Origin of the sequence: Burkholderia sp. BCC0419 (assembly GCF_902830285.1) — a bacterium.
GTDB lineage: Bacteria > Pseudomonadota > Gammaproteobacteria > Burkholderiales > Burkholderiaceae > Burkholderia.
On record NZ_CADESR010000003.1, the window covers coordinates 1 to 57671 of the forward strand.

At 68.9% G+C, this 57671-nt stretch carries 50 protein-coding genes (1 of these 50 running past the window's edge); 23 read left to right on the forward strand and 27 right to left on the reverse strand.

Going from position 1 to position 57671, the window contains the following annotated elements:
- The 5 genes from HWW87_RS18310 to HWW87_RS18330 all read right to left on the reverse strand — a co-directional run.
- Positions 1–577, reverse strand: a 577-nt coding sequence (locus HWW87_RS18310) for a transposase (RefSeq protein WP_175821524.1), incomplete at its 3' end; no start/stop codon positions are given.
- Between the two features lie 175 nt (positions 578–752).
- A complete protein-coding gene (locus HWW87_RS18315; protein ID WP_175821525.1) occupies positions 753–2033 on the reverse strand; it encodes a virulence factor family protein in 1281 nt (426 codons plus the stop codon).
- On the reverse strand, positions 2030–4624 hold the full coding sequence (gene mprF, locus HWW87_RS18320; RefSeq protein ID WP_175821526.1) for a bifunctional lysylphosphatidylglycerol flippase/synthetase MprF: 2595 nt from the start codon (positions 4622–4624) through the stop codon (positions 2030–2032). Before mprF ends, HWW87_RS18315 begins: the two co-directional genes overlap by 4 nt.
- Positions 4625–5046: 422 nt before the next feature.
- The gene (locus HWW87_RS18325; protein WP_175821527.1) at positions 5047–5481 is read right to left on the reverse strand and encodes a hypothetical protein; all 435 of its coding nucleotides are present in this window, start codon (positions 5479–5481) and stop codon (positions 5047–5049) included.
- An 81-nt stretch (positions 5482–5562) separates the two neighbouring features.
- Complete coding sequence (locus HWW87_RS18330; RefSeq protein ID WP_175821528.1) at positions 5563–6477, reverse strand: LysR family transcriptional regulator; 915 nt, start codon at positions 6475–6477, stop codon at positions 5563–5565.
- A 106-nt stretch (positions 6478–6583) separates the two neighbouring features.
- On the opposite strand from HWW87_RS18330, the gene HWW87_RS18335 reads away from it, so the two are divergent.
- Positions 6584–7021 (forward strand): heme-binding protein, encoded by a 438-nt coding sequence (locus HWW87_RS18335; protein ID WP_175821529.1) that lies wholly within the window; start codon positions 6584–6586, stop codon positions 7019–7021.
- A 4-nt stretch (positions 7022–7025) separates the two neighbouring features.
- Entirely contained in the window at positions 7026–7802 is a 777-nt protein-coding gene (locus HWW87_RS18340; RefSeq protein WP_175821530.1) for an SDR family oxidoreductase, read from the forward strand.
- 123 nt (positions 7803–7925) lie between these two features.
- On the opposite strand, the gene HWW87_RS18345 is transcribed toward HWW87_RS18340, so the two are convergent.
- The 5 genes from HWW87_RS18345 to HWW87_RS18365 form a co-directional block, all read right to left on the reverse strand.
- Complete coding sequence (locus HWW87_RS18345; RefSeq protein WP_175821531.1) at positions 7926–12113, reverse strand: bifunctional nitrate reductase/sulfite reductase flavoprotein subunit alpha; 4188 nt, start codon at positions 12111–12113, stop codon at positions 7926–7928.
- A gap of 16 nt (positions 12114–12129) precedes the next feature.
- Positions 12130–12474 carry a nitrite reductase small subunit NirD gene (gene nirD, locus HWW87_RS18350; protein ID WP_175821532.1) on the reverse strand — a complete coding sequence of 115 codons (345 nt, stop codon included), beginning with the start codon at positions 12472–12474 and terminating at the stop codon, positions 12130–12132.
- A gap of 38 nt (positions 12475–12512) precedes the next feature.
- A complete protein-coding gene (gene nirB, locus HWW87_RS18355) occupies positions 12513–15086 on the reverse strand; it encodes a nitrite reductase large subunit NirB (protein WP_175821533.1) in 2574 nt (857 codons plus the stop codon).
- 21 nt (positions 15087–15107) lie between these two features.
- Complete coding sequence (locus HWW87_RS18360) at positions 15108–16433, reverse strand: MFS transporter (RefSeq protein WP_175821534.1); 1326 nt, start codon at positions 16431–16433, stop codon at positions 15108–15110.
- 97 nt (positions 16434–16530) lie between these two features.
- Entirely contained in the window at positions 16531–16827 is a 297-nt protein-coding gene (locus HWW87_RS18365; RefSeq protein ID WP_175821535.1) for a hypothetical protein, read from the reverse strand.
- A gap of 265 nt (positions 16828–17092) precedes the next feature.
- On the opposite strand from HWW87_RS18365, the gene cobA reads away from it, so the two are divergent.
- The 7 genes from cobA to HWW87_RS18400 all read left to right on the forward strand — a co-directional run bounded on the left by cobA (position 17093) and on the right by HWW87_RS18400 (position 23535).
- Complete coding sequence (gene cobA / locus HWW87_RS18370; RefSeq protein WP_175821536.1) at positions 17093–17854, forward strand: uroporphyrinogen-III C-methyltransferase; 762 nt, start codon at positions 17093–17095, stop codon at positions 17852–17854.
- Positions 17855–18017: 163 nt separating this feature from the next.
- The gene (locus tag HWW87_RS18375; RefSeq protein WP_174433505.1) at positions 18018–18614 is read left to right on the forward strand and encodes an ANTAR domain-containing protein; all 597 of its coding nucleotides are present in this window, start codon (positions 18018–18020) and stop codon (positions 18612–18614) included.
- Positions 18615–18619: 5 nt separating this feature from the next.
- On the forward strand, positions 18620–19663 hold the full coding sequence (locus tag HWW87_RS18380) for a CmpA/NrtA family ABC transporter substrate-binding protein (protein ID WP_175821537.1): 1044 nt from the start codon (positions 18620–18622) through the stop codon (positions 19661–19663).
- Positions 19664–19815: 152 nt separating this feature from the next.
- Positions 19816–20415 carry a uracil-DNA glycosylase family protein gene (locus HWW87_RS18385; RefSeq protein WP_175821538.1) on the forward strand — a complete coding sequence of 200 codons (600 nt, stop codon included), beginning with the start codon at positions 19816–19818 and terminating at the stop codon, positions 20413–20415.
- A gap of 415 nt (positions 20416–20830) precedes the next feature.
- Positions 20831–21574 (forward strand): glucose 1-dehydrogenase, encoded by a 744-nt coding sequence (locus HWW87_RS18390; RefSeq protein WP_175821539.1) that lies wholly within the window; start codon positions 20831–20833, stop codon positions 21572–21574.
- Between the two features lie 203 nt (positions 21575–21777).
- The gene (locus tag HWW87_RS18395) at positions 21778–22719 is read left to right on the forward strand and encodes a helix-turn-helix transcriptional regulator (RefSeq protein WP_174387644.1); all 942 of its coding nucleotides are present in this window, start codon (positions 21778–21780) and stop codon (positions 22717–22719) included.
- 117 nt (positions 22720–22836) lie between these two features.
- The gene (locus tag HWW87_RS18400) at positions 22837–23535 is read left to right on the forward strand and encodes a fumarylacetoacetate hydrolase family protein (protein WP_089436609.1); all 699 of its coding nucleotides are present in this window, start codon (positions 22837–22839) and stop codon (positions 23533–23535) included.
- Positions 23536–23588: 53 nt separating this feature from the next.
- Here the strand turns inward: HWW87_RS18400 and HWW87_RS18405 are convergent, their stop codons facing one another.
- The 4 genes from HWW87_RS18405 to HWW87_RS18420 form a co-directional block, all read right to left on the reverse strand.
- On the reverse strand, positions 23589–24128 hold the full coding sequence (locus HWW87_RS18405) for a DUF4303 domain-containing protein (protein WP_175821540.1): 540 nt from the start codon (positions 24126–24128) through the stop codon (positions 23589–23591).
- A gap of 126 nt (positions 24129–24254) precedes the next feature.
- Positions 24255–25466, reverse strand: coding sequence for an MFS transporter (locus HWW87_RS18410; protein WP_175821541.1), 1212 nt, complete (start codon positions 25464–25466; stop codon positions 24255–24257).
- Positions 25467–25694: 228 nt separating this feature from the next.
- On the reverse strand, positions 25695–27284 hold the full coding sequence (locus HWW87_RS18415; protein ID WP_175821542.1) for a trypsin-like peptidase domain-containing protein: 1590 nt from the start codon (positions 27282–27284) through the stop codon (positions 25695–25697).
- A gap of 593 nt (positions 27285–27877) precedes the next feature.
- Positions 27878–29356 carry a PLP-dependent aminotransferase family protein gene (locus tag HWW87_RS18420; RefSeq protein WP_175821543.1) on the reverse strand — a complete coding sequence of 493 codons (1479 nt, stop codon included), beginning with the start codon at positions 29354–29356 and terminating at the stop codon, positions 27878–27880.
- Positions 29357–29571: 215 nt separating this feature from the next.
- Between HWW87_RS18420 and HWW87_RS18425 the strand changes: the two genes are divergently transcribed.
- Positions 29572–30774, forward strand: a complete 1203-nt coding sequence (locus HWW87_RS18425) for a GNAT family N-acetyltransferase (protein ID WP_175821544.1) — start codon at positions 29572–29574, stop codon at positions 30772–30774.
- A 23-nt stretch (positions 30775–30797) separates the two neighbouring features.
- On the opposite strand, the gene HWW87_RS18430 is transcribed toward HWW87_RS18425, so the two are convergent.
- The gene (locus tag HWW87_RS18430; protein WP_175821545.1) at positions 30798–31286 is read right to left on the reverse strand and encodes a DUF3331 domain-containing protein; all 489 of its coding nucleotides are present in this window, start codon (positions 31284–31286) and stop codon (positions 30798–30800) included.
- 44 nt (positions 31287–31330) lie between these two features.
- Complete coding sequence (locus HWW87_RS18435; protein WP_175821546.1) at positions 31331–32542, reverse strand: MFS transporter; 1212 nt, start codon at positions 32540–32542, stop codon at positions 31331–31333.
- A 636-nt stretch (positions 32543–33178) separates the two neighbouring features.
- Here HWW87_RS18435 and HWW87_RS18440 point away from each other — a divergent pair.
- The 3 genes from HWW87_RS18440 to HWW87_RS18450 all read left to right on the forward strand — a co-directional run bounded on the left by HWW87_RS18440 (position 33179) and on the right by HWW87_RS18450 (position 36152).
- Positions 33179–34243 carry a 2,3-butanediol dehydrogenase gene (locus HWW87_RS18440; RefSeq protein ID WP_175822099.1) on the forward strand — a complete coding sequence of 355 codons (1065 nt, stop codon included), beginning with the start codon at positions 33179–33181 and terminating at the stop codon, positions 34241–34243.
- Between the two features lie 300 nt (positions 34244–34543).
- Complete coding sequence (locus HWW87_RS18445) at positions 34544–35200, forward strand: VC0807 family protein (RefSeq protein ID WP_175821547.1); 657 nt, start codon at positions 34544–34546, stop codon at positions 35198–35200.
- A gap of 85 nt (positions 35201–35285) precedes the next feature.
- Positions 35286–36152, forward strand: coding sequence for a CPBP family intramembrane glutamic endopeptidase (locus HWW87_RS18450; protein WP_175821548.1), 867 nt, complete (start codon positions 35286–35288; stop codon positions 36150–36152).
- A 30-nt stretch (positions 36153–36182) separates the two neighbouring features.
- On the opposite strand, the gene HWW87_RS18455 is transcribed toward HWW87_RS18450, so the two are convergent.
- From HWW87_RS18455 to HWW87_RS18475, 5 genes are all read right to left on the reverse strand, one after another.
- On the reverse strand, positions 36183–37163 hold the full coding sequence (locus tag HWW87_RS18455) for an aldo/keto reductase (protein ID WP_175821549.1): 981 nt from the start codon (positions 37161–37163) through the stop codon (positions 36183–36185).
- A gap of 159 nt (positions 37164–37322) precedes the next feature.
- On the reverse strand, positions 37323–37994 hold the full coding sequence (locus tag HWW87_RS18460) for a MarC family protein (RefSeq protein ID WP_174433490.1): 672 nt from the start codon (positions 37992–37994) through the stop codon (positions 37323–37325).
- Positions 37995–38131: 137 nt separating this feature from the next.
- A complete protein-coding gene (locus tag HWW87_RS18465; protein WP_175821550.1) occupies positions 38132–38932 on the reverse strand; it encodes an enoyl-CoA hydratase-related protein in 801 nt (266 codons plus the stop codon).
- A 38-nt stretch (positions 38933–38970) separates the two neighbouring features.
- Positions 38971–40293, reverse strand: coding sequence for a phenylacetate--CoA ligase PaaK (gene paaK, locus HWW87_RS18470; RefSeq protein WP_175821551.1), 1323 nt, complete (start codon positions 40291–40293; stop codon positions 38971–38973).
- Positions 40294–40348: 55 nt separating this feature from the next.
- On the reverse strand, positions 40349–41905 hold the full coding sequence (locus HWW87_RS18475; protein ID WP_175821552.1) for a 3-hydroxyacyl-CoA dehydrogenase: 1557 nt from the start codon (positions 41903–41905) through the stop codon (positions 40349–40351).
- A 543-nt stretch (positions 41906–42448) separates the two neighbouring features.
- Between HWW87_RS18475 and HWW87_RS18480 the strand changes: the two genes are divergently transcribed.
- A complete protein-coding gene (locus HWW87_RS18480) occupies positions 42449–43537 on the forward strand; it encodes an ionic transporter y4hA (RefSeq protein WP_174433486.1) in 1089 nt (362 codons plus the stop codon).
- 133 nt (positions 43538–43670) lie between these two features.
- Here the strand turns inward: HWW87_RS18480 and HWW87_RS18485 are convergent, their stop codons facing one another.
- Genes HWW87_RS18485 through HWW87_RS37430 form a run of 3 tightly spaced genes read right to left on the reverse strand, consistent with a single transcriptional unit; the run spans position 43671 to position 44914 of the window.
- Entirely contained in the window at positions 43671–43877 is a 207-nt protein-coding gene (locus HWW87_RS18485) for an amidohydrolase family protein (RefSeq protein ID WP_244107302.1), read from the reverse strand.
- Between the two features lie 13 nt (positions 43878–43890).
- On the reverse strand, positions 43891–44799 hold the full coding sequence (locus HWW87_RS18490; RefSeq protein WP_175821553.1) for a LysR substrate-binding domain-containing protein: 909 nt from the start codon (positions 44797–44799) through the stop codon (positions 43891–43893).
- Entirely contained in the window at positions 44792–44914 is a 123-nt protein-coding gene (locus HWW87_RS37430; RefSeq protein ID WP_279608027.1) for a hypothetical protein, read from the reverse strand. Before HWW87_RS37430 ends, HWW87_RS18490 begins: the two co-directional genes overlap by 8 nt.
- Here HWW87_RS37430 and HWW87_RS18495 point away from each other — a divergent pair.
- Both HWW87_RS18495 and HWW87_RS18500 read left to right on the forward strand, forming a co-directional pair.
- Positions 44913–45851 carry a 2-hydroxyacid dehydrogenase gene (locus HWW87_RS18495; RefSeq protein WP_175821554.1) on the forward strand — a complete coding sequence of 313 codons (939 nt, stop codon included), beginning with the start codon at positions 44913–44915 and terminating at the stop codon, positions 45849–45851. The genes HWW87_RS37430 and HWW87_RS18495 overlap by 2 nt on opposite strands.
- A gap of 65 nt (positions 45852–45916) precedes the next feature.
- Entirely contained in the window at positions 45917–47281 is a 1365-nt protein-coding gene (locus HWW87_RS18500; RefSeq protein WP_175821555.1) for an MFS transporter, read from the forward strand.
- Positions 47282–47305: 24 nt separating this feature from the next.
- Here HWW87_RS18500 and HWW87_RS18505 read toward each other — a convergent pair whose 3' ends face one another.
- Positions 47306–48274 carry a LysR family transcriptional regulator gene (locus tag HWW87_RS18505; RefSeq protein ID WP_174432838.1) on the reverse strand — a complete coding sequence of 323 codons (969 nt, stop codon included), beginning with the start codon at positions 48272–48274 and terminating at the stop codon, positions 47306–47308.
- 362 nt (positions 48275–48636) lie between these two features.
- Here HWW87_RS18505 and HWW87_RS18510 point away from each other — a divergent pair, with 362 nt between their 5' ends.
- From HWW87_RS18510 to HWW87_RS18525, 4 genes are all read left to right on the forward strand, one after another.
- Positions 48637–49812: an HPP family protein gene (locus HWW87_RS18510; RefSeq protein ID WP_175821556.1), complete on the forward strand. Its 1176-nt coding sequence runs from the start codon at positions 48637–48639 to the stop codon at positions 49810–49812.
- 123 nt (positions 49813–49935) lie between these two features.
- On the forward strand, positions 49936–50349 hold the full coding sequence (locus HWW87_RS18515) for a helix-turn-helix domain-containing protein (RefSeq protein WP_174432836.1): 414 nt from the start codon (positions 49936–49938) through the stop codon (positions 50347–50349).
- Positions 50350–50363: 14 nt separating this feature from the next.
- On the forward strand, positions 50364–52151 hold the full coding sequence (locus tag HWW87_RS18520) for a chloride channel protein (protein WP_175821557.1): 1788 nt from the start codon (positions 50364–50366) through the stop codon (positions 52149–52151).
- 485 nt (positions 52152–52636) lie between these two features.
- Complete coding sequence (locus tag HWW87_RS18525; protein WP_174387649.1) at positions 52637–52969, forward strand: hypothetical protein; 333 nt, start codon at positions 52637–52639, stop codon at positions 52967–52969.
- A gap of 98 nt (positions 52970–53067) precedes the next feature.
- Here the strand turns inward: HWW87_RS18525 and HWW87_RS18530 are convergent, their stop codons facing one another.
- Together HWW87_RS18530 and HWW87_RS18535 are read right to left on the reverse strand one after the other, a co-directional pair.
- Positions 53068–53388 carry a pyrimidine/purine nucleoside phosphorylase gene (locus HWW87_RS18530; protein WP_006478890.1) on the reverse strand — a complete coding sequence of 107 codons (321 nt, stop codon included), beginning with the start codon at positions 53386–53388 and terminating at the stop codon, positions 53068–53070.
- A 173-nt stretch (positions 53389–53561) separates the two neighbouring features.
- On the reverse strand, positions 53562–54464 hold the full coding sequence (locus HWW87_RS18535) for a LysR substrate-binding domain-containing protein (RefSeq protein ID WP_175821558.1): 903 nt from the start codon (positions 54462–54464) through the stop codon (positions 53562–53564).
- 181 nt (positions 54465–54645) lie between these two features.
- Here HWW87_RS18535 and HWW87_RS18540 point away from each other — a divergent pair, with 181 nt between their 5' ends.
- The 3 genes from HWW87_RS18540 to HWW87_RS18550 all read left to right on the forward strand — a co-directional run.
- Entirely contained in the window at positions 54646–55830 is a 1185-nt protein-coding gene (locus HWW87_RS18540) for a M20 aminoacylase family protein (protein WP_175821559.1), read from the forward strand.
- 44 nt (positions 55831–55874) lie between these two features.
- Complete coding sequence (locus HWW87_RS18545; protein WP_175821560.1) at positions 55875–57200, forward strand: MFS transporter; 1326 nt, start codon at positions 55875–55877, stop codon at positions 57198–57200.
- Between the two features lie 240 nt (positions 57201–57440).
- Positions 57441–57671 carry the 5' end (the start) of a cysteine hydrolase family protein gene (locus tag HWW87_RS18550; protein WP_175821561.1) on the forward strand. The gene runs 312 nt beyond the window's last position, so 231 of the gene's 543 nt are visible here — the first part of the coding sequence; the start codon lies at positions 57441–57443; the stop codon falls past the right edge of the window.

Consider the following 57671-nt stretch of genomic DNA (forward strand, 5'->3'; position numbering starts at 1 on the left):
GTGCTCGCTGCGCTTTCGCCAACTTTCCCGCCGCTCGCCGACCGAACCGGTCATTGGGCAGCTTCTCGCCGGTCGAAAGTGTGGCGAAGTCTTTCAGGCCGAGATCGATGCCGACACAGGAACGGATCGGTCGGGCCTGAACATCGGGTATCTCGATCACGATGTTGAGAAACCAGTTGCCGCGTGCATCCTGCGCAAAGTTGGTTCCGTCCTTGATCTTGCCTTCGGGAAGCGGTCGGCTGTTGAACACGCGAAACGTGTTGCCGGCACGCCCCTTCAGCGGCACCCAGCCCAGCGATTTCCTGCCGCGATAGCGCAGGTAGGGCCGACGGTGCTGACTGCGCGACTTCGCATATTGCTCGCACGTCGCGTTGACCGTGCCGGAGTGAATACCGAGTTCCTTGCTGCTGCCGGTCGTCAGCACGTTCAGGTCGAATCCTGTAGGCCACTTCTTGCCCCACTTGAGCGCGTGCTTCTGCGTGTCGTTGCAGAAGTTCCAGACGTAGTTCACCGCACGGCTCTGCTTGTTGAGCAGTCCGTTGAGCGACTTCACCCGGTAGCGGTAGACAAGGATCATGCAGGTGATCCTAACCCGTGGAAGAAGCTGCCTGTCAACAGCACGCCTTTCCTTCCCGCCATCAATGGCGGGGTTTCTCGGAGCAACTAATGAAACGGGCGGCTCGCTGGCCGCCCGTCCGATGAACCGAAAGCAAACCGGCCGGCGCCCGCCGTCACGCAGGCGCCGCCGGCGTTCAGCGCGCCGCCACCGGCTTGCCGAACGCGCCGAGGATCTTCTTCTCGAGCGGGATGTAATCGCGGCCGAAGTGGTGATCGCCCTGCGTCTTGACCACGTCGGCGCCCGTGTTCGCGAGCGCCGGGCACATCGTGTCCGTCTCTTCCGCGCCATAGAAGCACTGCACGAGCGACGGCGGCACCTTCGCGATTTCCGGCGCGACCTTCAGCGCGTTGTCGCTCGCGGGCATGCCGAGCCAGCCCGTCACGCGGATCTGGAAATCGGCCGACGGCGCGAAGCCGAGCAGCGACATCACCGCGACCTTGTCGCGCAGGTCGGCCGGCAGCCGGTTGTACGCGAACGGCATCACGTCGGCGCCGAACGAGTAGCCGACCAGCGCCACGCGGCTCGCATGCCAGCGCGCCATATAGGTGCGCATCACGCGGGCAAGATCGCGGCTCACCTGTGCGGGCGGCTTCTCGCTCCAGAAATAACGCAGGCTGTCGATGCCGACCACCGACACGCCGTCGCGCTGCAGCGCCTCGGCGATCGTCTTGTCGAGATCGCGCCAGCCGCCGTCGCCCGAGATCACGATCGCGAGCCGGCCGCTGCCGCCCTTGGCCGGCAGCTCGACGAGCGGCAGGTCCGACACGTCGAGTTCGTCGCTGCTGCTGGTGTCGCGCAGGTGCGACGAGACGAGCGACACGAGCTTCGCGGTGTCGCCCGCGGCAGCCGTTTCGACGAAACCCGGCATCGCGCGGCGCACGATCGTCGGATCGGGCGGGCACGGCTTGAAGCGCGGATCGAGCTTCGCGACCGGACCGACCGCGACGACGCCGGCGATCGTGTTCTCCGGCGCCATCGACAGGATCTGCTTCGCGATCGCGCCGCCCTGGCCCACGCCCGCGACGATCGGCGTGAAATAGCGCGACGACTGCGCAAGACGTTCGAGCTGATGGCTGACCGCCTCGGCATCGCCGTCGAGGTGATGGCAGGTCTCCTGCTTCGCGGCGAGATTCGCCGCGTAACGCCCCGAATCGACGCCGACCGTCATCGCACCGGCTGTCGCGAGCGCGTCGGCCGCCTGCTGATCGGCGGCATGCCAGCCGGCCTCACGCGAGAACAGCACGACGAAACCGCGCAGCGGCCCGGCCGGCTTGGTCACGGTAACGGGCCCATAGCGGCCGCCGGACACGGTTTCGGTTTTCACTGCGGCCGGCTGCGCGGCGCATACGGCGCCGGCCAGCATCATTCCCGCGCAGGCGGCTGCCGCCCGCGCGCTTACCTTCTTCAACATCATGAACGCCGACCTCCAGCCAGCAATGACAGATCCGCAAGCGTGACGAACACGCCGACCGAGCCCGAGGCCGCGAGATAACGCGGCTCCCAGTGCGGTTCGAACTTGCTCTTGAAAGCGCGCAAGCCGCGGAAGTTGTAGAAGCGGCCGCCGAAGCGCCAGACCATCAGGCCGAGCCGGTGGAACGGCGACGGCATCTTCGCCGCGCCCATCCCCGAGAACGGCGCGATGCCCAGGCTCAGCTTGCGGAACCCCGCTTCCTTCAGATGCAGCGCGAGCTGCGTAAACAGGTACTCCATCGCGTACGGCGATGCCTCCGGCAGATGGCGCATCACGCCGACCGTCGCCTCGGTGTTGAGGTCGGTCGTCATGAACGTGACGAACGCGATCGGCTTGTCGGCCTGCCGCACCAGCATCACCGACTGCGTCGCGAGATAGCCGTCGTGGAACGCGGCCACCGAGAAGCTCTTCTCGCGCGCATCGCGGCTGTCGAGCCAGCCGTCGGAGATGTCGCGCAGCGACGGCAGCGCGGCCGGCACGTCGTCCGGCGCGATCACCTCGACCGTCAGCGCGTCCTTGTCGCCACGGCGCAGCGCGTAGCGCAGGTGCGACCGGTTCGAGCCCTTCAGGTCGAACCGGTCGAGCGCGATATGCGCTTCCTCGCCGAGCTTCATCAGCGTGAGCCCCGCGTCGAGATACAACGGCAACGCGTTCGCGCGCACCTGGTAGAACGCCGCGCGGCCGCTGTGCGCATGCGCGAGCGCGATGAACTTGCTGATCAGCGCCGGCCACTCTTCACGCGGCCCGACCGGGTCGTGCAGCGCGGCCCACGTGCGGCCGTTCTTCGCGTACATCAGGAACGCGCGACGCGATTCGGAAAACAGGAACGACTTGTCGCCCATCAGCGCGAGGCCCGCGTCGCTGCATTCCTGCGCGCGGATGATCTGCTCCGCGTCGACCAGGTCCTGCTCCGCGGGCTTCACGAAGCGTCCAGGCGCCGGGCGCAGCAATTGCCACAGCGCGAACAGCGCGACGAACACGCCGGACGCGAGCGTCGCGCGCAGCGCCCGCGGAGCGCGCGCATCGAACGAGAAATGCGACCACAGATCGCGCGTGTAAGGCACGTCGCGGAACGCGAAGAACAGCACCCACACGGCCAGCATCAGCACCATCGCCACCGACACGAACCAGCTCACCGTGAAGCGCTCGGCGAGCAGCGAAGAATGACGATTGAACCGGCGACGGCTGACGAGCAGCAGCACGAGCAGCGTGCCGAGCACCCCGGCCTCGACGAACGCGAGGCCCTTGGCCAGCGACAGCGCGAGGCTCGCGAGCGTCAAGGCGAAGGTCATCCACCAGGCGCCGTCGAGCCGGCGCAGCAGCCCGCGCGCGACGAACAGCAGCGCGACGCCGAGCACGCTGCAGATCACCTGCGAGCCTTCGAGCACCCACAGCGGCACGATGTGGCGCAGGATCGCGATCCGGTGCCAGAACGCGGGCGTCGCGCTCGAGATCACCAGCATCCCGCCGACCGCGAACGTCACGAGGCTCAGGAACACCGGCGCAAGCTGCGACACGCGCACGGCCTGCCGCGTCACGAGCCGGCGCCGCAGCGCGCGGCCCTCGAAACCGGCCAGCAGGCCGGCCGACAGCACGAGCGGCACGCCGAAGTAGATCGCGCGATACGCGATCAGCGCGGCGACCATCGCATGCGCGGGCACTTCGCGACCGAGCGTGAAGACCATCGCCGCTTCGAACACGCCGATCCCGCCCGGCGTATGGCCGATCATCCCGAGCAGCAAGGCGGCCGCGTAAACGGTAATGAAGGTCGGGAAGCCGACTGGCGCTGCCGGCAGCAACACCCACAGCGTGAGGCCCGCGGCCACGACGTCGAGCACCGCGTAGACGACCTGCGCGACGAGATCGCGCCGCGCCGGCACGTCGAACGACAGCCATTTGAAGCGCGTGACGACCGGGCGCGCGGTGTTGCCGCACAGCACGACCAGCGCGGCGAGCGCGACGAGCAACGCGGCGCCCGTCCACGTGAGCGCGCCGGGCGCGACGTGCAGCATCGCGGCGAGCGCCTCCGGCACGCAGACCATACCGACCGCCGTCATCAGCACCATCGCGAGCGCCAGCGTGCCGCTCGTGAACACCGTCATCTGGCCGATCTGGGCGGGCGTGACGCCCGATACACCGTACACGCGCGCACGCACCGCACCGCCCGTCAGCGCACCGAAGCCGGTCGCGTTGCCGAGCGCGGAACCGGCGATCGCGCCGATCCACAGCGCGACGCGCGGCACCTTGGCCGCGACATAGCGCAGGCCGACCGCATCGCGGGCGACGAGCGCGAGATAGCTGAGGGCCGTCGCGGCCAGCGACGCGCCCCACTCGCCGACGGACATGTGACGCAACTGGCGGATCACCGAGCGGTAGTCGACGGATTCCGACAGATGCTGGAAAACCACGATCAGCAGCAGGCCGATGCCGAGCGCGAGCAGCGGCGACAGCACGCGCTCGTTGCGGATCAGCGCCCGGGCACGGGCGATCACCGCCTCGGCACGGCTGGGCGAACCAGAGTGGCGGGAAGACATAACGTGTTCAGTGGTGGTGCATAGGGTCGCGGCGCGGGTGGCCGGGCGGCGACGTATCTGTTGTTCTGCGTGGGCGGCCGGCCGAAGACGGGCTGGCGGCGCCTGGATCAGAACTTACGAGTATACGGAACTTATATTACAAAATCTTTCACGTCGGCTTTGTGCGGATTTGTGGTTTCTCGCGCATCAAAACGCATAAAGAAACAGGGCGTCCTACGAACGCAAGGTGCGCATCATACCGGGAACGGAGGTAGTTTTTTCATCGGATGAATGACTTGTGATGCATTTCGGTGGAATTTACCGCGCCGAGCCCGCCGGGTGAGGACGAAAACGCGAGGGCGCGGCGCGGTGCGGAATGGCGGCGGGCTGATTCGCTGCGCCCCTCCGCGGCGCACCGCCGGTACGGACATAGCCACTGCGCGTTACTTCGCCCGCTCATGCTCCCCCATCCCGATCGCCTTGTAGTCGTAGGTCGGATAGAACTCCGTCCGGTACACGCCCCAGGCCGTATCCTCGAGCACGCGATTGACCTCGCGCAGCCGTGACGCCGGCAGCCGCAGCACGACGATCTGCCCGATCCCCATCGTCACCGTCCAGCTCACCACCTCCACGCCCGGCGGCGGAAACGCCTTGTAGAACCCTTGCTTCGCAAGCTGCGCATTCAGCTCCGCGAGCGGGCGCGACTCGTCGTGTTTCAGGAACACGGTCAGCAGTACCGCGTTGTCGGGCGTCGCGACAGCCGAACCTGCCGGCACCGTCGACGTCTGGCCGACGGCCGGTGCGCTGGAGATCGCGGCCGCCGCCAACGTTGCGGCAACTACGAGCGTCCGAATCGGAAAATGCGGGAATACGGTCATCACGCGACTCCTTGGCTTCGTGGCTGGAGCCGCCATCATGCGCCGCCGGATTGATTGCTGCAGTGAGCCACGCCGATGCGATTACGCCGCGTCCGGGCCATCGCGCTCGCGCAGCACGTCGATGAACGCGCGCAGCTTGGCCGGCACATGCTTGCGATTCACGTAATACAGCCACATCGGCGGCAGCGCCCGGCACGCACCGGGCAGCACCTCGACGAGCGTGCCGTCGCGCAGGTCCTGCTCGATCCGCTCGCGCATGAACGCGAACGCAATGCCGACGCCCGCGCGCGCCGCATCGATCACCGCATCGGCGTCGTTCGTCACGAACACGCCGTCCGGGTCGAGATCGACGTCGCGCCGCCCGTCATGCAGCAGCCATTTGTGCAAACGCCCGCTTTCCGTGAACCGGAATCGGATGCACGCGTGACGCTCGAGCTGCGCAATCGACGCCGGTGCACCGTACCGCGCCAGATAAGCGGACGACGCGACCAGCGCACACGTCAACGCAGGCGCAATCCGCACGCCGATCATGCCCGGCTGCAACCGGTCGGCCAGGCGGATCCCCGCATCGAAACCGTCCTTTGCGATGTCGACGAGTTCGTTCTCATAGCGAATTTCGAGCCGGACTTTGGGATAGCGCTCGCGGAACGTGGCGAGCACCGGCGCGATCACGAGCAAGCGCGCGAGCGGCAGCGCGGTCACGCGCAACAGCCCGTTCGGCTCGCTGCGCGCATCCTTCACTTCGTCGCGCGCCTGCATGACCTGCCGGTACGCGGGCTCGGTCTGCCGCCAGTAGCGCTGGCCGGCTTCCGTGAGGCTCACGCCGCGCGTGCTGCGGTTGAACAGCTTCACGTTGAGCTCGCCCTCGAGCTGCCCGATCGCCAGGCTGACGGCCGCCGGCGTCAGGCCCAGCGCGGCAGCGGCCCGCGTGAAGTTGCCGGCCGTCGCGACGGTCATGAACACGTGCAGGCCGGCCATCGGATCGCGTCTGCTCATCGTCTGTCCATCATTAAAAAAACTTGAAACTGCTTCGAGCGGAATACGGATTCTCCCATATACCGTAACTGCCTACACTGGCGCTGTCGTCCCACCGGAGCCTCGCATGAACCCGCTCACCGCCGCACTGCCGCTCGCCGTCGCCCGCCGTACGATCGACGCGGCACTCGCCCATGCCGAATCGCTGCAGGTGGCCGGCGTCGCGATCGCCATCGTCGATGCCGGCGCGAACCTGCTGGCGTTCGTACGCACCGACGACTGTTTTCTCGGCGCGATCGATCTCGCGCAACGCAAGGCGCTGACGGCGATCCGCTTTCGCACATCGACCGGCGCACTCGGCGCGATGTCGGGCGACGGTCCGCTGCGCGGCATCGAGCACAGTCACGGCGGGCTCGTCACGTTCGGCGGCGGCGAACCGCTGGTCGACGGCAACTGGCGCTGCGTCGGCGCGATCGGCGTCTCGGGCGGCAGCGTCGACGAAGACGCCGCGATCGCGCAGCACTGCTGCGACCTTTTTCAGGCAACCTTCCACTCCACAAGGTAGGCATATGGCACAGAAACGCATCCTCATCACCGGCGCGGGCACCGGCTTCGGCCGCGAAGTCGCGCTGCGGCTGGCCGAACGCGGTCACGCCGTCACGGCCGGCGTACGCACGACCGCCGAGATCGACGCGCTGACGGACGACGCCGCGCAGCGCGGCACCGCGTTGCGCGCAGTGAAGCTCGACGTCACGTCGGCCCACGATCGCGCCCGCGCCGCCGAATTCGAGATCGACGTGCTCGTGAACAACGCGGGCGTCGGCGAAGCCGGCGCACTGGTCGACCTGCCGGTCGAGATCGTCCGCGAACTGTTCGACGTGAACGTGTTCGGGCCGCTCGAACTCACGCAGCAGATCGCGCGAGGCATGCTCGCGCGCAAGCACGGCAAGATCGTGTTCGTGTCGTCGATCGCGGGCCTGATCACGGGGCCGTTCACGGGCGCCTATTGCGCATCGAAGCACGCGGTCGAATCGGTGGCCGAGGCGATGCACGCGGAACTGGCGCCGCACGGCATCCGGGTCGCGGTCGTGAACCCGGGCCCGTACCGCACGGGTTTCAACGACCGGATGATGGAAACGACGCGGCGTTGGCGCGATCCGGCCGCGCATACCGTGACACCCGAGCGGTTGACGTTCCCGCTAGAACAGCACGATCCGGAGGAAATGATCGCGAAGATGGTCGACGTGATCGACAGCGACGGCGGCGCGTTCCGCAATCTGCTGCCGGCGTCGTCGGAAGCGTTCGTGCGCGCCGAGCAGGCGCGTGCTTGGGAGCGGCAGCAGTGACGCACGCCGGCGGCGGCCGGCGGGTCACACCGCATCCGCCGTCGAGTGCCAGGCCGGCCGCCGGCAGGTCACCGTGCCGGGCCGGCAAGCCGGCACGGCCGCGTCAAGCCGTGCGGCCCGCGATCAATACACGTCGCGCATGTAGCGTCGTGCCTTCGAAAGCCGCGCGACGTAGTCGTTCGCGGCTTCGTCCGACATGCCGCCGTGCTTGGCGACGACCGCCTTCAGCGCCGTATCGACGTCCTTGGCCATCCGCGCCGCGTCGCCGCACACGTAGAAATGCGCGCCTTCCTCCAGCCATGCGAACAGCTCGGCGCCCTGCTCGCGCATCCGGTCCTGCACGTAGACCTTGTCGGCCTGGTCGCGCGAGAACGCGAGGTCGAGCCGCGTCAGGAACCCGCTGTCACGCATCGCGCTCAGCTCGTCGCCGTAGTAGAAGTCGGTCTGCGCGTGCTGCTCGCCGAAGAACAGCCAGTTGCGCCCGCGCGCGCCGCGCGCCTGCCGCTCGTGGAGGAAGCCGCGGAACGGCGCGACGCCGGTGCCCGGGCCGACCATCACGATCGGCACGTCGCCGTTCACCGGCGGCCGGAAATGCGCGGACTTCTGCACGAACACGGGCACGCGGCCGTCGTCCGCGCGATCGGCGAGGAACGTCGACGCGACGCCTTTGCGCGCGCGCCGGCCGTTGTGATAGCGCACGGCCGACACGGTCAGGTGAATCTCTCCCTCGTGCGCGCTCGGGCTCGACGCGATCGAATAGAGGCGCGGCTGCATGCGCTTGAGCACGCCGACCAGCTCCGCGCCCGACAGCTCGACCGGGTATTCGTGCAGCACGTCCGCCAGTTGTTGCCCCCACAACCATTGCTTGAGATCGGCCTTGCGATCGTCGCCGAGCAGCGACTTCAGCGCGCCGTTCGCGCTGCGCGACGCGATGAAGGCCAGCGTGTCCGGATGCGGGCGCGTGATGTCGAAGTGGCGCGCGAGCGCATCGCCGAGCCGGATATCGCCGACGCCCGCCACCGACACGGGCGCATCGGCCTTCAGCGCGGTGACGGACAGCAGTTCGTCGACCAGTTCCGGGCAGTTGGTCGGCCACACGCCGAGCGCGTCGCCGGTTTCGTATTCGAGGTTCGCGCCTTGGGTCGACAGCGACACATAGCGCGTGTCTTTCGCGGCGCCCGGCCGGTTCAGCCGCAGGTTCGCGACGAGCTTCGACGGCGCCGGATGCGCCTTCGTCGGCAGCAGCCCCGACGGGCTCATCCCGCCGGACGGCACCGCGTGCAGCGCGGCATCGGCCTCCTTGATCCGCGCGACGACGCGTTCGAGCCACTGATCGGCATCGTACTGGAATTCGACGTCGCAATCGACGCGTGCGCACAGGCGCGCCGCGCCGAGTTCCGCGAGCCGCGCGTCGAGCCGGCGGCCGTGGCCGCAGAACTGATCGTAGTTGCGGTCGCCGAACGCGAGCACTGCGAAATGCACGCCGTCGAGGCGCGCCGCGCTGCCGGCCTGCAACGCGTCCCAGAACTCGCTGCCGTTGTCGGGCGCATCGCCGTCGCCGAACGTGCTCGTCATCAGCAGTACGTATTGCGCAGCGGCGAGCGACGCAACCGGATAGTCGGACATGCACGCCGTGCGGATCTCGAAGCCCGCGTTCATCAGCTTCGTCGCGTAATCCTCGGTCAACGATTCGATGTTGCCGGTCTGCGACGCCCACAACAACGTGACCTTCGGGCGCGGGCGCACGATGCGCACGCCGCCGGCCGCGGCGGCGTCGGTCGGCAGCACGGGCGCCGCGGCGATCTGCGCACCGGCAGGCAGCGAGTGGCTGAACAGGCCCGCGAGCATGCCGTCGAGCCAGAACCGCACGGGCGGCGTCAACGGCGCGCCGGCCGGCAGCACGGGCACGCTGCCGTCGCGACGGCCGGCGCTCGCCTTCAGCCCGCTGACGAGGCCGGCCACGTACAGCCGCTCGGTGTCGGTCAGCGGCGGCGGCGCGAGATCGGCGATGCCGAGCGCGGCCGCGAAAGTGTCGATGTCTGCCATGTCGGATTCCTGTGAAGCAGCGGCCTGCGCCATCGCCGGCGCGGGCCGCGCGTCGTCGGCGCATGCATCGGGTTGCGCTACTTCGTCGTCGGCGGACGCGAATGCATCCGTGTCGACGCGCGTCAGTGCGACCGCGCAGAATTTCAGTTCGGGTTGCTGCGATTCCGGATCGATCGCGTCGTTCGTCACCGCGTTGATGCACAGGTCGTCGCCGTACACGTCGTTCCAGTGCATCGGCGCGAAGCAGTTGCCGCGCTGCACGCGCTCGGTCACGACGGCCGGCAGCACCGCACGGCCGCGCGCCGAACGGATCTCGACGCTGTCCTTCGTGGCGATGCCGAGCGCGCTCGCATCGTCCGGATGCAGTTCGACGAACGGGCGCGGATTGAGCTTGTTCAGCATCGCGACCTTGCCCGTCTTCGTCATCGTGTGCCACTGATGCTGCAGCCGCCCGGTGTTCAGCACGATCGGGAACGTGTCGTCGGGCAGCTCGGCCGGATCGACGTGCGGCCGCGCGAAAAAGCGCGCCTTGCCCGACGGCGTCGGGAACGCGATGCGCGGGGCGTCGTGCCCGTCGGCCGCCGGGCGAAGCGCCTGGCTCACGCCGTCGTTCAGGTAGCGGATCGGGTGCCGCTCGCGCGCGGCGCCCGGCGCGACCGGCCACTGCGCGGGCCCGTCGCGCAGCGCCGCGTGGCTCGCGCCGCGCAGGTCGTAGCCGGTCGCCGGATTCGAGAAGCGGACGATCTCGTCGAACACGTCGGCCGCCGACGCATAGTCGAACGCCTCGCCAAAGCCCATCGCGCGCGCGACTTCCGCGATGATGCGCCAGTCGGGCAGCGCGTCGCCGGGCGGCGCGACCGCCGCGCGCATCAGCGTCATGTTGCGCTCGGAGTTGATCATCACGCCGTCGCCCTCGGCCCACAGCGCGCCGGGCAGCAGGATGTCCGCGTAGCGGTTGGTCTCGGTGTCGAGGAACGCGTCCTGCGCGATCACGAGCTCCGCGGCTTGCAGCCCGGCGATCACGTTGCGCCGGTTCGGCACGGTCGCGACCGGGTTCGTGCAGACGATCCAGCACGCCTTGATGTCGCCGGCCGCCATTCGCGCGAACAGGTCGACCGTGCCGTTGCCGGTGTCCTTGCGCAGCGTGCCGGCCGGCACGCGCCACAGGTTCTCGACGAAGCGGCGGTCGTCGTCGGAGGCCACCGAGCGCTGGCCCGGCAGCCCCGGTCCCATGTAGCCCATCTCGCGCCCGCCCATCGCGTTCGGCTGGCCGGTCAGCGAAAACGGCCCGCTGCCCGGGCGGCAGATCTTGCCGGTGGCGAGATGCAGGTTGCAGATCGCGTTGGTATTCCACACGCCGTGCGTGCTCTGGTTGAGCCCCATCGTCCAGCAGCTCATCCATTCCTGCGCGTCGCCGATCCATTGCGCGGCCGTGCGAATATCGGCTTCGGCCAGCCCTGTGATCTCGGCGACGCGCTCGGGCGTGTAGTCGGCGAGGAACGCGGGCATCGCGTCCCAGCCTTCGGTGTACGCAGCGATGAACGCGGGATCGGTGCGGCCGTTCGCATGCAGCAGGTGCAGCAGCCCGTTGGTCAGCGCGAGGTCGGTGCCCGGCCGGATCTGCAGGAACAGGTCGGCCTTGTCGGCGGTGCCGGTGCGGCGCGGATCGACGACGATCAGTTTCGCGCCGGCCTTCACGCGATCCATCATCCGCAGGAACAGGATCGGGTGACAGTCGGCCATGTTCGCGCCGATCACGAAGAACAGGTTCGCGCGATCGAAATCCTGGTACGACCCGGGCGGGCCGTCCGCGCCGAGCGACTGCTTGTAGCCGGTGCCAGCACTCGCCATGCACAGCCGCGAGTTCGACTCGATGTTGTTGGTGCCGACGAAGCCCTTCGCGAGCTTGTTGACGAGGTATTGCGCCTCGATCGACATCTGCCCCGAGACGTAGAACGACAGCGCATCGGGCCCGTGCGCGTCGAGCACCGCGCGCAGCCGCCGCGCGGTCTCGGCGATCGCGTCGCGGGCCGGCAGCGGCACGAGGTCGTCCTCGCGCGCGCGCCGTACGAACGCGCGGTCGAGCCGCCCCGAGCGGCGCAGCGCGACGTGCGCCGACGAACCCTTCGTGCACAGCCGCCCGAAGTTGGTCGGATGGTCGGCGTCGCCGGACACCTTGACGACTTCGCCGTCCTCGACGTGCAGCACCATCCCGCAGCCGACGCCGCAGTACGGGCACACGCTCTTGACGGGGGTGGCGGTCATGTGTACTCCGGGGCGCTCAGGCCGCGATCCATACGAAACCGTCCTCGACCCGCGACGGATACGCGTTCACCGACTTGTCGGGCGCTTCCAGGCATTCACCGGTCCGCAGGTCGAAATGCTGCTTGTACAGCGGCGACGCCACGACGACGCGCTCGCCGAGGCTGCCGATCAGCCCGCGCGACATCACGGCCGCCTGCGACACCGGATCGACGTTGTCGATCGCGAACACGCCGCCGTCGGCATGCGCGACATGAAACACCGCGACCTGCTCGCCGTTGACGAGCGCGCACACGCCGGTGTTCGGCACGATGTCGTCGAGCGGGCACACGCGGGTCCAGGACAGCGGAAGACGATCGTTCATGATGGGCTCCTTGGAAAAGACGCGGGCGTCGGTCAGGGTCAAACGGTCGCGGGTTCGGCGACGACGGGAATCGACACGGGCTTGCCGCCCGCGCGCTCGGCGGGGGTCGCGGGCCGGATCTGGCCGCGCGTCTCGACGAATTCGATGGTCGTGTCCGGCGCGTCGCTGTTCACGAAGTGGCGGAAGCGCTTGCGCGTATCGGGATCGGTGACGGCCCGCTTCCATTCGCACTCATAGGTGTCGACCACGTGCTGCATGTCGGCTTCGAGCTCGGAGGCAATCGCGAGCTTGTCGTGCACGACGACGTCGATCAGGTAGTCGAGGCCGCCTTCGAGGTTGTCGCGCCACACGCTGGTGCGTTGCAGGCGGTCGGCCGTGCGCACGTAGAACATCAGGAAGCGGTCGATGTAGCGGATCAGCGTCGCGCGGTCGAGGTCGGACGCGAGCAGTTCCGCGTGGCGCGGCTTCATCCCGCCGTTGCCGCACACGTACAGGTTCCAGCCCTTCTCGGTCGCGATGACGCCGACGTCCTTGCCCTGCGCTTCCGCGCACTCGCGCGTGCAGCCGGACACGCCGAACTTGATCTTGTGCGGCGCGCGCAGCCCCTTGTAGCGATTCTCCAGGTCGATCGCGAGGCCGACCGAATCGTCGACGCCGTAGCGGCACCAAGTCGACCCGACGCACGACTTCACGGTGCGCAGCGCCTTGCCGTACGCGTGCCCCGATTCGAAGCCGGCCGCGATCAATTCTTCCCAGATCGACGGCAGTTGTTCGACGCGCGCGCCGAACAGGTCGACGCGCTGGCCGCCCGTGATCTTCGTGTACAGGCCGTATTTTTTCGCGACCTGACCGACCGCGATCAGCCCTGCCGGCGTGACTTCGCCGCCCGGCATGCGCGGCACCACCGAATACGTGCCGTCGCGCTGGATGTTCGCGAGGTAGTAGTCGTTCGAATCCTGCAGCCCCGCGTGCTCCTTCTTCAGCACGAACTCGTTGAAGCACGATGCGAGAATGCCCGCGACGGCCGGCTTGCAGACGTCGCAGCCGAGCCCGCGGCCATGCTTGTGCAGCAGTGCGTCGAACGTCGTGATGCGCTCGACGCGAATCAGGTGGAACAGCTCCTGGCGCGAATACGGGAAGTGCTCGCACAGATGGTTGTTGACCGCGAGGCCCTGCTTCTTCATCTCGGCCTTCATGATCTGCGTGACGAGCGGCACGCAGCCGCCGCACGACGTGCCGGCGCCCGTGCACGTCTTCAGCGCGCCGAGGCTCGTCGCGCCGTCGGCTACCGCCGTGCAGATCTGCGACTTCGACACGTTGTTGCACGAGCAGATCTGTGCGCCTTCCGGCAACGCGTCGACGCCGATCGCCGGCTTCGCCGCGCCGTCCGCCGACGGCAGGATCAGGAATTCCGGCGATTCGGGCAGCTCGATGCGGTTCAGCATCATCTGCAGCAGCGTGCCGTATTCGGACGCGTCGCCGACCATCACCGCGCCGTGCAGGTACTTGCCGCAGTCGGATACCACGAGCTTCTTGTAGACCTGGCGGCGCTCGTCCGCGTACTGGTACGTGCGGCTGCCGGCCGTCGTGCCGTGCGCGTCGCCGATGCTCGCGACGTCGACGCCCATCAGCTTCAGCTTCGTGCTCATGTCGGCGCCGGCGAATGCAGTCTCCACCGCCTCGTCCATGCCGCCGGCGAGTTGCTTCGCGACCACGCGCGCCATGTCGTAGCCCGGCGCGACGAGGCCGTACACCATCCCGTTCCAGGCCGCGCATTCGCCGATCGCGTAAATGTCGGCGTCGCTCGTGCGGCACGCGTCGTCGATCGCGACGCCGCCGCGCGGGCCGATGTCGAGCCCGCACGCGCGGGCCAGTTCGTCGCGCGCGCGGATGCCGGCCGAGAACACGATCATGTCGGTGTCGAGATGCGAGCCGTCGGCGAACGCCATCCGGTGCGCGCCTTCATCGCCGTCGACGATTTCGAGCGTGTTCTTGCCGGTATGCACGGTCACGCCGAGCGCCTCGATCTTCGCGCGCAGCATCCGGCCGCCGCCGTCGTCGACCTGCACGGCCATCAGGCGCGGCGCGAATTCGACGACGTGCGTGTCGAGCCCCATGTCGCGCAGCGCCTTCGCGCATTCGAGGCCGAGCAGCCCACCGCCGATCACGACGCCGCGCTTCGCGTGCGCGCCGCACGCCTGCATCGCCTCGAGATCCTCGATCGTCCGGTACACGAAGCAGCCCGCGCGATCGCGGCCCGGCACCGGCGGCACGAACGGACGCGAGCCGGTGGCGAGCACCAGCTTGTCGTACGCGAGCGTTTCGCCCGATGCGAGCGCGACCGTATGCGCGGCGCGGTCGATCGATGCGACTTGCGCGTTCAGGCGCAGGTCGAACTGCGGATGGCGCTCGAAGAAGCCGGCTTCGACCAGCGACAGGTCGTCCGCCGACTTGCCTGCGAAGAATTCCGACAGGTGCACGCGATCGTAGGCCGGGCGCGGTTCCTCGCCGAGCACGGTGACCTGCAGCGCGCCCGCCGTGTCGGCTTCCGCCGCGACGCATTCGAGGAGCTTGTGGCCGACCATGCCGTGGCCGATGACGATGAGTTTCATGATGACGGTTCCTTCGGTCGATCAGTTCGCGGCGCCGGCGGCGGCCAGCGCGCGATCGCGCAGCTCGGCTTCGCGCGCCTTGTGTTCTTCGCTGAAGCGCACGGCCATCGCGCACAATGCGGTCGCGGTAACTGCGAGGCCGAGCAGGCTCAGCGTCTGCTGCACGTCGCCGACACCTTTCAGCAGGAACGATGCGGCCACGGCGCCGACGTTGCCGCCCGCGCCGACGATCCCCGCGACGCCGCCGAGCGCCTTGCGGTCGATGAACGGCACCAACGCGTAGGTCGCGCCGCACGCCATGTGGGTGAACAGCCCGAAGGTCAGCATCGCGACGAGCGCGATGCCGATGCCTTGCGCATGCGAGAACCAGATCAGCCCGAGCCCTTCGCCGATGATCAGCGCGCACAGCAGCATCGCGCGCACGTCGAGGCTGCGCCGCGCGGCGATTTTGTCCGACAGCCAGCCGCCGAGCGCGCGGGCGAACAGCGCGAGCATCCCGAACATCCCGACCGCGAAACCGGCGTCCTTCAGCGACAGCTTGAAGTGATCGACGTAGTACAGCGCGGCGATGTTGTGGATGAACACCTCGACACCGAAGCACGCGCCGTACGTGACGAACAGCATCCACACGCGGTAGTTGCCGCATGCCGCGAAGAAGCTCGCCCAGCCGCCCTTCTTGCCGCTGTCGACCGTCACGCCCTGCTTGCGCAGCGCGACGAAGTCACCTTGCGGGCAGTCCTGCGTGAAGCGCCAGTACGCCCACGCCATCACGAGCATCGCCACGCCCGGCACGACCAGCGCGATGCGCCACGACGAGTCCTCGCCGAAGCCGAGCATCAGGCCGGCGGCGACGAGCAGCGGCATCAGCGCCTGCGTCGCGCCCGCGCCGGCATTGCCCCAGCCGGCCGTCGTCGCGTTCGCGGTGCCGACCACATTCGGCGCGAACATCACCGACGTGTGGTACTGCGTGATCACGAAGCCCGCGCCGATCGCGCCGATGCCGAGCCGGCAGATCAGGAACCACAGGTAATCGTGCGTGAACGACACGGCGAACACGGGGATCGCGCCGAGCAGCAGCAGCCCGGCATACACGCGGCGCGGGCCGAAGCGGTCGCACATCGGACCGACCAGCAGCCGCACGGCGATGGTCGCGGCCACCGCGGCGATGTTGATGTTCGCGACTTGCGCCGCGGTGAGATGGAATTCGTGCGCAATCAGCGGCATCAGCGGCGCGCACGCGAACCACGCGAAGAAGCATACGAAGAACGCCATCCACGTCAGATGGAACGCGCGCATCGGCGCGGTGCGGAGGCTGAAGAGATCGATACGGGTAGCTTTGTCGGTCATGTCATCCGCCAAACGAAAAACGGCGTCCTGCGCACCCGGTCTCGTCGAGACCTGATGCGTAGGACGCCGTTGCCCATGAAGCCCGTTGCCGGGCGCGTCAGTATTCGGTACTGCGGACGAATCGCCATTGATCCGCCCGAACCAGCTTACGCAAACGCCGTGCCATATCGGCTCGAATCGGGCCGAGAACCCTGTTGCACAAGGCTTGCCGGACAATACGCGACGCGAACCGGCGCATCGCGCGCGATGCGTCGTGATGCAGCGAGGCACAGATGTGGTGCGCTGCAGCACTGCCGTCGTGCGACATCGCGGTGCGCGCGGGCGGCGCACGATGCACGCCGATGCGGCATGGCGACGGACCGTGCGCGGCAAGCGCATGCATGCGTGCGGCCATCGCGCGGCGCGTCACGGCACGCGATGGCCGCGCGTTGCGCCGGTTGGCCCGGATATTGCTGAACCCGATGCATCACACCGGCAACGGCGCCGGTGGGCAGTCCCGCAAAACCCTGCTCGCCCTTCATGGCGGGCCCTTCAGGACAACGGCGTCCCTCCGTGCGCGGCACGGCCGGATGCCGGTGCGTTTCGACCGCCCGCCGCCGCCGCGCAACAAACGCGTTATCAGACCGCCGCAGGGATGCGATGCGGCACAGGAACACGACATGACGACAGGCAAAGTCACGCTGCTGGGCGCCGGCCCCGGCGATCCCGATCTCCTCACGCTGAAGGCGGTAAAGGCACTGGCCGCCGCCGACGTGCTGCTGCTCGACGATCTCGTCGCGCCCGGCATCGTCGAACTCGCCCCGCAGGCGCGCGTGATCCGCGTCGGCAAGCGCGGCGGCTGCCGCTCCACGCCGCAGGCGTTCATCGAGAAGCTGATGCGCCGCTACGCGCTGCGCGGCGCGCACGTGGTGCGCGTCAAGGGCGGCGATGCGCTGCTGTTCGGCCGCGCCGGCGAAGAACTCGCGACGCTGCGCGCCGCCGCGATTCCCGTGGAGATCATCAACGGCATCTCGTCGGGATTCGCCGCCGCCGCGAGCCTCGGCATCTCGCTCACGCACCGCGAGCACTGCCAGGGCGTCACGTTCGTCACCGCGCATCGCCAGGACCACGGCGAACCCGACTGGGCACGGCTCGCGGCGACCGGCACCACGCTCGCGATCTACATGGGGATGAGCCGCGTCGACCGCATCGCGACGGGCCTGCTCGCCGCGTTGCCCGCGTCGACGCCGGCGGCCGCGGTGCAGTGGGCTGGCACGCCGCACGAGCGCCGCTGGACCGGCACGCTCGGCGGCCTCGCGCACGGCGTCGCGGCGGCCGGGCTCGGCAGCCCGGCCGTGATGCTCGTCGGCGGGGCGATCGGCGAAGCGGCAGTGCAATGCGCCGACGGCGCAGCCGACGCGATGCTGTCCCGGGCCGCGTAATGCATCGTGTCCCGCGGCGCCGTCCGCCTGCCCTTCCCGATCGTCGCAGCCGCGTTCGCGTCGGCTGCCAGCGATGCGGATGCGATGCGCCGAATGCATCCCGCCTCGCCTCGCAACCGCTTTTCAACCCTTGCACCGAAGCCTGTTCGTCCCCGTTCGCGCCATGAGTTCGCCCGTCCCGCCCGCCCGCCTGCGCGTGCTGCTCGTCACCGACACCGACAAGCCGATCGGTGAGCTCGGCGACGCGCTCGCGCGTCTCGGCTATGACATGCTGAACGACGTCGCGACGCCCGCCCGCCTGCCCGCCGCCGTCGAGGAGCAGCGCCCCGATGTCGTGATCATCGATACCGATTCGCCGTCGCGCGACACGCTCGAGCAACTGGCCGTGATGCATGCGACCGCCCCGCGCCCCGTGCTGATGTTCAGCCACGACGCCGACCAGGAACTGATCCGTGCGGCGGTCGGCGCGGGCGTCAGTGCGTATCTCGTCGAAGGGTTGTCGGCCGAGCGCCTCGCGCCGATTCTCGAAGTCGCGCTCGCGCGCTTCTCGCACGACGACGCGCTGCGCCGCCGGCTGGCCGACGTCGAGCGCGAACTCGCGGAGCGCAAGCTGATCGATCGCGCGAAACGCGTGCTGATGGACCAGCGCAAGCTGTCCGAACACGATGCGTATGCGGCGCTGCGCAAGCGTGCGATGGATCAGGGCCTGCGCATCGTCGACGTCGCGCGACAATTGCTCGACGCGTCACCCCAGCCATGAGCGCTATGAATACCTCCCCTCCCGCCGCGCCGGAACGCGCGCATCTTCGCCTCGGGTTCGTCGCGCTGAGCGACGCGGCCCCGCTGATCGTCGCGCAGCGCCTGAACCTCGGCGCGCGCCACGGCCTCACGCTCGAATTGAGCCGCCAGCCGTCGTGGGCGGCCGTGCGCGACAAGCTGCTCAGCGGCGAGCTCGACGCCGCGCATGCGCTGTACGGGCTCGTGTGCGGGCTGCAGCTCGGCATCGGCGGCCCGCTGACCGACATGGCCGCGCTGATGGTGCTGAACCGCAACGGCCAGGCGATCACGTTGTCGCGCGGCCTCGCCGATGCGTACCGCGAAACCGCCAGCGTGCGCGCCGCCTTCGCGACGCTCGGCCGCAAGCCGCTGCTCGCGCAGACCTTCCCGACCGGCACGCACGCGATGTGGCTGAACGCGTGGCTCGCGTCGCACGACGTCGATCCGCTGCGCGATGTGCGCAGCGTCGTGATTCCACCGCCCGAGATGGTCGCCGCGCTCGCGGGCGGCGAGCTCGACGGCTTCTGCGCGGGCGAACCGTGGCACGCGGTCGCCGAAGCATGCGACGCGGGCCGGACCGTCGCCGTCACGAGCGAGATCTGGCCCGATCATCCGGAGAAGGTGCTCGCGACCCGGCGCGATTTCGTCGCGCTGTATCCGGCCACCGCGCGCGCGCTGGTCCGCACGCTCGTCGATGCGTGCGCGTGGCTCGACAGCGCCGCGCACCGCCGCGAGGCGGCCGACTGGCTCGCGTCGCCCGACGCGCTCGGCGTGCCGGCCCGGTTGATCGCGCCGCGCCTGCTCGGCGATTACGGCGCGGGGCCGTTCGCGACGCCGCCGCTGCCGATCCGCTTTCACGACGGCGGCGCGGTGAACCGGCCCGATCCGCGCGAGGGCCTGTGGTTCCTGTCGCAATACCGGCGCTGGGGCATGCTCGACGGTGAGCACGACGACGCGGGGATCGCCGCGGCGATCGCGCAGACCGCGTTGTATGATGCTGCGGTCGCCGAAGGCGGCGCGGCCGCGAACTGATTCCGACACGGGATGCCGGGACCGCAGCGCCGCCGTGCAGCGACATGCCGTGCATGCCGAGCGTCCGACGCGATGCGCCGGCCTGCACCGGTTCCCCGCGCCGCCCGGACGCCTTTGTATCCGTGCCGCCATTCCGTCCCCGCTCCGAATCGATGCCGAAACGAACGCGCACGCCGCTCGACGTGCTGCTCACCGAAATCCGCGCGTGCCGTGCGTGCGAAGCCGACCTGCCGCTCGGCCCGCACCCGGTCGTCCGCGCGCATCGCGACGCCCGCATCCTGATCGTCGGGCAGGCGCCGGGCGCGCGCGTGCATGCGAGCGGCATCCCGTGGGACGATGCGAGCGGCAAGCGGCTGCGCGACTGGCTCGGCGTCGACGCCGGAACCTTCTACGACGAGACGCGCTTCGCGATCGTGCCGATGGGCTTCTGCTACCCGGGCCGCGGCGCGAGCGGCGACAACCCGCCGCGCCCCGAATGCGCGCCACTGTGGCTCGACCGGCTGCTGGCCGAGCTGCCATCGATCCGGCTCACGCTGCTGATCGGCCAGTACGCGCAGCGGCATTTCCTGCGCGACACGCGCAAGGCGACGCTGACCGACACCGTGCAGACGTGGCGCGACTACGGCCCCGCGATCCTGCCGCTGCCGCATCCGTCGCCGCGCAATCAGGCATGGTTCAAGCACCATCCGTGGTTCGACGCTGAAGTCGTGCCCGAGCTGCGCCGCCGGGTGGCGCCGCTGGTCGACCGATGAATGGTGGGCGCGGCGCACCGTTGTTCGGCGATACGCCTACTTCAACGGCAAGTCGGACACCCCGTCGCGTAGCGGCTCGGCTCGTCTGTATTGCGTTCCGAAACACAGGCTGGACACCCCCATTTCAAGCGCATCGCCAATGGCGCCTCCGCACAATGCGGATGCAAACACACATTGCGCTTCAGGGTATTTGACTCTGCCTGCCGTAACACTTTTTGACTGTGCTCGACGGTCCTTTCCAGGCGCTCTCGCATTCCCGCTTGGGGAAATGCGCTGCATTCCTTGCGTACGGCCCGCTCACCGACCGGAGTGTCGGCCTTGCTGCTCCACGCGTTAAGCCGCCTCAATACACCTCTTCCCGGATTTTGATAGCCTGACTTCCTTTCAAACGAACAACATGATCTCGAGGAATCCGATGGAGCGTTTCGACAACAAGGTAGCAATCGTGACCGGCGGGGCAAGCGGCATTGGCGAGGCCACTGTCCGCGCGTTTGCCCGGGAAGGCGCCAAGGTCGTCATTGCCGATCTGACCGACAAGGGCGCGTTGCTCGCCGCCGACATCGGCGAAAACGGCGGGCAGGCGCTCTATATCCAGACCGACGTCACGAGTAGCGAATCCGTTCAGAACCTGATATCGAGAACCGTGCAGGTTTATGGCCGCGTAGACATCATGTTCGCCAATGCCGGCATTGCCGACGACGACCGGATCGAACAGCTCCACGAATCCGCATGGCAAAAGACGATCGATATCAATCTGACCGGCGTTTATCTTTGCGATAAATATGCGATTCAGCAGATGCATACACAAGGCGGCGGCGTCATCGTCAATTGCGGCTCGATCCACAGCCACGTCGGAAAATCGGGCGTGACGGCCTATGCCGCAGCGAAGGGCGGCGTGAAGCTCCTCACCCAGACGCTCGCGATCGACTACGGCCAGCACAACATCCGCGTGAACGCCGTGTGCCCCGGCTACATCGACACGCCGCTGCTGAAACACCTGCCGGATGCGCAGAAAGCGGCGCTGATCGCGCTGCATCCGATCGGGCGTCTCGGCAAAGCGGAGGAAGTCGCGAACGCCGTGCTGTTCCTGGCGAGCGACGAGGCGTCGTTCGTCAACGGCGCGTCGCTGATGGTCGACGGCGGCTACACGGCCCAGTAAGCGGCGTTCCGGTCCGGCCGCGGCCGGCGGCGAGCGTGCCGCGCCAGCGATGCCGCCCGGACGTTTTCGGCCCCGGGGCGTTCACCCCGCCCCGATCCACCATGGGGGTGCGCTGGCGGCCCCCGATTCCGGCCGAAGCTTGGGGCAGACCGATTTCGCTGTACCATCGCGGCTCCACCGCGTCACCAACAGCAGAATCCTTCATGCCCTCCACCGCCCCGCCGCGCCTGTACGGGATGCCCGAACGCAGCGACCGGCTCGATTTCTACATCCGCGACCAGGCGTCGCGCCAGGCGATCACCGAGCCGCACCGGCACGCGTATTTCCAGATCCAGTTCAACCTCGGCGGCGACACCGAGCAGCGCATCGGCGGCGTCACGCGGCCGTTTCCGCGCGGCGCGCTCGCGTTCGTGCTGCCGCACCGCGAGCACCTGATTCCGCATCCGGAAGGCGCGCACTTCATCGTGATCAACTTCAGCCAGGCGTTCCTGCGCGCCGATCTCGACGTCGATCCGCTCGATCTCGAGGACGTGCCCGCGCACCGCTTCCCCGAACTGACGCCGTTCCGCTTCCAGGAGCACCTCGATTTCATCCTGACCGGCGATACGTACGACGAAGCGCGCCGCCTCGCGCTGTGCATGCTCGACACCGATCGCGTGCGCACGTTCGGCTCGACCACGCTGCTGCGCGGCTACCTGCTGCAACTGATCGGCCTCGTCTGCACGCAGTACGCGGGTGCGCTCGACAAGCTCGCGCAGCGCGGCGCCCAGCGCGCCGGCCGGCGCGACGCGCTGGCCCGCGTGCTGCGCCACGTGCGCGCGAACCTGACCCGCGAGGACCTGACGCTCGCCGCGACCGCCGAAGCCGCGTTTCTGTCGCCGAACTACCTCGCGCACCTGGTGCGCAAGGAAACCGGCAGCACCTTCACCGATCTCGTGACCGAGCGCCGGATCGCGCTCGCGCAGTCGCTGCTGGCCCATACCAGCCGGCGCATCGCGGACATCGCACGCTCGGTCGGCTTCCGCGACGAAGGGTATTTCGCGCGGCGCTTCCGCGCACGGGTCGGCGTGTCGCCGAAGGCGTACCGCGACGCGAACGCCGCGCTGCCCGCCGACGACGACACGCAGCCGGCCGCCGACGCGTAGTTTTGTCCCGGTAAAACGCAGTTGCGTCGCATCCGGGCGCACGCGCGTCGGGTATCGTTGCACGCATGCCGGCGCGGTGTGCCGGCCATCCGTCTTCCTACCGAACGAGGCCCTCCGATGTCCGCCTATGTCATCGACGCCGCCGAGCGTCCTTCCGTCGAAGTCGAACAGTCGTCCGCGCGCTTTCCGGTGCGCCGGGTATTCTGCGTCGGCCGCAACTACGCCGACCACGCCCGCGAAATGGGCGCCGACCCCGACCGCGAACCGCCGTTCTTCTTCACGAAGCCGGCCGACGCGATCGTCCCGGCCAGCGGCACGGTCGCCTATCCGCCGCTGACGAACGACCTCCATCATGAAATCGAGCTGGTCGTCGCGATCGGCAAGGACGGCCGGTCGATCGACCCGGCCGACGCGCTGTCGCACGTATGGGGCTACGGCGTCGGCGTCGACCTCACGCGCCGCGACCTGCAGGCCGAAGCGAAGAAGCTGAGCCGGCCGTGGGACTGGGCGAAGGGTTTCGACGCGTCGGGCCCCGTGACCGCGCTGCGCGCGGCGACGGCCACCGGCCATCCGGCAACCGGCCGCATCTGGCTCGCGGTCAACGGCGACACGCGCCAGCAAGGCGACCTCGCCGACATGATCTGGGCCGTGCCCGACGTCATCGCGTACGTGTCGCGCTCGGTCGAGCTGAAGGCCGGCGACCTGATCTTCACCGGCACGCCGGCCGGCGTCGGCGCGCTGCAGCCGGGCGACCGCGTGACGGGCGGCGTCGACGGCATCGCGACGTTCGAATTCGTGGTCGGCGCGAAGCCGTAACGCAGCACGCGCGGCGGGCCTGCCCGGGCCGCCGCGCGAGATCCCGATGCCGGTCAGTCGTAGCGGCGCAGGAAGGCGTCGGCGACGGCCGGCGGATTCAGCGCTTTCGCCGATGCGTTTTCCAGCGCCTCGGCCGCGTCGTCGTCGCTGATCGACACGAACAGCGTGATGGCCGCGCGGTCGTCGCCCGTGCCGAATACGCCGTCGCGATCGAGCAGCCGCAATGCCTCGATCATGTCGGCGTGCAGTTGCCGGGAAAATTCCGTGAAGCGCGACAGGACGAACTGCGGGCTCAGCACTTCGTCGGCCAGCCTGCCGCAAATCGCGTTGAACGGCGACGCCTCGGCCGCCGCGTACGCCCACTCGGCAACGCCCCACACGAACCACGGATCGTCGTCCGGAATCGCCTGTTGCGCGCGGATCCGGCGCAGCCCTTCGACCGAATTGGCTGCCGGCACCACCGTCATCGCGCCGCTGTCGGTGTACAACGCAAACGCGTAGAAATGCTCGTCCGGGTGCAACGCCCGCAGCGCCCTGAAAGTCGCCCTCGCGGCATCGGCAATGTCTCGCTGGAAATCAGAAAAGTCGCTCATCGCATCCTCGTCCAGTCGCCCTTCGTGCTCGTCGGGACACGTGGCGCGCGGATCGTGCGTCGTCTCCCGGCATGCGGCGGATTGTCCGTCATTCCGCTGCGCGCCGGTACCGGGGCGCACCCGCGCTCACCGCCCGGCGTCCTGCCTGTCGAGCGCCCGCACGCACACGGCAGCCGCCAGCGCGACCGCTGACGACAGCAGCATCATCGCGAGCGGCAGGTAGCCCGCGTTGCCGGGGGTCAGCAGCGCGCCCGTCAACGACGACAGCGCGGCGCCGCCGCCGATCGTCATCGCGCCGGCCAGCCCCGACGCGCTGCCCGCCAACTCCGGCCGCACCGACACCGCGCCCGCATGGGCGCCGGGATTGCTCAGCCCGTTGCCGATGCCGACCAGCACGCACGGCCCGAACCACGCGAGCGCGTGCGTCGCGCCGCCGAACACGAGCATGAGGCCGATCAGCGGGCCCGCACACGCCACGAGCCGCCCGCACAGGATCGTCGTGGCCAGCGCATGGCGGCGCGCGACCCGCGCGGCCAGAAAGCTGCCGCACACGAAACCGGCCGTGATCGTCCCCATGTAGAAGCCGATCTCCGCCGGCGCAATGCCGAACAGCGTTTTCGCGGCGAGCGGCGCGCCGGCCAGGAACGCATAGAAAGCACCCGTCGAAAACGCCATGCACAGCGCATAGGCCCAGAAACGGCGCGCACGCAGCAGCGCCGGATACGCGCGAAGCTGCTGGCCGAAGCTCGACGGCCGGTGCGTATGGGTTTCGACGAGATCGAGCGCGCACCAGGCGAACAGCACAATGCCGACCGCGGCCAGCAACCAGAAGCTCGCGCGCCAGCCGACCGTCTGGTCGAGCGCGCCGCCGAGCGTCGGGCCGAGCATCGGCGCGAACGCGGCAGCCATCGCCGCGTAGCCGATCCGGCTCGCCGCGCGCGCGCCGCCGCCGGTGTCGCGGATCGCCGCCATCGACACCGGATAAACCGACGTGATCGCCGCCTGCATCAGCCGGCAGCCGAGAAACACGCGGATATCGGTCGCCATCGCGCAGCCGAGCGAACCGAGCGCGAATATCGCGACGCTCGTCAGCACGATCGGCCGCCGTCCGAACCGGTCGGACAGCGGCCCCGTCACGCATTCGAGCGACGCGGCCACCGCCGCATACCCGCCGAGTGACAGCGCGACGAGCGCATAGTCGGTGTGCAGGTCGCGCACGATCGCCGGCAGCGACGGCAGGAACAGGCTCAGCGGCAGGACCGACAACGCGCACAGCAGGATCAACGTTGCATGCCGCGGCGACGCCGGGTCGGAAGCGGTCGACAGGTTCGATGACAAGCGGATGCCCTCCCGCACACGGGCCGCACGGCCGCGCGCAACACAAAAAAAAGCCCCCGAACGAGTCGGGGGCGCATGGGAGCCGGCGCGGTGCCGCTACCGGACCCTGCGCCTGTGGACTACTACGATGAAGCAAGCCGTTTTCATGCCGAATGGCTCCTGAATGCGTGGCGGACCGCCAGCGATACCGGACGATGTTAGGCGGATGACGCCCGCCGCGTCAACGCCCTAACGCGCTCGCACCGACACGAACTTCCGCGCGTTGTTGCGCTGGATCAGCACGGCGATCACGCTGCCGCCGCTCGCTTCGAGCGTCTGCACGTCGTCCGGCGTCTCGAGCAGCGTGTCGTTGAGCTCCAGCACGACGTCCCCGGGCTGGATGCCTGCGCGCGCGGCCGGGCCGTGGACCGCGTCCACCATCATTCCGACTGCCAGCCCCGTCGAACGGCGCTCGTCGTCGCTCAACGCGTGCATCGTCAGCCCGAGACGGTCGCCGTGGTCACCTGTGTCGCCGGGCTCGCCGGCGCCCGGCCCCGGCCGCGCGGCGGCCTTCGGCGCGACCATGCCGACTGTCGCGGCCGCGCTCCCGCCCGCGTCGTCGGCGCCCGTGATCGTCAGCTTCACCGGCGCACGGTTGCGGATCACGCGCAGCGGCGCCTTCCCGCCGGGCGGCAGCGCGGCGGCCAGGTCGTTCAGTTCGGCCGAGCGACCGATGGCCTTGTCGCCCACCTTCACGATCACGTCGCCGGGCTTCAGGCCGGCCGCGGCGGCCGGCGAGCCGGGCGCGACGCCGTTGACGAGCGCGCCTGCCGGACGCGGCAGCCCGAACGCCGCGGCCAGGCCGACGCCGACGTCCTGCACGTCGACGCCGAACGCATTGGCGGACGGCGGCGCGCCCGGCGCGGGCGCCTGAGGCTGTTGCGCCTGCATCTGCGCCTGCTGTTGCGCGCGCAACTGGGCGCGCATCTTTGCCGCGAATGCGATCGGGATGGCGAACGTCGTGCTCGCGTAGCGGTCGGCGCCCGTATAGACCTGCACCGCGATGCCGATCACGTCGCCCGCGCGATTGAACACGGGGCCGCCCGAGTTGTCCGGGTTCGGTGCGATGTCGGTCTCGAAGAACGGGAATGCGCTGCCGTCCGGCAACCGGCGCGACGTCGCGCTGACGATGCCGGCCGTGACCGTGTTGCCCGACCCGTCCGGCGCGCCGATCGTCATCACCGGTTCGCCCGCGCGGACTTTCGACGAATCGCCGACGCGCACGAACGGCAGCTTCGTCGCGTCGACGCGCAGCACGGCGACATCGCTTTGCGGATCGACGGCCAGCACCGTCGCCTTGAATTCGCGGCGGTCGGTGAGCCGCACGGTCACGTCGGTCGCTTCGTCGACCACATGCGCGGACGTGAGGATCAGGCCATCGGCGCTGACGATGAAGCCCGAGCCGCTGCCGGACACCGCGCGCGGCGCCGTATCGGGCGTCGACGCCTGCGGCCCCTGCGCGGGCGGTGGCGCGCCGTGCCGGAAGAACGCGGCGAGCGGATCGTCGGGATCGAGGGCGGCAAAGGCCGGCCCGCCGGTTTGCGGATCGGGTGTGGCGGCCAGGATGGTCACGATCGCCGGGCCGTAGCGCTCGACGATCGCCGGGAAGTCGACCGGCATCGCGTAAGGCGCGGCGGGTGGCCGCGCCTTCATCGCCGGCGGTGCAGCGTGCGGCGCGAGGGTACCGGCAACGGCGGCGGGCGGCGGCAAACATCCGGCAAACACGCCCCCGATCAACGCGGTGCGAAGCACGGCGCGAGCAAGCGTCTGGCAAACCACGGTGCACCTCCCCCGGCAGCCGCGACGCCACCCTGCGCGAGACGCGCAGGCGCCCGACAAGCACCGGTACACCCAACCATTTATAGCCCACGCGCCGGGTGGAACATACGAATCGAAACCCGCATGCCGGGAGGCGCCGTAGCGGCGGAACCGCGACGGCGTTCGTTTCGAACAAAGCGCGCCGTTCGTCAATCCGAACATCCACCACGCATCGGTGCGGGTGCCGGCGTCATCGTCGCGGTCTGCGGTAAACCATCAGCCTGTCGCATCGCCGACGACAGCATGCGGCACGCAAGCCGCAAATGGTCCGTCATCGCCCCCCCGTCCGTCGACGAACCGGCACCGGCTCTGGTCAGTGGCACGACAACACCACCACCCCGCCAGCCCCTTCCGTGTTCGGCAACGCTGCCGTGTAACCGACGGCCACCAGCGGCTACGCCACGTCATGTCCGACGACGATCGATTGAATCGTCGCGGGCCCGGTGAGCGACGGCCACCATCCGCGACATGCACGCAACGGCAACCAACAGGAATGACGGGCGGAACCCAATCACCATCGGGCAGCGGGAAGCCGGAATCGTGAACCCATACCGTCACGCGTCACCCGCGCCCACCCGCTCCGCGATCGCCGACACCATCCGCAACATCGGCTCGAACGCATCGGCCGACGTATTGCCGAAACCGAGCACGAGCCCGTTGCCGGCCCGCCCCGCATCGATCGCGAAACCCGACAGCGGAAACGGACCGATGCCATGCGCGCGCGCCGCTTCGACGATCGTGCGATCGCGATAACGCGCCGGCAGCCGCAGCGCGAGATGCAGCCCGCACGGGCCGCCCTCGACCTGGTGCGGCACGCTCAGGCTGCTGTCGAGCGCGGCGAGCAGCAAACGCCGCCGGTCGCGATACAGCCGGCGCATCCGCCCGAGATGCCGGCCGTACTCGCCCGTCTCGATGAAATCGGCCAGCGCGAGCTGCACGTGGCGCGTCCCGCCGCGCAGCATCTCCGGCAGCGCCGGCCGCACGGCGGCCAGCAACGCGTCGGGCAGCACGAGAAAACCGATCCGCAGCGCCGGAAACATCGTCTTGCTGAACGAGCCGAGATAGACGACCGGCGAATCGGGCGCGAGCCCGTGCATCGCGCCGATCGGCTCGCCGGTGTGACGGAATTCGCTGTCGTAGTCGTCCTCGATGATCCACGCGCGATGGCGGCGCGCCGCATCGATCAGCGCGAGCCGGCGCGAGATCGACAGCACGGCGCCGGTCGGGAACTGGTTCGACGGCGTCGTATAGACGAGGCGCGGCGGCCGCTCGCGCCAGTCGTCCGGTTCCGCGCGCAGCCCTTCCGCGTCGACCGGCATCGGCACGACGTCGAGGTCGGCCGCCTGCATCGCAGTGCGCGCGCCGCGATAGCCGGGCTCCTCGACCCACACCGTATCGCCCGGATTCGTCAGCAACTGCGCGCACAGCGCGATCGCCCCCTGCGCGCCCTCCGTGATCACGATCTGCTCGGGATCGCAGCGCACGCCGCGCGTGACGGCCAGGTGGCGCGCGATCGATTCGCGTAACGCGGGCTCACCGAGCGGATCGCCGTACGCCAGCAGGTCGCGACCGGCGCGGCGCAGCGCGCGGTCGATCGCGTGCCGCCACGCGTCCACCGGGAAATGCGACAGCGCCGGCACGCCCGGCCGGAAGCCCTCCGATTCGCCGGTGCCGACGAGGCTCGGGCGAATCCGGCCGAGCCGCTGCGCGACGGCCGGCGGCGCGGCACGCCGGCGCGGCGGCGCGGGCCGCGACAGCCCGACGACCCGCGTGCCGCGACGATCCGACTGCAAGAAGCCTTCGGCGACGAGCTGCTCGTACACGGCGGCCGTCGTATTGCGCGACACGCCGAGCGTTTCGGCCAGCGCGCGCGTGCCGGGCAGACGCGTGCCGGCCGGCATCGCGCCGCCGAGAATCGCGTCGCGCACGCGGCGCAGCAACTGGCGCTGCAGCGACGGTGCGCCGGGCGTACGCGCCAGCGGCGCATCGAGCGGCAGCAACGGCGCAGCGCCGGAAGGAAAGGCAGTCGTCATCGGAACATCGCAGCGTGAAAAGGTCGAAACGGGACGTACGGTAAGTGGCGTACCGTGAGCGGCGTACGGCTGACGGCTGACGGCTGACGGCTGACGGCCACCGATCGTGGCACCATAAATTTACCGCTCACTGGCGCTTCTCATGGTACCTCGCCGGGACTACGATCGTCTGCATGCCGGCATGTCGCCGGCCGCCAACCGAAGCGAGATCGACCTTGCCCACGCTCACCAACGCTTTCCAGCAGCCCATCGGCCAACCCGTTCCCGACTGGTCCGCGCGTCCGCGCCCCGAGCGCATCGCGCTCGACGGCCGTTACTGCCGGCTCGAACCGCTCGACACCGAGCGCCACGCGGCCGACCTGCACGCCGCCTACGCACAGGCGCCCGACGGCAGCGACTGGACCTATCTCGCGCACGGCCCGTACGCCGACGCGTCCAGCTACCGCGACTACGCGCGCGGCGCACAGGCGAGCACCGATCCGCTCCACTACACGGTGATCGACCGCTCAACCGGCCGCGCGGTCGGCACGCTCGCGCTGATGCGCATCGATCCGGCCAACGGCGTGATCGAGGTCGGCTCCGTCACGTTCTCGCCGCTGCTCAAGCGCACGCCGGTGTCGACCGAAGCGCAGTTCCTGCTGATGAAGTATGCGTTCGACACGCTCGGCTACCGGCGCTACGAATGGAAGTGCGACGACCTGAACGCGCCGTCGCGCAAGGCGGCCGCGCGCCTCGGCTTCCGCTACGAAGGCACGTTCCGGCAGGCGATCATCTACCGCGGCCGCAATCGCGACACCGCGTGGTTCTCGATCATCGACGGCGAATGGCCGGAGGTCCGCGCCGCGTTCGACGCGTGGCTCGCACCGGAGAACTTCGATGCGCAGGGCGAACAGCGCCAGTCGCTCACCGCGATCCGCCACGCGCAGGCCAGCGCGCGCGACGCCGCCAGCCGCGCGAACGATGCAACGCGCGTCACCGTGCGCCCGCTCGTCGCCGCCGACGAAGCCGCGTGGCGTCCGCTGTGGCAGGGTTACCAGAAGTTCTACGACACCGCGCTGAGCGACGCGGTGTTCGCGACGACGTGGGCGCGCCTGATGGATCCGGCCGAGCCGATGTTCGTGCTCGGCGCGTTCGACGCGTCGGGTGCGCTGGTCGGGATCGTGCATGCGATCTACCACCGCTCGTGCTGGACCGAAGGGCCGTACTGCTACCTGCAGGATCTGTACACGGCGCCCGACGCGCGCGGTCAAGGCGCGGGTGGCGCGCTGATCGAGGCCGTGTACGAACGGGCCCGCGAAGCCGGCGCGAGCCGCGTGTACTGGCTCACGCACGAGACCAACACGACCGCGCGCGCGCTGTACGACAAGCTCGCGAACAACGCCGGTTTCATCCAGTATCGGCACGATCTGAAGAAGTAACGTCGCCCCCTAACGGCCGATGTTCAGCCATGAACATCGGCCGGATGGCGTGCATCGCCGTCCTCCGGCGCGCCGTCGCACGCCGCACCGGACGCGCCCGGCACCGCTGCCGGGCAGATCATCTCGTCGCCATTGGCCGGCACGGGCCGCCGCACCGGCCGGAACACCGGTTCGCCCGGCTCGATCGATTGCCCCGAGAGCGCGCAGCGACCGGGCTGCAACGCGACGCGCAAGCGCCAGCGTTGCTCGCCGTAATGACACCGGCCGCTCTCGACCCATCGCACCAGCAGCCCGTTGTCGCCCACCTCCAGCACCGTGACGAACAGTTGCGGGCGCAACGGCGACGCCGCGGCCGTCGCGTGCTCCGGAATCGGCGCACGGCCGATCGTCACGAGCGGACGCGCGACCACGCCGCCGCGCGACGGCATCGCATCGTCTTCGCCGGGCGCGGACGCGGACACGTCGCACGACAGGTCTTCTTCGCAGATCGGGCTTTCCATGGTGTTGAGCATGCTTGACGGATCTCCGTGCAGGTTGAACGACGCCGGCGCCGCGCTCAGCGCCGGCCCATCGGTTCGCGCAGCAGGGACAGGCCGATCGCCGCGCCGGCGACGGCGGCCGCGAGCATCAGCCCGATGCCGCCCGACCAGCCGAATGCACCGACGATCGCGCCGATCGTCAGCGGCCCGATCACCTGGCCGAGATAGTTGCCCTGCACGACCCAGCCGATGCTGAGCGGCGCCAGCGACGGCGACGGTGCGGAGCCCGGCGCGCACGCGAGGATCGTCGCGGGCAGCATCCCGGCCATGGCCGAGAACGCGAACCCGAGCGCGACCGCGAGCGGCGCGGGCGTCGCCGCGCTGAAAAGGCCCGCGCCCGCCGCACCGATCGCGACCGACGTCGCGGCCATCACGAGCCCCGGTCGCGCCCCGCGCGACAGCAGCCAGCCGGCCGTCAGGTTGCCGATCACGCACGCGGCGACGATCGCCGCGCTGATCAGCCCCGCCGCGCCAACGGCGACGCCGAGGCGCTGCATCAGGAACACCGGCAGGAACGTCATCACCGCGAAGAACTGCACGTTGTAGGTCGCGAAACCCAGTGCGAGGAGCGTAGTCGAGCGCGCCGCGAGCACGTTGCGCAGCGCGGGCCCGATGCGCGTCGCCCCCGCCTGCCGCGCCGGTACGTCGGCCGACGTCGTGACCGGCACCGCGGCTGCGGCGACGAGCGTCAGCGCCGCGGCCGCGAGCCAGCCGTTGCGCCAGCCGCCGAGCAGCGGCCCGACCAGCATCGACAGCGCCATGCCGGCCGGCATGAAGGTGCTCCACAGGCCGAACGCGAGATTGCGCCGCTCGGGTGGCGTCACGCGGTTCAGCACAGCCGGCGCGGCGACCACCACGATCACGAACCCGAGCCCTTCCGCGAAGCGCGTGGCCAGCAGCAGTGCGAAGCTGCCCGCCCATGCGCCGGCGAGGCTCGACAGGCCGAGGATGACGAGGCCGGTCACCAGCAGCAGCCGGTCGCCCCAGCGCCGCACCAGCAGGCCGGCGGCGATCCCGCCGAACACGCCGACGAACGGAAACACCGACATGATCCCGCTCAGCGACGCGAGCGAGCCGCCGAATTCGTGCTGCAGCGACGGCAATGCGATCGTCGCCTTGCCGACGTGCAGCGCCGACACGATGCTCGCCAGCACGACGTTCGCGACGGCGGCCCGGTAGCTGCGCGACGGCAGCGCGGCGGCATCGGCCGCGACAGGCGCTTCGGTCATCTTCACCTCCGTTGAAGCGGCCGCGTGCAACGGGATGTCTCACGCGGCCGCAATCGGACTGCCGCACATGATACAAATTGAAGTTAACTTCAAGTAAAGGGGTAACGCGTGCAACGATCCGTTTCGGCGATGGCGGCAATGGCCGGCGCAACACGCGACGGCATCCTGGTTTAGGACCTCTTCACGCTAATAACGGGCTTGCGAACGTGCCTTTCGGCCCGCAAGGCATACCGCGCCGCCGGATTCACGCGGCTCGCCGCGGTCGCCGTGGACGAAGTGATCGCCTGAACGCGGATCGAGCAACATCGCCCGTTGCGGTTCGTCTCGCGATTCGTCTCATTAGGCTGAGACGAACGTCCCGGCGTCTCACTCGATTCGTCGTTGCGCTATCGCAGCAAATTCGACACGCCATTCGCTTCCAACCTTTTCCGGTCAATGGAAAGCGGAATAGTGCAACGCACTCAACGCGCACTTTCCGACCGCCTCGCACCGCCCCGATTCACGCTGGCCCCGTTCCTGCATACCGGTCGATCGCGCAATCGCGCGACGGGCACACCGGCAGCGTTGCCGCGCGCCCGACGACGACCTGACGGAGACAGCAACGTGAATACACCGGTATCGATCACCCCGCCCAGCATGAAGGCCGCCGTCTGGCATGGCCGCCACGACATCCGCGTCGAACAGGTTCCCGTTCCGGCGCGCCCGCCCGCAGGCTGGGTCACGATCCGCGTGCACTGGTGCGGCATTTGCGGCTCCGATCTGCACGAATACGTCGCCGGGCCGGTGTTCATCCCGGTCGACGCACCGCATCCGCTGACCGGCCTGAAGGGCCAGTGCATCCTCGGGCACGAGTTCAGCGGCGAGATCGCCGAGCTCGGCGCGGGCGTGTCGGGCTTCGCGGTCGGCGACCGCGTGACGGCCGACGCGTGCCAGCATTGCGGCACCTGCTGGTATTGCCGGCACGGGCTGTACAACATCTGCGAGAACCTCGCGTTCACCGGGCTGATGAACAACGGCGCGTTCGCCGAATACGTGAACGTGCCGGCCGAATTGCTGTACAAGCTGCCCGACAATTTCCCGACCGAGGCCGGCGCGCTGATCGAACCGCTCGCGGTCGGGCTGCATGCGGTGAAGAAGGCGGGCAACATCGTCGGGCAGACCGTCGTCGTGGTCGGCGCGGGCACGATCGGCCTGTGCACGATCATGTGCGCGAAGGCCGCGGGCGCCGGGCGCGTGATCGCGCTGGAGATGTCGGCCGCGCGCAAGCAGAAGGCGCTGGAAGTCGGCGCGAGCATCGTTATCGATCCGAAGACGTCCGACGCGATCACCGAAGTCCGAGCGCTGACGGGCGGCTACGGCGCCGACGTGTCGTTCGAGTGCATCGGGCACACGGCCACCGCGAAGCTCGCGATCGACGTGATCCGCAAGGCCGGCAAGTCGGTGATGGTCGGCATCTTCGAGGAACCGACGTCGTTCAACTTCTTCGACATCGTGTCGACCGAGAAGGAAGTGATCGGCTCGCTCGCGTACAACGGCGAATTCGCGGACGTGATCCGCTTCATCGCGGACGGCCGCATCGACGTGCAGCCGCTCATCACCGGGCGCATCGCGCTCGGCGACATCGTCGCGCACGGCTTCGAGGAACTGGTCAACCACAAGGACCGCAACGTGAAGATCATCGTCCAGCCGGCCATCTCCTGACCGCCCACGCGCGGCCGCGGCATCGATTCACGCCGCGCCGCGCAGGCCGCCTCCTCGCCGCCCCGCCGTCGAGCGTCGCCCGTGCGCGGGGCGGCGCGCCTGCCTGCGCCTCCCTTCCCCCTGTCGTCACCGTCCGAAGCAGCCGCCATGTCGCGTTCCATCCGGATGCGGCATGCCGAAACATTCGTCATCCCAAACTCGGCACGATTCTTCGATATACTGGACCGAACCCTTTTCGGGGCAACCGGGGGCAACGACGCCTTTCGCGCGTCCGCCCCGACCTGCGTGGAATGGCGCACCGTGAAACCGCGAGCCGGACTGATTCTCGAACTCTTCGTCAACCTCGTGCTGCCCTGGGTGGCCTATCGGGTCGCGCATCCGTATTTCGGCGAAACCGGCGCGCTATATGCGTCGGCGGTTCCGCCGATCATCTGGTCGATCGTCGAATTCATCCGCTCGCGCCGCGTCGACGCGGTGGCGGCCATCGTGCTGCTCGGCATCACGCTGTCGATCGTCGGGATGGCGTTCGGCGGCAGTCCGCGCACGCTGCTGATGCGCGAATCGATCGGGTCGGGCACGATCGGCGTCGTGTTCCTGCTGTCGCTGTTTCGCGAACGCCCGCTGATCTACTATCTGGCCCGCGCCACCGTGGCCCGCGAGATGGACGGCGGCGCCGCACACTTCGAAGCCGTCTGGGACGCGCAACCGGGCCTACGGCAGATGCTGCGGCTGATGACGTTCGTGTGGGGCGCCATCATGACGATCGAGATGCTGCTGCGCTGGTGGATGGTCGTCAGCTGGCCGGTCGAGCGCGTGCTGGTCGTGTCGCCGGTCATGGGCTACACGGTGTTCGGCTGCCTGCTGCTGTGGACGTTCTGGTACCGGCGGCGGATGCGCGTGCGCAACAGCGTCGACATTCCGGGCCGCAGCGGCGTCACCGAAACCGCCGGCCGCTGACACGCGGCTGGCCGGCTGCCCGGCGGCGTGTCACCGCACCTGCTGTATGATGCGCGGCGTCTCGTCCGCCCATCCGTTTCCCGTCATGTCCCTTTCGCTCCTTCCGTGCGCCACGATCTGGCTCGCCCTGTTCGCGGCCGCCGCCTTCGCGTGGCATCGCCCGCTGCACGGCCTGAGCATCGGCCTCGCCGCGCTCGGCTATGCGGGCGCCCTGGCGTTCGGCCAGCTTGCGCCGATCACGCTGGCGCCGTTCGCGCTGCTGATCGCGGCCGGCTGGGGCGTGTTGCCCGCGCGCCCGCTCGCGGTGCGCATCGCCGCGCACCTCGTCTTTGCCGCGCTCGCGATCGCGCTGAGCCTGCACCTGATTCCCGGCTTCCACAATCCACGCGTGATCGCCCCGACCCGCTTCACGCCGGACGCCGTGCCGTTCACGATGTACCTGAATTTCGACAAGCCGCTCGTCGGCCTGTGGCTGCTGTGGGCGCTACCGTGGGTCGCGCCGGACGTCGCGCTGTCGCGCGCGCTGCGCACCGGCGTGGTGGCGGCCGTCGCCACGGCCGCCGCGTGTCTGGCCGGCGCGCTCGCGTTCGGGATGGTCGGCTGGGCGCCCAAATGGCCGCCGTCCGGCTGGCTGTGGCTCGTAAACAACCTGTTGCTGGTGACGCTCGCCGAGGAAGCGCTGTTCCGCGGCTACGTGCAAGGCGGGCTGACCCGCGTGTTACGCGCCTACGCGTGGGGCCCGTGGGTCGCGCTCGCGGCCGGCGCGGTGCTGTTCGGCGCCGCGCACGCAGCGGCCGGCTGGCAATGGATCGTGCTCGGCACGGTGGCCGGCGTCGGCTACGGGCTCGCGTGGCGGCGCGGCGGCCTGCTCGCCGCCGCGCTCGCGCATGCGGGGCTGAACGTCGTCCACTTCGGCCTGTTCACCTACCCGATGCTCGACGCCGTGCGCTGATCGCGGCGCCGGCGCCGCCCGCGCTGCCGCTCAGTTGAACCCGGCCACCGCGTGCGGCACGTACGGGCGTTCGAGCGTGGCGATTTCGTCGTCGGTCAGCTTCAGCGCGAGCGCGCCGAGCGCATCGTCCAGTTGCTGCGGCTTCGAAATGCCGACGATCGGCGCGGTCACGCCGCGCTTGTGCGCCACCCACGCCAGCGCGACCTGCGCCCGCGGCACGTTGCGCGCGGCGGCGATCGCCGCGACGGCCTCGACGACCGCCTTGTCGGCGTCGGCCGTCGCGTCGTACAGCCGCTGGCCGACGTCGTCCTTCTGCTGCCGTTCCGACGATTCGTCCCAGTTGCGCGTCAGGCGCCCGCGCGCGAGCGGGCTCCACGGAATCACCGCGATGCCTTCGTCCTCGCACAGCGGCAGCATTTCGCGCTCTTCTTCCCGATACAGCAGGTTCAGGTGGTTCTGCATGCTGACGAAGCGGGTCCAGCCGTTCTGCTTCGACGTATGCAGCGCCTTCGCGAACTGCCACGCGAACATCGACGAGGCGCCGATATAGCGCGCCTTGCCGGCCTTCACGACGTCGTGCAGCGCCTCGAGCGTCTCCTCGATCGGCGTGCCGTAGTCCCAGCGGTGAATCTGGTAGAGGTCGACGTAGTCGGTGCCGAGCCGCTTCAGGCTCTGGTCGATGTCGGTCATGATCGCCTTGCGCGACAGGCCGGCGCCGTTCGGCCCCGGCCGCATCCGGTAGAACACCTTCGTCGCGATCACGACGTCGTCGCGCTTCGTGAAATCGCGCAGCGCGCGGCCGACGATCTCCTCCGACGTGCCGTCCGAATACATGTTCGCGGTGTCGAAGAAGTTGATGCCGGCCTCGACCGCGCGCTGGATGATCGGGCGGCTTTCCGCTTCCGGCAGCGTCCACGGGTGCGTGCCGCGCAACGGCTCGCCGAACGTCATGCAGCCCAGCACCAGCTTCGACACGTCCAGCCCGGTCGATCCGAATTTCACGTATTCCATTGCACGCCTCGCCACTCGAGTTGGGGTTGCGGCCGGATGCGCGCCGCGCATCCGCCAGACGTCGCATGGTATCCCGCATGCCGCGAACGCGCATGAGCGCGCGCCGCGTGCAGGCTGCGTGAAAGGTTGAACCTTAAAGGACGAACCGGTTGGTCCCGGTTACTTGACCTGGTCGGCGAGCGGCTGCAGGAACGCGGAGAAACCGGTCAGCATGATCTGCACGCCGATGCACAGCAGCAGGAACGCCGACACGCGCTTCGCGACCTTGGTCCCTTCGCTGCCGAGATAGCGCGCGAGCAGCGCGGAGCGGCTGTAGACCTGCCAGATCACGAGCGCGACGAGCACGGACACGGCGATCGACACGATGCTCGACAGCATGAATTCCGACAGCTTGTGCGTGCGGTTCGCGTTCAGCGCGATCGCCGTCGCGATCGAGCCGGGGCCGACCGTCAGCGGCACCGTCAACGGGAAGAACGCGCGCGTCATGATCGCGTTCGCGTCGATCGGCTTGACCGGCGTGTCGCCGCCGCCCGGCCCGTCCGGTTCGTTCAGCATCTGCCAGCCGGCCACAGCAACCGCGAAGCCGCCGCCGATCCGCAGCGCTTCCATCGAGATCCCGAAGAAATGCAGCACCGGCGTGCCGGCGAAGAACGCGACCATCAGCACGACGAACGCATTGAACGCGACCTTCCTCGCGAGCAGATCCCGTTCGTGCGCGGTGAGCGACTCGGTCCGTTCGAGAAACAGGAACGCGATGCCGATCGGATTGATGATGCCGATCAGGCCGGTAAAGCCGAACAGGATCTCGGAGACAAGGCGATTGACGATCATCGTGCGAAGCAGCGGTCGGGACGGGGCCGGCAGCGCGCCGGGGGTCACGCATTGTAGTGCAAGCGCTCGCGCCCGAGACGCAAAATGCGGCCGGCCCGGTTTCGCCGTCGATCGCCTTCGATCTTTGCCATGCAGCCTTACTCGGCGGCCGCCTCCCAGGCCGGCGGCCGCTTCGCGAAGAAGGCCGCGAAGCCTTCCTTCGCTTCCGGCGTCGCCCGTACGCGGGAGATCGTCTGTGCAGTGAACGCCGCGCGTTCGTCAGACGGCGGATACTCGCCGATCGCGTCGAAAAAGCGCTTGATCTCCATCAGCGCGTGCGGGCCGTTGCGACCGAGTTCGGCAAGCGTCTGGTCGAGCGTGTCGTCGAGCGCATCGAGCGGCACGGCCTGGTGGATCAGGCCGATCGCGACGGCTTCGGCGGCCGCGAGCTGCGTCGCGGTCAGCGCGAGCCGGCGCGCCTGGCGCTGACCGACCGCCTCGACCAGATACGGGCCGATCACGGCCGGCAGGATGCCGAAACGCGCCTCGCTGACCGAAAAGCGCGCGTGGTCGCTGGCAATCACGATGTCGCAGGCCGCGCACAGGCCCACGCCGCCGCCGAACGCGTGGCCCTGCACGCGTGCGACCGTCGGTTTCGGGCATTGCCGGATCGCGCGCATCATCGCGGCGAACCGCTCGGCGTCGCGCAGGTTCGCGGCCGCATCGTTCGCGCTCGCGCGCTGCATCCACTGCAGGTCGGCGCCCGCGCAAAATGCGCGACCGTCCGAACGCAGCACGATCGCGCGCACGTCGTCGCGCCGGCCGAGCGTCGTGAACGCGTCGGTGAGCTCCGCGATCATCGTCTCGTCGAACGCGTTCAGCACGTCGCCGCGCTGCAGCGCGACGGTCACGATGCCGCGCGCATCGACCGTGACGGCCAGGGTCTTCAATCCATCCATCGAACAGGTTTCCTCGGGTAGAACGGCACGCATCGAAATCAGGCGGCCTGGCGGCGATCGATCACGCGGCGTGCCTTGCCGGTCGCGGTCGCGGGGATGCCGCCGGCCGACAGCACCGTCACGCCGGACGACACGCCGACCATCGTCTTGATCCGGTGCTGCAGCTCGCGCGCGAGTGCCGCGCGATCGCCGTCGGTGACGGACGCCGCCGCTTCGGAGCGCAACTCGACCGCAAGGTCGAGCCGGTCCATGTGGCCGTCGCGCGACAGCGTGATCTGGAACTGCCCCGACAACTGCGGCAGCGCGACGACGATCTCCTCGATCTGGCTCGGGAACACGTTCACGCCGCGCACGATCAGCATGTCGTCGGAGCGGCCCGTGATCTTCGCGAGACGGCGCATCGCACGCGCGGTCGGAGGCAGCAGCGCGGTGAGGTCGCGCGTGCGGTAGCGGATCACCGGCATCGCCTCCTTCGTCAGCGACGTGAACACGAGCTCGCCCTCGCTGCCGTCGGGCAGCACTTCGCCGGTGACGGGGTCGATGATCTCCGGGTAGAAATGATCTTCCCAGATCACCGGGCCGTCCTTCGTCTCGACGCATTCGCACGCGACGCCCGGGCCCATCACTTCCGACAGCCCGTAGATGTCGAGCGCGTCGATGCCCACGCGCGTCTCCACTTCGTCGCGCAGCGCCTGCGTCCACGGCTCGGCGCCGAAGATGCCGATCTTCAGCGACGATTCGGCCGGGTCCATCCCCTGCCGCACCATCTCGTCGATCAGGTTCAGCATGTACGACGGCGTGACGAGGATGATCTTCGGCTCGAAATCGCGAATCAGCTGCACCTGCTTCTCGGTCTGCCCGCCGGACATCGGCACGACCATGCAGCCGAGCCGCTCCGCACCGTAGTGAATCCCGAGACCGCCGGTGAAGAGGCCGTAGCCGAACGCGTTGTGCAGCGTATCGCCCGGACGGCCGCCGGCCGCACGGATCGAGCGGGCGGTCACGTTCGCCCACGTGTCGATGTCGCGCGCCGTGTAGCCGACCACCGTCGGCTTGCCGGTCGTGCCACTCGATGCGTGCACACGCACGACCTGTTCGCGCGGCACCGCGAAGAGGCCGAACGGATAGTTGTCGCGCAGGTCGTGCTTGGTCGAGAACGGGAATATCGCGAGATCGGCGAGCGACTTCAGGTCGTCCGGATGCACGCCCGCCGCATCGAACGTGCGCCGATAGTGCGGGACGTTGTCGTACGCGTGGCGCAGCGACCACTTCAGGCGCTCGAGCTGCAGCGCCTGCAGTTCGTCGCGGCTGGCGGTCTCGATCGGCTCGATAGCGGCGGCGGGATGCGTCGGGTGAGTCATCGGGGGGCTCCTCCAATGGAGTGATGTCGTTGTCGTGTTCGAGGTGACAAGGCGGTCATGACCGGAACGTGCGGCCGGCCGCATGCAGCGCGGCGAGGCGCGGCGACACGCGATAGCGGTCCTCGCCGTAGCTCGCCGCCAGGTTCGACAGCACGCGATGCACGCGGCCGATGCCGATCGCATCGGCCCACGCGAGCGGGCCGCACGGGTAGTTCACGCCCTTCTCCATCGCGAGATCGAGATCGGCCGGCGAGCACACGCCCTGGTTGACCGTATCGGCCGCTTCGTTCGCGAGCATCGCGACGGTGCGCATCGCGACCATCCCCGGCACGTCCGCGACGCCGACGACGCGAAAGCCCGCCTGCTGGAACAGGCCGACCGCATCGGCATACGCCGCGTCGCTGCACTGGAGCGCGCGCGTCAGCGCGACGAGTCCGGCCTGCGCGTAATCGCGCGCGAGATCGACGAGCACGAGATCCGCCACGCCCGTTTGCGCGGCGCGCACGCTGGCCGTCCGGCCGTCGGTCAGCGCGATCGACGCGCGGCCGGCCGTGGCGAGCAGGTCGTCCGGCTGCGCGCCGGCGTGCCGGACACCTTCGATACGTTCGGCGAAGCGTGCGTGCAGCGCGGCGGCCGGGCCGTCCTGTGCAAACAGCACGACGTCGGCCGGCGCGGCGCGCGGCGCTTCGAGATCGGGGGCGGGCGGCGTCGCGCCGTCCGCATACGAATAGAAGCCGCGCCCGGACTTGCGCCCGAGGAAGCCCGCGTTCACGAGTTCCTGCTGGATCAGCGACGGCGTATAGCGCGGATCGTTGAAGTACGCGCGGAACACCGACTCGGTCACCGCGAAGTTCACGTCATGGCCGATCAGGTCCATCAGCTCGAACGGCCCCATCCGGAACCCGCCGGCCTCGCGCATCACGGCATCGATCGATGCCGGCGCGGCGCCCTGCTCGTTCAGCACGCGCAGCGCCTCCGCGTAATACGGCCGCGCGACGCGGTTCACGATGAAGCCCGGCGTCGATTTCGCCATCACCGGTTGCTTGCCCCACGCGGCGGCGGTTGCATGAAGCATCCGGGCGACCTCGGGCGCGGTCGCGAGCCCGCTGACCACCTCGACGAGCGCCATCAGCGGCGCCGGATTGAAGAAATGCAGGCCGGCGACGCGCTGCGGCACGCGCAGCCCGGCCGCGATCGACGTGATCGAGATCGACGACGTGTTGGTCGCCAGCACGCATGCGTCGTCGACATGACGTTCGAGGGTCGCGAAGATCTCGCGCTTCACGTCGAGCCGTTCGGCCGCCGCCTCGACGATCAACGCCGCGCCCGCGAAATCGGCCAGCGCGCGCACCGCGCGGATCCGGTTGCCGGCCGCGTCGGCCTGCGCCGGTTCGAGCCGGCCCTTCTCCGCCAGCCGCGCGAACTGCGCGCGGATGCCGGCCAGCGCCTTGTCGCAGGCTGCTTCGTTCAGGTCGTACAGCAGCACCGCATGGCCGGCCGCCGCCGCGACCTGCGCAATGCCCGCGCCCATCGCGCCGGCGCCGATCACGCCGACGACGGCCGACGGCGCCAGCGCGCCCGAGTTCACCGAATGTGCAGAGGAAACAGCCATCGCTTGCGACCCGTCATGAAGTGGAAGTGCGAACGATTATAAACCGACCGGTCGGTAGATTTATGTCAGGGCGAGCCCGAATGTGTCGTGCAAGAGACCGTTACGGAAGCTGCAACGACAAAAAAATCGAAAGGCCGGGGCACTTTTTGTAAACCGAAAGGTCAACGTAATGGTTCGAATATGAGATAGTGACCCCCGAACGCCTGATAAAATTCGACAAATTGCCGGATTCCAGGGGGAAACGCGTGTCGCGTCGTCACCGCCGTCCATCGGCCCCTTTCGGGGTCGAATCGAGTCTCCGGCCTGCGCATCGCCCCGCGTGCTTGTCTCGCCGTCCGCGGGCAACCGCATCGAACCGTTTCATCCCGCGACGGGCTTCGGCCCGCCCGCGCCCCTCGCCGCCTCGCGGCAGCGAACCCAGGGCAGCGCCGTTGCGTGCTGCCCCTCTTCAGTTTCATCGTCCTCGTTCGGCGGATAGTACGGCCGGGCTTCGTCAACCCGTGACGGCGCGTCGCGCGCCGCCACTCGCATAAGGAAACCCTCATGCCGCTCTCGTCCAACCAGCTCCCGCGCTGGACCCTCTGGGCCCCGCTTGCCGCGTGGCTGGTACTCGCGCTGTCGCGCGTCGTGCCGGCCGAAGGCCTCGTCATCGCGGTGTTCGCCGCCGCGCTCGCCGGCGCCGTGTTCGCCGCCGTCCACCATGCGGAAGTCGTCGCGCACCGCGTCGGCGAACCGTTCGGCACGCTCGTGCTCGCGGTCGCCGTGACCGTCATCGAAGTCGCGCTGATCGTGTCGGTGATGCTCGGCGCGGGCCCCGAGAAATCGGGCCTCGCCCGCGACACCGTGTTCGCCGCCGTGATGATCATCTGTAACGGCATCGTCGGCATCTGCCTGCTGGTCGGTGCATGGAAGCACGGCGAGCAGGACTTCCAGGGGCGCGGCGCGAGCAAGGCGCTCGCGGTGCTCGCGTCGCTGTCGGTGCTGTCGCTCGTGATGCCGAACTACCTGAGCGCCGCGCCGGGCCCGTTCTTCTCGAAATCGCAGCTCGCGTTCGCCGGCGTCGCGTCGCTGGTGCTGTACGGCGCATTCGTGTTCGTGCAGACCGTGCGCCACCGCGACTACTTCCTCGCCGCGCACGACAGCGCGGACGAAGCGGTGCATGCGGCCGCGCCGACCAATCGCACTGCGGTCATCAGCATGGTGCTGCTGTTCGCGAGCCTCGTCGCGGTCGTGCTGCTCGCGAAGCTGCTGTCGCCGGCCGTCGAGCATGCGGTGCTGAAGCTCGGCGCGCCCGAAGCCGCGGTCGGTATCGTGATCGCCGCGCTCGTGCTGCTGCCGGAAGGGCTCGCGGCCGTCACCGCCGCGCGTGCGAACCGCCTGCAGACCAGCATGAACCTCGCGCTCGGTTCGGCGCTCGCGAGCATCGGGCTCACGATCCCGACCGTCGCGGCCGTGTTCATCTGGGTCGGCCAGCCGCTCACGCTCGGGATCGGCGCGATGGAAACGGTCCTGCTCGCGCTCACGCTACTGGTCAGCACGCTCACGCTGAGCCAGGGGCGCACGACGGTGCTGCACGGCGTCGTGCATCTGGCGCTGTTCGCCGCTTATCTGTTCCTGTCGATCACTCACTGACGTCCCGATGCGCGCGGCCCGGCGGATTCTCGCCGCCGGGCCGCGCGCACGTCTTCAAGTCCCTTCCCCTTCCTTCGCTTCACGCCGCCGCTACCCGGCCGCAATCGCAAGATGCTTCCGGATCGACCGCGCGTTACGTGGCGGTTTCGCGCCGCGTGTCCGCATGAAATCCATAGAGCGCAGCCGCGTTGTCGACCAGGATCGCACGGGCAACCGCATCGTCGGCCGTGCAATCGTGCAGCCAGCCGAGCCGGCGCGCGTCGTCAGCCAACGGCGATGCATTCGGATGCGGCCAGTTGCTGCCCCACACGCAGCGCGCCGAATGGCCGCGCGCAAACATGGCGGCCAGCCCCCTAAACGCCCGTGTCGTCCGTGCTTTCGGTCAGAAACCGCTCGACCATCGCGTTGAACACCGGCAGCGCCGGATTGTCGTTGTCCGCGCGCCATGCGAGATACAACTCGGCCGCCACGTTGACGCCCGCCAGCGGCCGGAACACCACGCCGTCCACATGAAGCTCGCGCGCCGACGCCGGCACCAGCGCCGCGCCGAGCCCCGCGCGCACGAGACCGAGGATCGTATGCGTCTGGCCGACGTAGTGCAGGTAGTTCGGCAGCCGCCCGGCGCCCGCGAACATCCCCGAGATCATGTCGTGGAAATACTTGCCCTCGTTCGGCGAATACGCGATGAACGGCTGCCGGTCGAGCTCGTCGGGGCCGATCTGCTCGTAGGCCGCCAGCGGCGCGCCTTCCGCGACCGCGACGAGCATCGGTTCGCGCTGCACGAGCCGGTATTCGAGCGGCTGGCGCGCGGCGCGCTGGCGCACGAAACCCGCGTCGAGCATCCGCGACGCGAGCGCGTCGATCTGCACGGTCGACACCATCTCGCGCAATTCGACGTCGACGTCCGGCAACGCATGCGCGGCGTGCGCGAGCAGCACCGGAATCATCCGGTACGCACTGACGGCCGTGAAACCGAGCGTGATGCGCCCGGCCCCGCCATGCGCGACGCGCTGCGCGGCCTGCTCGGCCCGCGCGGAAAATTCGAGGATGTGCCGCGCGTCGCGCAGGAAGCGCTCGCCCGCGGCGGTCAGGCTGACCTGCCGGCTGCTGCGCTCGAGCAGCGCGATGCCGAGCGCGTGCTCGAGCAACTGGATTTGCCGGCTGAGCGGCGGCTGGGTCATGAAGAGCCGCCTGGCCGCACGGCCGAAATGCAGTTCTTCGGCAACCGCGACGAAGCAGCGAAGCTGGTGCAGTTCAATCATTCAAATCTTGAATCAATCGATAGTCTTTTGATGTTAGACCGATATCGATGCGATTTCTATACTCGGTTCCACCCGATGCGCGGCCCGCGCCACGCACGCCGACCGAGACCTTCATGACCATCGACATCCTGCTGACCCAGCCGCTCCCCGACACCATCGACGCCGAACTGTCCGCCCGTTACACCGTGCACCGGCTGTACGCGGCCGAGCAACCGGACGCGCTGCTCGATCGCGTGGCGCCGCGCATTCGCGGTGTCGTGACCGGCGGCGCGAACGGCCTGTCCGCCGCGCTGATGGACCGGCTCGGCGCGCTCGAAATCGTCGCGATCAACGGCATCGGCACCGATGCGGTCGATCTCGACCGCGCCCGAGCGCGCGGCATCCACGTGACGACGACCCCGGACGTGCTGACCGACGACGTCGCCGACATGGCGCTGGGGCTGATCCTGATGACGCTGCGCGACCTCGGCGCCGGCGAGCGGATCGTGCGCGCCGGCCGCTGGGGCAAAACGGCCCAGCCGCTCGCGACGCAGGTCACGGGCAAGCGGCTCGGCATCGTCGGGCTCGGCCGCGTCGGACGCGCGATCGCGCAGCGCGCGCAGGCGTTCCGGATGCCCGTCAGTTACTTCGGCCCGCGCGAGCATCGCGACAGCGGCTATCGCTTCGTGCCCGACCTCGCCGCGCTCGCGCGCGACAGCGACGTGCTCGTGATCGCGGCCCCGGCCGATCACGGCAACGTACTCGTGACGGCTGACGTGCTCGCCGCGCTCGGCCCCAAAGGATTCCTGATCAATGTCGCACGCGGCAAGCTGGTCGACGAAGCCGCGCTGGTGCGCGCGCTGGCCGACGGCACGATCGCCGGCGCCGGTCTCGACGTGTTCGCGAACGAACCGCACGTACCGGCCGCGCTGCTCGAACTCGATCGCGTCGTCGTGCAGCCGCACCGCGCGAGCGCCACGCACGAAACGCGCGAGGCAATGGGCCGCCTCGTGCTCGCGAACCTCGCCGCGTGCTTCGCGGGCCAACGCCCGCCGACCAGCGTCACGCGCTGAGCGCGGCACCGCCCGTCCCGTTACAACACCGGATGCCTCCGCACGACGGAGGCCAGGAGACACGCATGTCCAATCGATCCAGCGGCGCTGCCGTCGCCGCATCGCCCGCCGCGTCGCGCACGATCGGCCGCGTCCGCTATGCGGTCCTCGCGCTGATTTTCGCGGTCACCGTCGTCAACTATGCGGATCGCGCGACGATGTCGATCGCCGGCACCGGCGTCGCGCACGACCTCGGGCTCACGCCCGTGCAGCTCGGCATCGTCTTTTCGGCGTTCGCGTGGGCCTATGCGATCGGCCAGATTCCGGGCGGCTGGCTGCTCGACCGCTTCGGCGCGCGACGCGTGTACGGCCTGAGCCTGTTGCTGTGGTCGGTATTCACGATGCTGCAGGGCACGGTCGGCGGGTTCGCCGTGCAAGGCGCGGCCGCGACGCTCGCGCTGTTCGTGATGCGCTTCATGCTCGGCCTCGTCGAATCGCCGGCGTTTCCGGCCAATTCGCGGATCGTCGCATGCTGGTTCCCGACCGCCGAACGCGGCACCGCATCGGCGCTGTTCAATTCCGCGCAATACATGGCCGTCGTGCTGTTTACGCCGGCAATGGCGTGGCTCACGCATGCGCTCGGCTGGGAACACGTATTTCTGTGGATGGGGCTGCTCGGCATCGCGCTCGCCGTGCTGTGGTTCGCGTGGTATCGCGAGCCGCACGGCCATCCGCGCGTGACCGACGCGGAGCGCGACTACCTGCGCGCCCACGGCGCGCTCGTCGATCTCGAGGCGAACCGCGTGCGCGAGCGGCCGCGCGCGTCGTGGCACGACGTGTCGCAACTGTTCCGCCACCGGAACCTGTGGGCGATCTACATCGGCCAGTACTGCATCACGGCCCTCACCTACTTCTTCATCACGTGGTTCCCGATCTACCTGATCAAGGGGCGCGGGATGACGATCATGGAAGCCGGCTGGGTCGCCGCGCTGCCGGCGATCTGCGGCTTCACGGGCGGCGTGCTCGGCGGCGTGCTGTCGGACTGGCTGATCCGGCGCGGCATGCATCCGTCGAGAGCGCGCAAGACGCCGTTCGTCGCGGGGATGGCGATGGCGACGCTGCTCGTGCTCGCGAACGGCGCATCGTCGAACGCGGTCGTGATCGCGCTGATGACGATCGCGTTCTTCGGCAAGGGGCTCGCGGCGGTCGGTTGGGCCGTGCTCGCCGACACGGCGCCGGAAGGCATGGTCGGGCTGAGCGGCGGCGTCTTCAACGGTCTCGGCAACATCGCCGGGATCGTCACGCCGCTCGTGATCGGCTACTTCGTCGCCAGCACGGGTTCGTTCGCCGGCGCATTGTGGTTCGTCGCCGCGCACGGGCTGATCGGCATTGCGGCGTACGTATGGCTCGCGGGCCGCTTCGAGCGGATCCGCATCGCGCCGGCCGCATGAACGTCGCGCGGCACGCAAGCGCCGTCACGCAGGCTGGCGGCCGCCCGGCATGTGCTCCGTCGTCAGCCGGTCGAGTTCGCGCAGATCGTTCTCCAGCGCCGGCGTGAGCGTCGTGCGCAGGTGATCGAGGAAGGTGCGGATCTTCGCATCGAGATAGCGGCGCGTCGCGTAGACGGCATAGACGCTCACCGTCTGCAGCCGGTACTCGGGCAGCACACGGATCAGGCGCCCTGCGCGGATATCGTCGAGCACGGTATACAGCGCCACGCATGCGATCCCGCGCCCCGCACGCACCGCGACGCACAGCGCGTCCGGCACGTTGACCTGGAACGGCGCCGGCTGCAGCGCGTAGACGGTCTCCTCGCCGTCGCTGCGCTCGAGCCGCCATTCGCCGGCCGGCGACGCGGGCGTGTCGAGGCGCAGGCACACGTGGTTCGGCAGTTCGTCGGGCGTCTGCGGCGTGCCGTGCCGCGCCAGGTATTCGCGCGACGCGACGAGCACGCTGCAGCTCGTGCCGCAGGTCTGCGCGACATAGCCGGAATCGGGCAACTGCGACGCTGTCACGATCGACACGTCGTAGCCCTCTTCGACCAGATTCGGCATCCGCTGCGCCAGCGTCAGCTCGACCGACACGTCGGGGTTGTCCGCCTGGTAGCGCACGATCGACGACACGACATGGCTCTGCCCGAGCCCCGTCATTGCATGAATGCGCATCTTGCCGCTCGGCCGCAGCAGCGCGTTGCGCGCCTCCGCGTTCGCGTAGTCGAGTTCCGCGAGGATCGATTTCGCGCGCTCGAAATAGCGCTCGCCGCTTTCGGTCAGGCCGAGGTGGCGGGTCGTGCGATGCAGCAGGCGCGTCTGTACGTGGGCTTCGAGGTTCGAGACCGCGCGCGACACCTGCGCGGTGGTCGCGTCGATTTCCTTCGCGACCGCAGTAAAACTGCCGGCTTCGACGACGCGCACGAACAGGCGCATGTTTTCGAGCATGTCCATTGAATTGGCTTGGGGAGAGTCAGTGGGGAGGCGTCGGCGGCGCTCGCGTCAGAGGGGCAACGGAACGCGGCCGCGAACCACGTCGAATCGATCACCGTGCCGGGGAGAAGGCGGGAGAGCGGGCATCGCGGACGGGGTTCTGGCATGACGGGGGGGAATTGACTGCGCCGAATTGTACGCCGCTGCAGACAAATTTGCGCGGTTACGCGCGTGCAAGCTCTCATCCGATGAAAGGATTTTGCAAGACTTGCACGTCGCGCGTCTGCAACGGCCTGAGGCAGCCCGACAATTTATATCACAACGCGATATAATTCCGCGCTTGTCGCCGCGCCCCGGCGTTGCATCTTTACCGCTTACCGCCCATGTCGTCAGGCTCCTCCCCGTCGCGCCGCACGTTGCGGCAATGGCTGCACAGCTTCATTCCCCATCCGATGACACTCGGCTGGCGCGAGCGCCTGCGCTCGTGCACCGGCGCGCTCGTGGGCATTGCGATGGTCGGCGTCACGATGCGGCTGCTGCCCGGCGTGCCGGGCCTCGTGCCGCTGCTCGTCGCGCCGATGGGCGCGTCGGCCGTGCTGCTGTTCGCGGTGCCGGCGAGCCCGCTCGCGCAGCCGTGGTCGATCATCGGCGGCAATCTCGTCGCGGCGACGGTCGGCGTCGCGTGCGCGCAATGGATCGCCGATCCGATCACGGCCGCCGCGGTCGCGATCGCCTGCGCGATCGGCGGCATGTTCGCGCTGCGCTGCGTGCACCCGCCGTCGGGCGCCGTCGCGCTCACGGCCGTGGTCGGCGGCCCGGCGATCCATTCGCTCGGCTTCGGCTTCGTCCTGCAGCCGATCGCGCTGCAATCGGCGATCCTGCTGTCGGCCGCGCTCGTCTACCACGCGCTGACCGGGCACCGCTACCCGCACGGCGGCGTGCGTCCCGAAGCAAAACCACAGGCCGGCGGCGCCGCACCGGCGCGCGGCGGCTTCACGCGCAGCGACCTCGACGCGGTGCTGAAGCGCCGCAGCGAATGGCTCGACGTCGATCCGGACGATCTCGAAGCGCTGCTGCGCGAAACCGAAATGCAGGCTTATACGCGCACGTTCGGCCAGTTGAAGTGCGCGGACCTGATGACGAAGCATGCGATCGAGGTCGCGCCATCGACGTCGGTCGCGGCCGCGCTCGCGCTGCTCGACCGTCACCGCGTGAAGGCGCTGCCCGTGGTCGACGGCGAAGGCCGCCTGAGCGGCATCGTCACGCGCGCCGACCTCACGCGCCGGTTGCGCCGTCCGACTCCGCTGTGGCAGCGCCTGTCCGCCCGGTTGCCACAATCGTTCGGCGGCCAACCCGCGAGCGTCGCGTCCGTGATGACGCGCGACGTCGCATCGGTGCCGGAAACGATGCCGATCACGGCGCTCGTGCCGCTGTTCACGCATTCGGGCCACCACCATATTCCGGTCGTCGATGCGGCGCGCCGGCTCGTCGGCATCATTACGCAGACGGATCTCGTCACAGGCCTTTATCAGCAGACCAAAATGCTCGAGGCCGCGTAGCGCGCATCACGCGACGTAACCGCCTGTGGAACGCGGAACGCGATCAAGCTGCCCGATTTCGGTCATTTATATCATGTTGTGATATATTTGCCGCCACCGTAACCGACTGCCCGACCGACCTCGATGAACGATACCCGACGCGCGCTCGCGAAAAGCGATTTCCAGCAACTGTCCGAGTTCCGCTACCAGATGCGCCGCTTCGAGCGCTTCTCCGAACGCGCCGCGCAAAGCGAAGGCGTGACGCCGCTGCAATACCTGCTGCTGCTGCACATCAAGGGCTATCCGCATCGCGAATGGGCGACCATTGGCGAGCTCGCGGAACGCCTGCAGGCGCAGCATCACGGTGTCGTGGCGCTGGTGACGCGCTGCGAAGCGCTCGGGCTCGTGAAGCGCAAGCCGAGCGAAGCCGACCGCCGCCAGGTCGAAGTTCACCTCGAACAGGCCGGCGAAACGCTGCTCGCCCGCCTCGCGGCCATGCATCGCGCCGAGTTGAAGTCGCTCAAGGGCGCGTTCCAGGTTCCCGAGATCGATTACTGACCCTTGCCACGCCGATGAACGCACCACACAAACGCGATTTCTCGACCAACGAACGCCTGCCCAGGATCGCGTTGCTTGCCGCCGGGATCGGCCTGCTCAGCACGCTTGCCGCATTCGTGCTGTTGAGCCTGATTCACCTGTTCACGAACCTGTTCTTCTTCCGGCAGTTCTCGTTCGCCGACCATTCGCCCGCGAACAACACGCTCGGCGCATGGGTGATCGCGGTCCCGGTGATCGGCGGGCTGATCGTCGGCCTGATGGCGCGTTTCGGTTCGGAGAAGATCCGCGGCCACGGCATTCCTGAAGCGATCGAGGCGATCCTGTTCGGCAAGAGCCGCATGTCGCCGAAGGTCGCGATCCTCAAGCCGCTGTCGTCCGGCGTCGTGATCGGCAGCGGCGGCCCGTTCGGCGCCGAAGGCCCGATCATCATGACGGGCGGCGCGCTCGGCTCGCTGATCGCGCAATGCGTGCACGTGACCGCCGCCGAGCGCAAGACGCTGCTCGTCGCCGGGGCGGCCGCCCGCATGACGGCCGTGTTCGGCACGCCGGTGGCCGCCGTGCTGCTCGCGGTCGAGCTGCTGCTGTTCGAATGGCGTCCGCGCAGTTTCCTGCCGGTCGCGCTCGCGTGCGCGGTGGCAGGCTTCGCACGCGCGGTGTTCTTCGGCGTCGATCCGCTGTTTCCTCTGACGACCGCCGCGCCGACGCCCGTCGCGCTGCTGTCGTGCATCGTCGCGGGCCTGCTGTCGGGCATGCTCGCGTGCGGCCTGTCGGCGGCGCTCTACCGCGTCGAGGACACCTTCGCGAAGCTGCCCGTGCACTGGATGTGGTGGCCCGCGCTCGGCGCGATCGTGATCGGCGTCGGCGGCTGGCTCGAACCGCGCGCGCTCGGCGTCGGCTACGACGTGATCGGCGACCTGCTGCACCAGCACATCGCGCTGAAGGTCGCGCTCGCGCTGCTGATCGTGAAAGCCGTGATGTGGGTGATCGCGCTCGGCTCGGGCACCTCGGGCGGGGTGCTCGCCCCGCTGCTGATGCTCGGCGCCGGCCTCGGCACCGTGCTGTCGCCGGTACTGCCGGGCGGCGATCCGGTGCCGTGGCCGCTCGTGTGCATGGCCGCGACGCTGGGCGCGACGCTCGGCGCCCCGCTCACCGCGATCGTGTTCGCCTTCGGCTTCACCCACGACGCCAATGCGCTGCTGCCGCTGCTCGCGGCGACGCTCGTCGCGCACGGCTTCGCGACCATCGTGATGAAGCGCTCGATCATGACGGAAAAGATCGCGCGCCGCGGCTATCACATCTATCGCGAATACGGCGTCGATCCGCTCGAGCGGCACGACATCGGCGAAGTGATGACCTCGGCCGACCGGCTCGTCGCGATCGACGGTGCAGCCACGCTCGATACCGTCGAGACGCAATACTTCGGCGTGAAGCAGACGCACCGCGCGTACCCGGTCGTGCAGAACGGCCGCCTGCTCGGCCTCGTCGATCGTGCGACGCTCGACGCGCAGCGCGCACAGGCCGGCGCCGACACGCCGATCTCGGCCGCGTTCGCCAACCACGCACCGACCGTCGCGCTGGCGCATGAAACCTGCCGCATCGTCGCGTCGCGCCTCGCGATGCTCGGCCTCGAGCGCCTGCCGGTGGTCGCCGACGAGCAATCGCTGCGCATCACGGGCATCGTGTCGCGCAGCGACCTGATCAAGCCGGCGCTCCAGCACTTCGACGACGAACAGAAACGCGAGCGCTTCCGTCCGGTCGTCCCGGCCAACCTGCGCGACGTCGGTTCGCGCAAGGCGGGCTGACACAGCACGCGTGCGCGGCGCCCGGCCGCGCACCGCTTCCCCGCCTCGCCTCGCTGCGCGATGCCGCGCGCCCGTCGCGCGCCGCGTCGCGTCCCCGCCGCCTTCCCCGTTTAAAGTTGGTTAACAATTCGGCCGACGAAAGTTTGTCATCATGGTGCTCATGCGACGGGGCCATCCATCAGCCATTCCACTTCGTCATCAGATAAAGAGTCGCGGCGCGGCATGCACACACATGCCGCCCGCCGCGGCCGTCACCTCACCACACCACGACCGGGCAGCGCACTGACCGCGCCACGCATGACGTCGAGCCGTACGCGACGCATGCCGCGCCGCAGCAACATGCTGCAGCATCCGAGCCGCCGTTTGGCAAGCACGTTAACAACTTGTTTCGGAATGACCGGAACCGTGCTCGTCCGATGGAATCTCACTTGTACGCAGCACTGCTGCGCATCCCACTCAATCAATCACGACTCGAGGGAGATAACGTGAACGTGAAATACTTACCGCTCATCGCATTGACCGTGGCAATTTCTGCTCATGCCGCCGATCCTGCTGTGCAGAACGTGGGACAAAGCCAGAAAGACGCGCCCGAGGTCTCGGCGTGCATCGCCAAGACCTGGGCCGACAAGTCGCAACAACAGGTGATCTCGCAGAACGTGCTGGCCAACGGCCTCGCGACCGACGTGTACGCACCGGGCCAGCAGCCGCCGAACGGCGCCGCCGCGATGGTTCGTCCGTCGTGGAAGCCGGGTGCGAAGACGTGGGTCGGCGTGCGCGGCGACGCAGCGTCCGCCGGCGACATCAACGCCTGCCTGTAACGATGTAACGAGAACAGGCGCTTCGGATGGCCTTGCGCCATCCGCTTGCGACCAGCCCCGCTTCGGCGGGGCTTTTTCTTTGCTGCGCGGGAAGCGCGTTACAGGTAGCTGCAGACGTAATCGAGCGTCTCGAGCACTTCGATGTCGAAGCGGCTCTTGCCCGGCACCGAGAACGATTCGCCGGCGCCGTAGGTCTGCCATTCGCTGCTGCCGTCGAGCTTCACGCGGCACTTGCCGGCCTGCACTTCCATCAATTCGGGCGCATCCGTGCCGAAGTTGAGCGCGCACGGCAGGATCACGCCGAGCGTCTTGCGCGTGCCGTCCGGGAAGAGCACGGTATGCGACACGCACTTGCCGTCGAAATAGACGTTCGCGCGCTTGACGACCGATACGTTGTCGAATTGGGTTGCACTGGTCATGTGATGCCTCTGATTGCTGGATGCCGAATGGCGATGGGGTTGGAGGCCGGCCGAAGCGGCGGGCCGGCCGCTATGATACCGGCTCGCGCGACGTGCGCCGGAACGGCACGCGGCCAGCGCGTGCCGATCCCGCAATCGTCAGGATCACTACACGATCCATGCGAGGCGCCCTTTCACCGCAGCCCCTTGCGTCGCGCGGAATCGCGCAGGCAATCGAGCAGCATCGACGCGGCCGGCGTCAGCGGGCTGTCGCGGCGCGTGACGACCTGCACCGATACGCCCGGCAAGCGCTCGCGGATCGGCAGCACCGCGAGCTGGTCGCGCGCCCACTCGCCTTGCAGCAATTGCTCGGGCATCGATGCGATCAGGTCGCAACCGGTCATCAGGCTGTGCGCGAGACCGAAGCTCGGGCATTCGACGACGCGCGCCGGCACCGGCAGCCCGTGCGCGACGAACGAGTTGAACAGCACCTGCGTGGAGCTTTCCGGGGACGGATTCATCAGCCAGTCGGCCTCGACGAGATCGGCGAGCGACGTGGCCGACGCGAGCGGATGCCCTTTGCGCGCGACGATCAGCGAACGGCTCGCATAGAGCTCCGCATGATCGAACTCGGCCGCCAGCAGTTCGGGCACGACGACGGCCACCGCGAAATCGAGCGAACCGTCGTGCAGGCGCGGCAGCGCGACGCCCGGAAACCCTTCGACCAGATTGACGCGTGCTACCGGAAAGCGGCGCCGGAACGCGCGAAACGCATCGGGCAGGATCGTCACCGCCGCCGCCGGCGTGATTGCCGCCGCGACCGAGCCCGTCATCGCGCCCTGTGCCTGCTCGATGTCATCGCGGGCACGCTGCATTTCGGCGACGATCAGCCGCGCGCGCACCTGCAGTTGCTGGCCGAACGCGGTGAGCTGCACGCCGCGCGCGGTGCGCACGACGAGCGATACGCCGAGCGCGATCTCCAGCTCCTTGACCGCCTTCGTGAGCGCAGCCGGCGACACGTTCAGGCGCCGCGCGGCCGCGCGAATGCTCCCTTCTTCCGCGGCGGTGACGAACGCTTTCAGCTGATGGTATTTCATGGGGCAATGCGTGATCCGTGGAAACCCTGTGCGCCCCGCTGCGCAATGGCTCAGGGTATTCCCGAGCGACAACCGACGGTGTGCACCAAAGCAATTTAGCAGCTTCTGGTACGCAAAAGAAATTTATATGCTTGGTCGTCATATGCGCGTCAAACGCCCCACCGGCCCCACAGGAGTCACCATGCTGCAAGCCGTGAACCCCGTCATCCCAGGCATCGCCGCGATCGCCCCCGAGCTCGTCGAAGTGCGCCGCCGCATCCACGCCCATCCCGAACTCGCATTCGAAGAGACGCTCACGAGCGATCTCGTCGCCGAGCTGCTCACCGGCTGGGGCTACGAAGTGCATCGCGGTATCGGCAAGACGGGCGTGGTCGGCGTGCTGCGCGAAGGGCAAGGCACGCGCACGGTCGGGCTGCGTGCCGACATGGACGCGCTGCCGCTCGCGGAAACCACGGGCCTGCCGTATGCAAGCCGTCACGCGAACAAGATGCATGCATGCGGCCACGACGGCCACACCGCGATGCTGCTGTGCGCGGCGCGCCATCTCGCAGCGACGCGCCAGTTCTCCGGCACGCTGAACCTGATCTTCCAGCCCGCCGAGGAAAACTTCGGCGGCGCGAAGGCGATGATGGACGACGGCCTGTTCGACCGTTTCCCGTGCGACGCGATCTTCGCGATCCACAACATGCCGGGCCGCGCAGCCGGCGACATGGCGTTCCGCACCGGCGCCGCGATGGCGTCGGCCGACCGCGTGACGATCACGCTGCGCGGCGTCGGCGGCCACGGCGCGATGCCGCATTTCGCGCGCGACCCGATGTCGGCCGCGGGCAGCATCATGGTCGCGCTGCAGACGATCGTCGCGCGCGAGGTCGACGCGCAGCATGCGGCCGTGATCACGGTCGGCAGCGTGCAGGCCGGCGAGACCTTCAACATCATTCCCGAAACCGTCGTGATGAAACTGTCGGTGCGCGCACTGAACGCCGACGTGCGCGCACTGCTCGCGCGCCGCATCGAAGCGCTCGTGAAGGGCCAGGCGGAAAGCTTCGGCGTCACCGCGGAAGTCGACTACGACTACGGCTACCCGGTGCTCGTCAATCACGCGGAACCGACCGCGTTCGCGGCCGACATCGCGCGCCGGATGCTCGGCGCGGAACGCGTCGAAACCGAGACCGCGCCGCTGATGGGCAGCGAGGATTTCGCGTTCATGCTCGAAGCGCGCCCCGGCTGCTACGCGTTCATCGGCAACGGGATCGGCAGCAAGGGCGGCTGCATGGTGCACAACCCCGGCTACGACTTCAACGACGACATCCTCGCGATCGGCGCGAGTTACTGGGTGCGCGTCGCCGAAGCCTGGCTCGCGGCCTGACGGCCCTTCATCACGCAGTTCCTCGCTTAAAGCAAGGGAACCCCATGGAAACGCCCGCCCTTTCGTTCGCCGGCACGCCGGTCGATGCCCGCGCCGCCGCGAAGAAACGCCGGCTGATCGCGGCCGCCGCCGTCGGCAACGCGCTCGAGTTCTACGACTTCACGGTCTACAGCTTCTTCGCGCTCCTGATCGGCAAGCTGTTCTTTCCCGTGCATTCGCCGTTCGGGCAACTGATGCTCGCGGTCGCGAGCTTCGGCGTCGGCTTCGTCACGCGTCCGCTCGGCGGGCTCGTGATCGGCATGTATGCGGACCGCGCCGGCCGCAAGAAGGCGATGATCCTCACGCTGCTGCTGATGGCGCTCGGCACCGCGACGATCGCGGTCGCGCCGACCTTCGCGCAGATCGGCATCGCCGCGCCGCTGCTGCTCGTGTTCGCACGGCTGCTGCAGGGGTTCGCGTCGGGCGGCGAAGTCGGCGCATCGACGACGCTGCTGCTCGAACAGGCGCCGCAGCATCGTCGCGGTTTCTATGCGTCGTTCCAGTTCTCGAGCCAGGGGCTCGCCGCGCTCGCGGGCGCGCTCACCGGTGTCGCGTTGACGTCGACGCTGACCGCCGCGCAACTCGAAAGCTGGGGCTGGCGCGTGCCGTTCATCATCGGCACGCTGTTCGTGCCGATCGGCTACTGGCTGCGCCGCACCGTCGAGGAAGTCCCGGCGGCGGCGCCCTCGCCCGCCGCCGCGCACGACGAGCCGGTCGCATCGCTGCCGCTCGCCGACGTGCTGCGCCATCACGGCAAGGCCGTGTTCGCGGGCCTCGGCGTCACGATCGGCGGCACGTCGATCCACTACATCATCGTGTTCTACATGGCGATCTACGGCGTGCAGGTGCTACACCTGCCGAGCTGGCTGGCGATGACGGCCGGCTGCGTCGCCGGCGCGATCCTGATGCTCGTGACGCCGATCGGCGGCCATCTGTCCGACGTGTACGGGCGCAACCGGATCACCTGGTGGACGCGCATCGTGCTGATGGTCGCGATCTACCCGGCGTTCATCGCGCTGAACCGCTGGCCGGGCGCCGCGTCGCTGCTATCGATCATCGCCGCGCTGTCGATCGTGCATGCGATCAACATCGGTGCGACGGGCGCGATGCTCGGCGAGTTGTTTCCGCGTGCGGTGCGTGCGACCGGCGGTGCGCTCGTCTACAGCGTGGGCGTCGCGATCTTCGGCGGCTTCGCGCAATTCTTCGTCACGTGGCTGATCGCGGCGACCGGGAATCCGAACGCGCCTGCGTGGTATGCGATCGGGTGTGGCGTGTTTACGCTGCTCGCGATTCGTTGCATGGACGAGAAGGCCGGGAAGGCGTTGGACTGAGCGGTGGGGGATGCGCGGTGCGTGAAGCACGCATTGACGTCGCGCGTGCGCATCGGGCATCATCGATCAATGCACAACGCCACGATCACCCTTTCGACGACCACGCGCACGACCGCCTTCGGCGGGCCCGTGCGGCGAGTGCGCGCAAGATCGTAGCGTCACCGATTCCCACAGACCCCGCCGGTTCCGGACGGGGTCTCGTCGTTTCTCCGTCTGCATCGGCCGCTCAGGAGAAACGCAATGTCCGAAGCCCCTTCCCCGAAACGAGCGCTGCTCGTGATCGACATGCAGGTCGGGCTGTTCCACTGCCCCGATCGTCCGCATGACGGCGAACGCGTGCTGGCCAACATCAACCGGCTGATTCGCCGCGCGCATGACAGCGGTGCGCCGGTGTTCGCCGTGCGTCACACCGGGCCGACCGGCTCGCCGATCGCGCCCGACGCGCCGCTCGCCGCGCTGCTGCCGGAGCTT

Bases quoted from the DNA above. Each gene is read 5' to 3' on its own strand.
- HWW87_RS18450 (WP_175821548.1), top strand. From the start codon at position 35,286: ATGTCCCTTTCGCTCCTTCCGTGCGCCACGATCTGGCTCGCCCTGTTC.
- mprF (WP_175821526.1), bottom strand. From the start codon at position 4,624: ATGTCTTCCCGCCACTCTGGTTCGCCCAGCCGTGCCGAGGCGGTGATC.
- HWW87_RS18460 (WP_174433490.1), bottom strand. From the start codon at position 37,994: ATGATCGTCAATCGCCTTGTCTCCGAGATCCTGTTCGGCTTTACCGGC.
- HWW87_RS18490 (WP_175821553.1), bottom strand. From the start codon at position 44,799: ATGATTGAACTGCACCAGCTTCGCTGCTTCGTCGCGGTTGCCGAAGAA.
- HWW87_RS18315 (WP_175821525.1), bottom strand. From the start codon at position 2,033: ATGATGTTGAAGAAGGTAAGCGCGCGGGCGGCAGCCGCCTGCGCGGGA.
- HWW87_RS18455 (WP_175821549.1), bottom strand. From the start codon at position 37,163: ATGGAATACGTGAAATTCGGATCGACCGGGCTGGACGTGTCGAAGCTG.
- HWW87_RS18495 (WP_175821554.1), top strand. From the start codon at position 44,913: ATGACCATCGACATCCTGCTGACCCAGCCGCTCCCCGACACCATCGAC.
- nirD (WP_175821532.1), bottom strand. From the start codon at position 12,474: ATGAACGATCGTCTTCCGCTGTCCTGGACCCGCGTGTGCCCGCTCGAC.
- HWW87_RS18400 (WP_089436609.1), top strand. From the start codon at position 22,837: ATGTCCGCCTATGTCATCGACGCCGCCGAGCGTCCTTCCGTCGAAGTC.
- HWW87_RS18545 (WP_175821560.1), top strand. From the start codon at position 55,875: ATGGAAACGCCCGCCCTTTCGTTCGCCGGCACGCCGGTCGATGCCCGC.
- HWW87_RS18500 (WP_175821555.1), top strand. From the start codon at position 45,917: ATGTCCAATCGATCCAGCGGCGCTGCCGTCGCCGCATCGCCCGCCGCG.
- HWW87_RS18335 (WP_175821529.1), top strand. From the start codon at position 6,584: ATGAACCCGCTCACCGCCGCACTGCCGCTCGCCGTCGCCCGCCGTACG.
- HWW87_RS18465 (WP_175821550.1), bottom strand. From the start codon at position 38,932: ATGGATGGATTGAAGACCCTGGCCGTCACGGTCGATGCGCGCGGCATC.
- HWW87_RS18420 (WP_175821543.1), bottom strand. From the start codon at position 29,356: ATGACGACTGCCTTTCCTTCCGGCGCTGCGCCGTTGCTGCCGCTCGAT.
- HWW87_RS18345 (WP_175821531.1), bottom strand. From the start codon at position 12,113: ATGACCGCCACCCCCGTCAAGAGCGTGTGCCCGTACTGCGGCGTCGGC.
- HWW87_RS18340 (WP_175821530.1), top strand. From the start codon at position 7,026: ATGGCACAGAAACGCATCCTCATCACCGGCGCGGGCACCGGCTTCGGC.
- HWW87_RS18385 (WP_175821538.1), top strand. From the start codon at position 19,816: ATGCCGAAACGAACGCGCACGCCGCTCGACGTGCTGCTCACCGAAATC.
- HWW87_RS18395 (WP_174387644.1), top strand. From the start codon at position 21,778: ATGCCCTCCACCGCCCCGCCGCGCCTGTACGGGATGCCCGAACGCAGC.
- HWW87_RS18540 (WP_175821559.1), top strand. From the start codon at position 54,646: ATGCTGCAAGCCGTGAACCCCGTCATCCCAGGCATCGCCGCGATCGCC.
- HWW87_RS18375 (WP_174433505.1), top strand. From the start codon at position 18,018: ATGAGTTCGCCCGTCCCGCCCGCCCGCCTGCGCGTGCTGCTCGTCACC.
- HWW87_RS18365 (WP_175821535.1), bottom strand. From the start codon at position 16,827: ATGGCCGCACGCATGCATGCGCTTGCCGCGCACGGTCCGTCGCCATGC.
- HWW87_RS18475 (WP_175821552.1), bottom strand. From the start codon at position 41,905: ATGGCTGTTTCCTCTGCACATTCGGTGAACTCGGGCGCGCTGGCGCCG.
- HWW87_RS18535 (WP_175821558.1), bottom strand. From the start codon at position 54,464: ATGAAATACCATCAGCTGAAAGCGTTCGTCACCGCCGCGGAAGAAGGG.
- HWW87_RS37430 (WP_279608027.1), bottom strand. From the start codon at position 44,914: ATGAAGGTCTCGGTCGGCGTGCGTGGCGCGGGCCGCGCATCGGGTGGA.
- HWW87_RS18505 (WP_174432838.1), bottom strand. From the start codon at position 48,274: ATGGACATGCTCGAAAACATGCGCCTGTTCGTGCGCGTCGTCGAAGCC.
- HWW87_RS18435 (WP_175821546.1), bottom strand. From the start codon at position 32,542: ATGACCGAAGCGCCTGTCGCGGCCGATGCCGCCGCGCTGCCGTCGCGC.
- paaK (WP_175821551.1), bottom strand. From the start codon at position 40,293: ATGACTCACCCGACGCATCCCGCCGCCGCTATCGAGCCGATCGAGACC.
- HWW87_RS18405 (WP_175821540.1), bottom strand. From the start codon at position 24,128: ATGAGCGACTTTTCTGATTTCCAGCGAGACATTGCCGATGCCGCGAGG.
- HWW87_RS18510 (WP_175821556.1), top strand. From the start codon at position 48,637: ATGTCGTCAGGCTCCTCCCCGTCGCGCCGCACGTTGCGGCAATGGCTG.
- HWW87_RS18515 (WP_174432836.1), top strand. From the start codon at position 49,936: ATGAACGATACCCGACGCGCGCTCGCGAAAAGCGATTTCCAGCAACTG.
- HWW87_RS18485 (WP_244107302.1), bottom strand. From the start codon at position 43,877: ATGTTTGCGCGCGGCCATTCGGCGCGCTGCGTGTGGGGCAGCAACTGG.
- HWW87_RS18520 (WP_175821557.1), top strand. From the start codon at position 50,364: ATGAACGCACCACACAAACGCGATTTCTCGACCAACGAACGCCTGCCC.
- nirB (WP_175821533.1), bottom strand. From the start codon at position 15,086: ATGAAACTCATCGTCATCGGCCACGGCATGGTCGGCCACAAGCTCCTC.
- HWW87_RS18360 (WP_175821534.1), bottom strand. From the start codon at position 16,433: ATGACCGACAAAGCTACCCGTATCGATCTCTTCAGCCTCCGCACCGCG.
- HWW87_RS18380 (WP_175821537.1), top strand. From the start codon at position 18,620: ATGAATACCTCCCCTCCCGCCGCGCCGGAACGCGCGCATCTTCGCCTC.
- HWW87_RS18480 (WP_174433486.1), top strand. From the start codon at position 42,449: ATGCCGCTCTCGTCCAACCAGCTCCCGCGCTGGACCCTCTGGGCCCCG.
- HWW87_RS18440 (WP_175822099.1), top strand. From the start codon at position 33,179: ATGAAGGCCGCCGTCTGGCATGGCCGCCACGACATCCGCGTCGAACAG.
- HWW87_RS18390 (WP_175821539.1), top strand. From the start codon at position 20,831: ATGGAGCGTTTCGACAACAAGGTAGCAATCGTGACCGGCGGGGCAAGC.
- cobA (WP_175821536.1), top strand. From the start codon at position 17,093: ATGACGACAGGCAAAGTCACGCTGCTGGGCGCCGGCCCCGGCGATCCC.
- HWW87_RS18330 (WP_175821528.1), bottom strand. From the start codon at position 6,477: ATGAGCAGACGCGATCCGATGGCCGGCCTGCACGTGTTCATGACCGTC.
- HWW87_RS18430 (WP_175821545.1), bottom strand. From the start codon at position 31,286: ATGCTCAACACCATGGAAAGCCCGATCTGCGAAGAAGACCTGTCGTGC.
- HWW87_RS18325 (WP_175821527.1), bottom strand. From the start codon at position 5,481: ATGACCGTATTCCCGCATTTTCCGATTCGGACGCTCGTAGTTGCCGCA.
- HWW87_RS18530 (WP_006478890.1), bottom strand. From the start codon at position 53,388: ATGACCAGTGCAACCCAATTCGACAACGTATCGGTCGTCAAGCGCGCG.